This window comes from Succinivibrio dextrinosolvens DSM 3072 (genome assembly GCF_900167015.1).
GTDB lineage: Bacteria > Pseudomonadota > Gammaproteobacteria > Enterobacterales > Succinivibrionaceae > Succinivibrio > Succinivibrio dextrinosolvens.
In genome coordinates this window covers 1-48,694 of record NZ_FUXX01000016.1, presented here as the reverse complement: position 1 = coordinate 48,694, position 48,694 = coordinate 1, and the positions used below count along the sequence as shown (strand labels likewise).

48 protein-coding genes and 1 tRNA gene are annotated in these 48,694 nt (G+C 37.5%); 32 read left to right on the top strand and 17 right to left on the bottom strand.

Going from position 1 to position 48,694, the window contains the following annotated elements; genetic code table 11:
* From B5D46_RS05935 to B5D46_RS05920, 4 genes are all read right to left on the bottom strand, one after another.
* A partial coding sequence (locus B5D46_RS05935) for a hypothetical protein (protein ID WP_143675611.1) occupies positions 1-209 on the bottom strand: 209 nt, incomplete at its 3' end.
* 400 nt (positions 210-609) lie between these two features.
* Positions 610-825, bottom strand: coding sequence for a hypothetical protein (locus B5D46_RS05930; RefSeq protein WP_078928673.1), 216 nt, complete (start codon positions 823-825; stop codon positions 610-612).
* 108 nt (positions 826-933) lie between these two features.
* Entirely contained in the window at positions 934-1,632 is a 699-nt protein-coding gene (locus B5D46_RS05925; RefSeq protein WP_234973828.1) for a pseudouridine synthase, read from the bottom strand.
* 51 nt (positions 1,633-1,683) lie between these two features.
* Complete coding sequence (locus B5D46_RS05920; protein ID WP_159443032.1) at positions 1,684-2,433, bottom strand: outer membrane protein assembly factor BamD; 750 nt, start codon at positions 2,431-2,433, stop codon at positions 1,684-1,686.
* A gap of 105 nt (positions 2,434-2,538) precedes the next feature.
* On the opposite strand from B5D46_RS05920, the gene rluD reads away from it, so the two are divergent.
* The 3 genes from rluD to clpB all read left to right on the top strand — a co-directional run bounded on the left by rluD (position 2,539) and on the right by clpB (position 6,968).
* Positions 2,539-3,513, top strand: a complete 975-nt coding sequence (rluD, locus tag B5D46_RS05915; RefSeq protein ID WP_078928671.1) for a 23S rRNA pseudouridine(1911/1915/1917) synthase RluD — start codon at positions 2,539-2,541, stop codon at positions 3,511-3,513.
* Positions 3,497-4,276, top strand: a complete 780-nt coding sequence (gene pgeF, locus B5D46_RS05910; RefSeq protein WP_078928670.1) for a peptidoglycan editing factor PgeF — start codon at positions 3,497-3,499, stop codon at positions 4,274-4,276. Before rluD ends, pgeF begins: the two co-directional genes overlap by 17 nt.
* Before the next feature lie 97 nt (positions 4,277-4,373).
* Positions 4,374-6,968, top strand: coding sequence for an ATP-dependent chaperone ClpB (gene clpB, locus B5D46_RS05905; protein ID WP_078928669.1), 2,595 nt, complete (start codon positions 4,374-4,376; stop codon positions 6,966-6,968).
* 672 nt (positions 6,969-7,640) lie between these two features.
* Here the strand turns inward: clpB and B5D46_RS05900 are convergent.
* Entirely contained in the window at positions 7,641-9,905 is a 2,265-nt protein-coding gene (locus tag B5D46_RS05900) for a motility associated factor glycosyltransferase family protein (RefSeq protein ID WP_078928668.1), read from the bottom strand.
* Between the two features lie 217 nt (positions 9,906-10,122).
* On the opposite strand from B5D46_RS05900, the gene B5D46_RS05895 reads away from it, so the two are divergent.
* The 10 genes from B5D46_RS05895 to B5D46_RS05850 all read left to right on the top strand — a co-directional run bounded on the left by B5D46_RS05895 (position 10,123) and on the right by B5D46_RS05850 (position 20,406).
* Positions 10,123-12,351: a motility associated factor glycosyltransferase family protein gene (locus B5D46_RS05895; RefSeq protein WP_078928667.1), complete on the top strand. Its 2,229-nt coding sequence runs from the start codon at positions 10,123-10,125 to the stop codon at positions 12,349-12,351.
* A gap of 462 nt (positions 12,352-12,813) precedes the next feature.
* Positions 12,814-13,899 (top strand): 3-oxoacyl-[acyl-carrier-protein] synthase III C-terminal domain-containing protein, encoded by a 1,086-nt coding sequence (locus B5D46_RS05890; RefSeq protein ID WP_159443031.1) that lies wholly within the window; start codon positions 12,814-12,816, stop codon positions 13,897-13,899.
* A complete protein-coding gene (locus B5D46_RS05885) occupies positions 13,899-14,429 on the top strand; it encodes a hypothetical protein (RefSeq protein ID WP_078928665.1) in 531 nt (176 codons plus the stop codon). The genes B5D46_RS05890 and B5D46_RS05885 overlap by 1 nt, the downstream gene beginning before the upstream one ends.
* A gap of 14 nt (positions 14,430-14,443) precedes the next feature.
* Positions 14,444-14,659: an acyl carrier protein gene (locus tag B5D46_RS05880; protein ID WP_078928664.1), complete on the top strand. Its 216-nt coding sequence runs from the start codon at positions 14,444-14,446 to the stop codon at positions 14,657-14,659.
* A gap of 7 nt (positions 14,660-14,666) precedes the next feature.
* Positions 14,667-15,458 carry an alpha/beta hydrolase-fold protein gene (locus tag B5D46_RS05875; protein WP_078928663.1) on the top strand — a complete coding sequence of 264 codons (792 nt, stop codon included), beginning with the start codon at positions 14,667-14,669 and terminating at the stop codon, positions 15,456-15,458.
* Complete coding sequence (locus B5D46_RS05870; RefSeq protein WP_078928662.1) at positions 15,455-16,180, top strand: SDR family oxidoreductase; 726 nt, start codon at positions 15,455-15,457, stop codon at positions 16,178-16,180. The genes B5D46_RS05875 and B5D46_RS05870 overlap by 4 nt, the downstream gene beginning before the upstream one ends.
* Positions 16,181-16,182: 2 nt before the next feature.
* Positions 16,183-17,580 (top strand): SLC13 family permease, encoded by a 1,398-nt coding sequence (locus B5D46_RS05865; RefSeq protein WP_078928661.1) that lies wholly within the window; start codon positions 16,183-16,185, stop codon positions 17,578-17,580.
* Between the two features lie 13 nt (positions 17,581-17,593).
* A complete protein-coding gene (locus B5D46_RS05860; protein ID WP_078928660.1) occupies positions 17,594-19,072 on the top strand; it encodes a class I adenylate-forming enzyme family protein in 1,479 nt (492 codons plus the stop codon).
* A gap of 9 nt (positions 19,073-19,081) precedes the next feature.
* Entirely contained in the window at positions 19,082-19,324 is a 243-nt protein-coding gene (locus B5D46_RS05855) for an acyl carrier protein (RefSeq protein ID WP_200805024.1), read from the top strand.
* A 5-nt stretch (positions 19,325-19,329) separates the two neighbouring features.
* Positions 19,330-20,406, top strand: coding sequence for a 3-oxoacyl-ACP synthase III family protein (locus B5D46_RS05850; protein WP_078928659.1), 1,077 nt, complete (start codon positions 19,330-19,332; stop codon positions 20,404-20,406).
* Positions 20,407-20,409: 3 nt separating this feature from the next.
* Here B5D46_RS05850 and B5D46_RS05845 read toward each other — a convergent pair whose 3' ends face one another.
* The 4 genes from B5D46_RS05845 to B5D46_RS12140 form a co-directional block, all read right to left on the bottom strand.
* Positions 20,410-21,018, bottom strand: a complete 609-nt coding sequence (locus B5D46_RS05845) for a hypothetical protein (RefSeq protein WP_078928658.1) — start codon at positions 21,016-21,018, stop codon at positions 20,410-20,412.
* A 31-nt stretch (positions 21,019-21,049) separates the two neighbouring features.
* Positions 21,050-21,376: a hypothetical protein gene (locus B5D46_RS05840; protein ID WP_078928657.1), complete on the bottom strand. Its 327-nt coding sequence runs from the start codon at positions 21,374-21,376 to the stop codon at positions 21,050-21,052.
* 1 nt (position 21,377) lies between these two features.
* Positions 21,378-21,845: a flagellar export chaperone FliS gene (fliS, locus tag B5D46_RS05835; RefSeq protein WP_051639174.1), complete on the bottom strand. Its 468-nt coding sequence runs from the start codon at positions 21,843-21,845 to the stop codon at positions 21,378-21,380.
* A gap of 94 nt (positions 21,846-21,939) precedes the next feature.
* Positions 21,940-22,080, bottom strand: a complete 141-nt coding sequence (locus tag B5D46_RS12140) for a hypothetical protein (RefSeq protein WP_156027234.1) — start codon at positions 22,078-22,080, stop codon at positions 21,940-21,942.
* A gap of 276 nt (positions 22,081-22,356) precedes the next feature.
* On the opposite strand from B5D46_RS12140, the gene purL reads away from it, so the two are divergent.
* From purL to B5D46_RS05815, 4 genes are all read left to right on the top strand, one after another.
* The gene (gene purL / locus B5D46_RS05830) at positions 22,357-26,250 is read left to right on the top strand and encodes a phosphoribosylformylglycinamidine synthase (protein WP_078928656.1); all 3,894 of its coding nucleotides are present in this window, start codon (positions 22,357-22,359) and stop codon (positions 26,248-26,250) included.
* A 205-nt stretch (positions 26,251-26,455) separates the two neighbouring features.
* A complete protein-coding gene (locus B5D46_RS05825; RefSeq protein WP_078928655.1) occupies positions 26,456-27,481 on the top strand; it encodes a sensor histidine kinase in 1,026 nt (341 codons plus the stop codon).
* Positions 27,482-27,496: 15 nt separating this feature from the next.
* Positions 27,497-28,921, top strand: coding sequence for a sigma-54-dependent transcriptional regulator (locus B5D46_RS05820; RefSeq protein ID WP_078928654.1), 1,425 nt, complete (start codon positions 27,497-27,499; stop codon positions 28,919-28,921).
* A 75-nt stretch (positions 28,922-28,996) separates the two neighbouring features.
* The gene (locus tag B5D46_RS05815) at positions 28,997-29,758 is read left to right on the top strand and encodes an IclR family transcriptional regulator (protein WP_078928653.1); all 762 of its coding nucleotides are present in this window, start codon (positions 28,997-28,999) and stop codon (positions 29,756-29,758) included.
* Between the two features lie 4 nt (positions 29,759-29,762).
* Here the strand turns inward: B5D46_RS05815 and B5D46_RS05810 are convergent.
* Positions 29,763-29,839: transfer RNA gene (locus B5D46_RS05810), tRNA-Arg, on the bottom strand.
* A gap of 84 nt (positions 29,840-29,923) precedes the next feature.
* On the opposite strand from B5D46_RS05810, the gene B5D46_RS05805 reads away from it, so the two are divergent.
* Positions 29,924-30,112: a hypothetical protein gene (locus tag B5D46_RS05805; protein WP_078928652.1), complete on the top strand. Its 189-nt coding sequence runs from the start codon at positions 29,924-29,926 to the stop codon at positions 30,110-30,112.
* Positions 30,113-30,148: 36 nt separating this feature from the next.
* On the opposite strand, the gene B5D46_RS05800 is transcribed toward B5D46_RS05805, so the two are convergent.
* The gene (locus B5D46_RS05800) at positions 30,149-31,306 is read right to left on the bottom strand and encodes a flagella assembly protein FlgT middle domain-containing protein (protein WP_159443030.1); all 1,158 of its coding nucleotides are present in this window, start codon (positions 31,304-31,306) and stop codon (positions 30,149-30,151) included.
* Positions 31,307-31,454: 148 nt separating this feature from the next.
* On the opposite strand from B5D46_RS05800, the gene B5D46_RS05795 reads away from it, so the two are divergent.
* From B5D46_RS05795 to B5D46_RS05780, 4 genes are all read left to right on the top strand, one after another.
* Complete coding sequence (locus tag B5D46_RS05795; RefSeq protein ID WP_143675610.1) at positions 31,455-32,474, top strand: FlgO family outer membrane protein; 1,020 nt, start codon at positions 31,455-31,457, stop codon at positions 32,472-32,474.
* 10 nt (positions 32,475-32,484) lie between these two features.
* Entirely contained in the window at positions 32,485-32,937 is a 453-nt protein-coding gene (locus B5D46_RS05790) for an LPP20 family lipoprotein (RefSeq protein ID WP_078928649.1), read from the top strand.
* A gap of 11 nt (positions 32,938-32,948) precedes the next feature.
* Positions 32,949-33,434, top strand: coding sequence for a flagellar export chaperone FlgN (gene flgN, locus B5D46_RS05785; RefSeq protein ID WP_078928648.1), 486 nt, complete (start codon positions 32,949-32,951; stop codon positions 33,432-33,434).
* A 241-nt stretch (positions 33,435-33,675) separates the two neighbouring features.
* Positions 33,676-34,632: an AAA family ATPase gene (locus B5D46_RS05780; protein WP_078928647.1), complete on the top strand. Its 957-nt coding sequence runs from the start codon at positions 33,676-33,678 to the stop codon at positions 34,630-34,632.
* Positions 34,633-34,732: 100 nt separating this feature from the next.
* Here B5D46_RS05780 and flgM read toward each other — a convergent pair whose 3' ends face one another.
* The 3 genes from flgM to B5D46_RS12345 all read right to left on the bottom strand — a co-directional run bounded on the left by flgM (position 34,733) and on the right by B5D46_RS12345 (position 37,351).
* Positions 34,733-35,062, bottom strand: coding sequence for a flagellar biosynthesis anti-sigma factor FlgM (gene flgM, locus B5D46_RS05775; RefSeq protein WP_031492077.1), 330 nt, complete (start codon positions 35,060-35,062; stop codon positions 34,733-34,735).
* Positions 35,063-35,218: 156 nt separating this feature from the next.
* Complete coding sequence (gene flgA, locus B5D46_RS05770; protein ID WP_159443029.1) at positions 35,219-35,926, bottom strand: flagellar basal body P-ring formation chaperone FlgA; 708 nt, start codon at positions 35,924-35,926, stop codon at positions 35,219-35,221.
* Between the two features lie 666 nt (positions 35,927-36,592).
* Complete coding sequence (locus B5D46_RS12345) at positions 36,593-37,351, bottom strand: hypothetical protein (protein ID WP_234973827.1); 759 nt, start codon at positions 37,349-37,351, stop codon at positions 36,593-36,595.
* A gap of 61 nt (positions 37,352-37,412) precedes the next feature.
* Between B5D46_RS12345 and B5D46_RS12340 the strand changes: the two genes are divergently transcribed.
* The 8 genes from B5D46_RS12340 (at position 37,413) to B5D46_RS05725 (ending at position 43,886) form a co-directional block, all read left to right on the top strand.
* Positions 37,413-38,336, top strand: a complete 924-nt coding sequence (locus B5D46_RS12340) for a CheR family methyltransferase (RefSeq protein WP_234973826.1) — start codon at positions 37,413-37,415, stop codon at positions 38,334-38,336.
* A gap of 126 nt (positions 38,337-38,462) precedes the next feature.
* Positions 38,463-38,879, top strand: a complete 417-nt coding sequence (gene flgB / locus B5D46_RS05755; RefSeq protein WP_078928643.1) for a flagellar basal body rod protein FlgB — start codon at positions 38,463-38,465, stop codon at positions 38,877-38,879.
* 12 nt (positions 38,880-38,891) lie between these two features.
* The gene (flgC, locus tag B5D46_RS05750) at positions 38,892-39,359 is read left to right on the top strand and encodes a flagellar basal body rod protein FlgC (RefSeq protein ID WP_078928642.1); all 468 of its coding nucleotides are present in this window, start codon (positions 38,892-38,894) and stop codon (positions 39,357-39,359) included.
* 241 nt (positions 39,360-39,600) lie between these two features.
* On the top strand, positions 39,601-40,290 hold the full coding sequence (locus tag B5D46_RS05745; protein WP_078928641.1) for a flagellar hook assembly protein FlgD: 690 nt from the start codon (positions 39,601-39,603) through the stop codon (positions 40,288-40,290).
* Positions 40,291-40,453: 163 nt separating this feature from the next.
* Positions 40,454-41,203 carry a flagellar basal-body rod protein FlgF gene (gene flgF, locus B5D46_RS05740; protein WP_031492068.1) on the top strand — a complete coding sequence of 250 codons (750 nt, stop codon included), beginning with the start codon at positions 40,454-40,456 and terminating at the stop codon, positions 41,201-41,203.
* Positions 41,204-41,216: 13 nt separating this feature from the next.
* Positions 41,217-42,005: a flagellar basal-body rod protein FlgG gene (gene flgG / locus B5D46_RS05735; protein WP_031492067.1), complete on the top strand. Its 789-nt coding sequence runs from the start codon at positions 41,217-41,219 to the stop codon at positions 42,003-42,005.
* 25 nt (positions 42,006-42,030) lie between these two features.
* Positions 42,031-42,750, top strand: a complete 720-nt coding sequence (locus tag B5D46_RS05730; protein WP_078928640.1) for a flagellar basal body L-ring protein FlgH — start codon at positions 42,031-42,033, stop codon at positions 42,748-42,750.
* 71 nt (positions 42,751-42,821) lie between these two features.
* A complete protein-coding gene (locus B5D46_RS05725; protein WP_234973825.1) occupies positions 42,822-43,886 on the top strand; it encodes a flagellar basal body P-ring protein FlgI in 1,065 nt (354 codons plus the stop codon).
* A gap of 63 nt (positions 43,887-43,949) precedes the next feature.
* On the opposite strand, the gene B5D46_RS05720 is transcribed toward B5D46_RS05725, so the two are convergent.
* Positions 43,950-45,674, bottom strand: a complete 1,725-nt coding sequence (locus B5D46_RS05720) for a proline--tRNA ligase (protein ID WP_078928638.1) — start codon at positions 45,672-45,674, stop codon at positions 43,950-43,952.
* A 501-nt stretch (positions 45,675-46,175) separates the two neighbouring features.
* Here B5D46_RS05720 and B5D46_RS05715 point away from each other — a divergent pair.
* Together B5D46_RS05715 and B5D46_RS05710 are read left to right on the top strand one after the other, a co-directional pair.
* Positions 46,176-46,433 carry a hypothetical protein gene (locus B5D46_RS05715; RefSeq protein WP_031492063.1) on the top strand — a complete coding sequence of 86 codons (258 nt, stop codon included), beginning with the start codon at positions 46,176-46,178 and terminating at the stop codon, positions 46,431-46,433.
* Between the two features lie 48 nt (positions 46,434-46,481).
* The gene (locus tag B5D46_RS05710; protein WP_078928637.1) at positions 46,482-47,561 is read left to right on the top strand and encodes an FAD:protein FMN transferase; all 1,080 of its coding nucleotides are present in this window, start codon (positions 46,482-46,484) and stop codon (positions 47,559-47,561) included.
* Between the two features lie 88 nt (positions 47,562-47,649).
* On the opposite strand, the gene B5D46_RS05705 is transcribed toward B5D46_RS05710, so the two are convergent.
* Both B5D46_RS05705 and B5D46_RS12135 read right to left on the bottom strand, forming a co-directional pair.
* Positions 47,650-48,210 carry a phenolic acid decarboxylase gene (locus B5D46_RS05705; protein ID WP_078928636.1) on the bottom strand — a complete coding sequence of 187 codons (561 nt, stop codon included), beginning with the start codon at positions 48,208-48,210 and terminating at the stop codon, positions 47,650-47,652.
* Positions 48,211-48,493: 283 nt separating this feature from the next.
* Positions 48,494-48,694, bottom strand: a 201-nt coding sequence (locus B5D46_RS12135; protein ID WP_159443028.1) for a hypothetical protein, incomplete at its 5' end; no start/stop codon positions are given.

Genomic DNA, 48,694 nt, shown 5'->3' with positions numbered 1-48,694 from the left:
CTGCGGGCAAGCTGAAAGTTTTTGAGTAGCTTCTTATCGCTGTCAAAATAACAGACCTGCATAACTCTGCTTGCCACATCAACAGCGACAGGATTTACACCAAGCGTGTCACGATGGTAAGCAATGGTTGCAAGTTCATAATCACTAAGCTTAGGTTTCATACGAAAGGTAGCTCCGATTAAATGTCTGTTGATTACAACTTCAATCAAAGCTATGGTGAACCTAGGAATACAAGCTTATTTTGAAGTACCTAGAGTCTGGAAATTGCGTCCGTTAAATTTATTTCCATTCTCTACATACTATTCATATAGTACTGTATTGAAAAGCAATGGACAGCCTACATCAGAGAAGGTAAGTCTCTGACAAAGAAAATCCTCACCTGGGATATGGTATCCCTGTCAGAAGGTTTTGAATTCACTAAATATCAGATAATCAAACGCTGATCCTGCCAATCCAACAAACGCGTTTGTTGGAAATCCCAGAAACCTGATTAAATCCCAGGAACGCGTTCATTGGAATAATCCCAGATACATGATTAAATCCTGGGAACGCGTTCCTGGGATTAGCAAAAGCTTTATTTAAAAGTGCGAAAAAACAGGTTTGGGAATCTTACTTCATTTCAGCATGATTCAAGGCACATTGAGTTTCAACTACGCTGTTTGATGCTCCCAAAACGAAATTGAAATGCTCATCGTAAAGCTCTGCATAGAAAGGACCTTTTCCATTATCAATTCCCTGTTTTGTTTTATCATGAATCTTTCTTAGGATTGCTTGTGATTTTATAAGCTCATCATGAGAAAGATCGTAGTTGGAGGTATAGTTCATACATAATTCACCACAAGTTCACTATATCTGTCTTTATCATATTAAAAAAACAAAAAATTATTAATATATTCAAAGAAAGATGTTTCTTTGTGTGAAGTGACTCTATTTTTATAGAGAAGGTAGATTATTTAGAAAATCAGTTTTAACTGAGAACTCAAGCGGTTGATTTGTTTCAGGATGGCTGAATTTCAGATAAAAGGCATGCAGACATAATCTGTCAGTTTTGTTCATTACCTCTTCTGATGCATAGAATCTGTCTCCCAATATTGGGTGTCCAATCTGTGCCATATGAACCCTGAGCTGATGAGATCTTCCTGTTACAGGGGTGAGTTTCACGGCACTTATATTATCTGACTGGTATTCATCGCTTATAATGCAGTTCTTCAGTTTACTGAACAGCGTTTTACATTCCTTTCCCTGTTTAAAATCGACGATCTGAAGTGGTCTGTTTTCAATATCACAGCGTAAAGGTAAATTTACTTCACCTGATTCAGGAATCTCTCCATTCACAAGGGCAACATATCTTTTTGAGACTGTTTTTATATTGAACTGTCGTCCAAGATTGGATATAGCCTGTTTGTTGAGTCCTACAACCATGATTCCAGAGGTATCCATATCAAGTCTGTGTACTGCCATAGCATCAGCGTGCATTGTCTGAATTCTGGCAATAATGCTGTCATGGTTTTCTGGAAGACGTCCTGGAACACTCAATAGACCGGATGGTTTGTTAACCACCATGATATGTTCGTCATGGAAAAGTATGTCGAGAAATGGTTCTTTTGGTGGATTGTATTTAAAACTGTTCAAGTTTTAGTCCTAGAGGCATGAGTAAGAGCTACTCATGCCATGTGACGAATATTATTTCTTCTCGAAGGTAGAAGCAGCAATTACCTTCTCTACATTAGATGAAGGAAGCTGTAGACCTAACTTCTTATAATCCTCAGCCATCATCTTGAAAGCTTTTTCGCAGTACTCAGTGTCATAGTAGGTATAGATAATTGCCTGGCAGTGACGAATTGCTGAAACCAGTGCTCCTCTATCCTGATAATAGCTTGCGATAGCCCATTCTCTCTTTGCAAGCTGATTCTTGATATAGACAAGACGATGATATGCATCAGCTGCGTATGGAGAGTTAGGATATCTGTCTATAAGATCCTTGAAGGCCTTATAGGCATCAAAATAATTCTGAGGATCTTTCTGAGAGCGATCGAATCCTAAGAAATCCTGAATCAGAGAGCCGTGTTTCTGCATTTCGTTTAAACCCTTCATATACAGAACATAATCTGCATACTGTGAATTTGGATTTAAACGTAGGAATCTTTCAATTGCAGCTGTAGTTTCAGCAGATTTGCGTGATTTGTAGTTTACATAAATAAGATCTAGCTGGACTTGATCGGTAAGTTCGCCAAAAGGATATCTTGAATCTAGAGCTTCAAGATAATCTCTAGCTTTTGCATAATCACCTGATGCAGCCATCTGACGAGCTTTTGCATGTAAAGCTTCCTGAGATAAATCTGGCACCGCATCTTTTTCAATTTTGTCTGAAGAGCAGCCTGTTACTGCAATTGCTGTTGCAATTACAAATGGCATGAGAATCTTCTTAAACATCAAATTCAGCCTCATGTTTTATTTTTAATATAGATACAATTTATCATTGTATATGTTATCTTATGCAGGAGTAAATATCTAATCTAAATTTTTGATAGTGAGCTTATGGCTGAAAAAATTAAATATATAGTAACTGACGAGCTTCATGGTAAGAGACTGGATGCTGCATTGGCTTCATTTGATGACACAAACTCAAGAAGTACATTGGGTGAGTTCATCAAGAATGGACTTGTCAGCGTTGATGGAACAATTACAAAAAAGCCTAGCGTAAAGGTAAGTACAGGTCAGGAAATTGAAGTAGATCTTCCTGAACCAGAGAATCTTGATGCCGTTCCTCAGGATATTCCTCTGGACATCATTTATCAGGATGATGATCTTATTGTTATAAATAAGCCTGTCGGACTGGTTGTTCATCCTGGTGCCGGTGTAAAGGACGGTACTGTTATGAATGCTATGCTATACCATTTCCCTTGCACAGCACAGCTTGCAAGAGCAGGTATTGTTCACCGTCTTGATAAAGACACCTCAGGTTTAATGGTGATTGCTCTTTCAAAATATGCTCAGATTAAACTTGTCCGCGCAATCAGTAAACACGATGTTGTTCGCGAATATGAGGCAATCTGTGAAGGTCTGATTACTGCTGGTGGTACTATCGAAAAAGATATTAGTCGTGACCCTCATAACCGTACAAAAATGGCTACAGTTTGTGACGGCATGGGAAGAGAGGCTGTAACTCACTACAGAGTTATGGAACAGTTCCGAGAACATACTCTTTTAAGACTGCGTCTTGAAACCGGTAGAACTCATCAGATCCGTGTTCATATGGCATCAATCGATCATCCTCTATTAGGTGACGGTACCTATGGCATTAAACGTCTGCGTCTGATGAAGGGCGCTTCAGAGGAGCTGTCAGATGCGTTAAGAAACTATCGCCATCAGGCTCTTCATGCAGCTCATATTGAATTTATTCATCCTATAAGTGGAGAGCCAATGTCTTTTGATGCTCCTATCCCAGACGATTTTAATAGGCTGATTGAACTTCTTAGAGAGGATGAAAGGGTAAATGGCGAAAAACTGTAGTTCTCTTGTTGAGGTCGAGAATTTTCTTAACGGAATAACTGCTGCTTATACCATCAGGGATGGCGGTAACAGTGAAGATCCATATAAAGGCTTTAATCTAGGTCTTCATGTCGGTGATGATGAGCATATTGTTCTGAAAAATAGACAGACTCTGGAGAAGTCCGTTCATAAGAGCATTGTGTGGATGAATCAGACTCATTCTGACAAGGTTGTTCTGTGTGATTACAGAAATGCGCAGAGTGCCAAGGCTATGCTTAGAGGTACTGAGGCCGTTTCTTTAGGCATAGAGGCTGATGGCATCGTAACAAATGACAGAAATGTTGCTCTGGCTGTACTTACAGCAGACTGTCTTCCTCTGCTTATGGCTAGTGAAGATAAAAAGGTTATAGCTGCAGTACACTGTGGATGGAAAGGTCTGAAGGCAGGAATCGTTAAGAATGCTGTAACTCTTATGAGAAGGTGTTCTCTTTCAAATATTCATGCTTATATTGGTCCATGTATTGGACCAAAGAGTTTTGAGGTAGGACAGGAAGTCTTAGATCTGTTTTCTGAGAATTTCTCTCATGCAAAAGAAGCCTTCGTTTCAGAAGACAACGGCAAATATCTTTGCTCTCTGCCTTTGCTTTGCTCTCAGGCTTTAACTGAGTGTGGCGTTAACAACATTGTTTACAGTGGAGAAGACACATATTCTGATGAGAAGTATTATTCCTATCGCAGATCAAATGTGACAGGACGTATGGCATCGATAATATCTATCAATTAAAAAATATCCCTTCTCTTTAAAAAATTGCAATAAGCCCCCATATTCATATTTAGACAAGATAAGTAAACTGAAAGAATATGAATATGAGGTATCAATCATGCGTTTAGACAGATTTACAGCTAAATTCCAAGAAGCGCTTGCTGATGCTCAATCTTTAGCTGTAGGACATGATAATCAGTTTATCGAACCAATTCATGTAATGTCAGCTCTTCTGGCACAGGAAGATGGTGCTATTAGACCTCTGGTTACATTGGCAGGTTCAGATCCTACTGCATTGAAATTACTTGTAGATAAGGCATTAGACAAGCTTCCAAAAGTATCTGGTGTTGGTGGAGACATTCAGCTTTCACCTCAGACCGGAAGATTATTGAATCTATGTGACAAACTTGCTCAGAAAGCTGGTGACTCTTATATTTCCTCTGAACTCTTTGTGTTAGCAGCATTGGAAGGAGACAGCGAATTAAAGGAGATTTTCTCCCGTTGTAACCTTACAAAAGAGAAACTGAATGCAGCGCTAAAAGAAATTCGTGGTGGTAAGAAGGTTAATGATGAGAATGCAGAAAACACCCGTGGTGCTTTAAAGAAATACTGCATTGATTTAACCGAGCGCGCAGAGAAGGGTAAGCTTGATCCTGTAATCGGTAGAGATGACGAGATCCGTCGTACTATGCAGGTTCTGCAGAGAAGAACCAAGAATAATCCTGTACTAATTGGTGAGCCTGGTGTAGGTAAAACTGCTATTGTTGAAGGTTTGGCTCAGCGTATTGTAAAGGGCGAGGTTCCTGAGGGGCTAAAGAACAAAAGAGTTTTATCTCTGGATTTAGGTGCTCTGATTGCCGGTGCAAAATATCGTGGTGAGTTTGAGGAGCGTCTAAAGGCAGTTTTAAACGATCTTGCCAAGGAAGAGGGAAAGATCATTCTGTTCATAGACGAGTTACATACCATGGTTGGCGCAGGTAAGTCTGAGGGCTCAATGGATGCTGGCAATATGTTGAAACCTGCTCTGGCTCGTGGTGATTTACATTGCATGGGTGCAACAACCCTTGATGAGTACCGTCAGTATGTTGAAAAGGATGCAGCTTTAGAGCGTCGTTTCCAGAAGGTTTTCGTTGGGGAGCCTTCAGTTGAGAGCACAATCGCTATTCTGCGTGGCCTTAAAGAGCGTTATGAGATTCATCATCACGTTCAGATTACAGACCCTGCAATTGTAGCAGCAGCAACTCTGTCCAACAGATATATATCTGACAGACAGCTTCCTGATAAGGCTATTGACCTTATTGACGAGGCTGCTGCAAGTATCAGACTGCAGATTGACTCTAAGCCTGAGCCTTTGGATAAACTGGATCGACGTCTTATTCAGCTGAAGATGGAACGTCAGACCGTTGCAAAGGAAACTGATGATGCAAGTAAGAAACGTCTTGCTGCTATTGATGAAGAAATTGCACAGAAGGATGAGGAATACAAAAAACTCACCGATATGTGGAAGCACGATAAGCTGATTTTAGATGGTACCCAGAAGCTGAAGGTTAAACTTGATGCTGCTCGTCATGAGTTTGATGTTGCCAAGAGAAACAGTGATCTTAACAGAATGAGTGAGCTGCAGTACGGTATCATCCCAACTCTTGAAAAGCAGATTGCACAAATCAACGAGGCTTCCGGAAATGGATCTGATACTCAGCTTGTTCGTAACAAGGTTACAGACGCAGAAATTGCAGAGGTTGTATCTAAAGCTACCGGTATTCCTGTATCAAAGATGCTTGAGGGAGAACGTTCAAAACTTCTGAGAATGGAAGAGTCATTGCATAAGCGTGTTATCGGACAGAGTGAAGCGGTTGAAGCTATTGCCAATGCTATCAGACGTAGCAGAGCAGGTCTATCTGATCCAAACAGACCAATTGGTTCTTTCATGTTCCTAGGCCCAACTGGTGTTGGTAAGACTGAGCTGTGTAAAGCCTTAGCTGAATTCCTGTTTGATACGGAAAAGGCAATGGTTCGTATCGATATGTCTGAGTTTATGGAAAAGCACACCGTTTCCAGATTGGTTGGTGCGCCTCCAGGATATGTCGGTTATGAGCAGGGAGGATATCTGACAGAAGCAGTACGTCGCAGACCTTACTCTGTGATCCTTCTGGATGAAATTGAAAAAGCTCATCCTGACGTTTTCAATATTCTTCTGCAGGTTCTGGATGATGGTCGTCTGACTGATGGTCAGGGAAGAACTGTTGATTTTAGAAATACAGTAATCATCATGACATCAAATCTTGGCTCAGCAATGATTCAGGAGGAGAGTGGCAAGAGTGATTATGATGCGATAAAAGCAAAGCTTCTTAATATCCTTGAACAGAACTTTAAACCTGAATTCCTCAACCGTGTTGATGAGACAGTGGTATTCCATCCTCTGAATCATGAGCACATTAAGAGTATTGCCAAGATTCAGCTTGAGACTCTGTCCAACAGACTTAAGAATGCAGGCTTTGAGCTATCACTTGGTGACAGTATCTACGAGAGAGTTGCAACAGTTGGTTTTGATCCTGTATTTGGTGCAAGACCTTTACGTAGAGCAATTCAGAATGAGATTGCAGATCCTCTATCTAAGCTGCTGTTGTCAGGCAAGATTCCAACCAACAAGGCTTTGAATCTTGAGATTGATAAGGATGGCAAGCTCAGCTGTAAAGCTGTAAAGCAGGCATAATGGGCTTTTTGATAACGTGTAATTTGTATTAACGTTAGGAATAACCTCGCCATCGTTTTGACCTTAAGTCAGAATCTTATGGCGAGGTCTGTTGTATAGCATCATTATCCTATCAAAATAATACTCACAGCTTTATACAGAATGTGAGTTTTTGAATTTTTTAGGCTATAATAAAGACAAAGGGCAGAGATTTCTCTCCACCCTTGACTGCGGTTTTACCAAGCGGCTGGACACCAGAATAGTAAAACCAGGATAATAAATATAAAGATATATTTCATTTTGAAACCTTATCTTTCGTTTATTACAAGGCTCTACCTACTAGGGTCAGCGGAAATGACTCTAGTATGAGCTAGAGCCACCCTTGCGGGAAAACCGCGCGCTTATATTATTACATTCCTTTTTCTGTTTGTTTTGTTATCTCTTTATTAATTTACGTTTTTATCTCTTATTTGAAAAATTGCATTGTCACTTTTACAAAAATCCAATATTAAGAATTCTAATCAAACAAGAAAAGAATAAATTTGAAAAATTCTGTACTCCTTGTAGAAGAGTTACTAATTTTTTTTCGAAATCATATTTCTCAATATCTTGGGTATAGCCTACTTGGATTCTTGAATATATAAGTAATAAATGAGATGTTCCGCATTTTCATGCCGAAGCCGTTAATGAGTTTTACTCGTGTTTTTTTATAAACTTAGATAAAGGATCTCTATATCCGTCATCCTTTACCAGAATCTGCATCTGAGGCAGATTTGGCGCCTTACAGTTAGGCATATCAATTCCAACCTTTCCATCCTTATAGATTTTCTGATGCTCTCCTAGGTATATGAAAGGCATATGACTGAACAGGTTAGGAATTTCATCCAGAAAGTCTGCGATAACGTCCATTCCCTTGTCAGCAAGAGCTATACATGCTTTTTCATCTCTGCTGTGATAAAGCATTCTTGCGATCTGCATAAAGAAGGTCTGTATCGAACCTTCTAATGATGCTCCGTAGAAATATGTTGATGGATCCGTTTTCAGGTAATAAAGAACCTCGGAAACTGTTTCCATATTCTTTATGTAATCAACTCTGTTGTCTGGTTTTTTGAGTATTATGGACTTTATTTTGTTACAGGTTTGAGTAAAGATCTCATTATTGAAAGCCTTTGTAATCAGCTCCTTTGAAAGGCTGATTTTAGATGTTTTCTCCTGTGTTATATAAGTGAATAATTCTTTTTTATCTATATCAGGAAGCTTATCAAAAATGTTGTTCAAATCTTCACTGTGAACTGGTTGTGCCTGTTCAAGCAATGCTCCATCAGAACAGTTATGACAGACAAGATCAGGTCTGCCAAGCTTTTCCATCTGCAGCACAAAATCCATATTTCTTCTTGATAGATCAAAAAGATATCCTGTTTCACATGTTCCACCGAAATTAGCTGGAACGGTCTTGGTGATAGTATAGTTTCCTCCTGTATCTCCAACACCTCTTTCCTTGTACAGAGTGGTGAATTCTGAATGCATTGAATTAGTACCAGTCTTTTTACCGTTATCTAATCCAAACAGATAGAGATTGTTAAACCCGAAGTATACTGCTCCGGATAGTCCCATATTACCGACAAGCGGGTTCATAAGCTGAATGTGCTGAACTTTTCTGAACTCAGGAAAATTCATTGCAAAATATGGATAGAATGGTTCATCTGGCTTACCGAATATAGCTGTATGCTTAAATTCGTTTAAGGTATATGGATGGCATACATCACCGGTTAAAAGAACAATATCATCAAAAAACTCTTTATCAGAAATTGTGCTTAGAGCTTGTTTTATCTGTGGAGTTCTTTCGGTATTAGCATAAAAATCTGGTTTTATTCCCGCATGGTATAAAGCATCTATTGCTGTTCCACAGGCAATAATAACTGCCTTATCCTGATATTTACGAATAAAAGGAATATCGTGATCTAAAGATGGACCAGAACCGATGATAAATACAGGTTTGTTTTTGTATTCTTCTTTTAATGGGGTATTTAAAACAAAGTTCTTTTCATTTAAGACTGCATAACATGCATGGGATGCTCCGAAAAGATGATCATCGGTAAAGCCCATTGCTGCATTAATTGATCTGTAGTGCTTATCAAATAATGAAATGAATTCTTTTACTTTTTTGTTGGAATAATGGATAAATCCAAGCCAGGTTCCAGAAAGGAATCTTCCATGACGTTCATAGAATCTTTCCAGATCAATAAAGAACTGATCTGAATTCTGCCCCAGCATCAGATGAATTCCAAGCTTGTTTTCAAATATGTAATCTAGAAAAGGAGCCCATTCGAAAGCCTGTAACGATGCGTAGAATATATCAGTATTTGGTTCCACAATAATCAGGTTGGCTATTTCTACCTGATTGTAAAGATCAGCAAGTGGATATCCCAGTCCAATTCCAAGCATTACACAGTTTGGAAGAGATTCGATCTGCTTGGGAGTAACAGTTTTATCTCTGATAACAGACTGTTCAATTTCAACAAGTCTGTTGTTGTATTTAAAATGAAGCTGACCATATGGGTCATACTCAACCTGATACCTTAACTGGTTGATGTTTGAATTGTTTATGATATTTGAAATCTGATTATGAGTTAGCTCAAAAGGATCTGCTGTTTTATACAGAATATCATTGCTGTCTGTAAAAATCAGATTTGGAATTTCATTTTTTAGACAGAAAAAGTCCATATTTGTTTTAGGGGTGTATTTTTCAAATGTTTTGGCTACATCTGGAATATATTTCCTAAAAGCTTCCATATTTCTGTTAAAACGATCCTTAAGTCCTTCTTTCATAACCTGCTGCAGAGAGGTTATTTCATGGAGGTCTTCAAGACTTTTAATAAAGATATCAGAATACTTTTTTTCAAGCTGTTCTAATTCTGAATCTTTGTGTATGAATGGGTTAATCTGTTGTTCTGTCATTTATAAAAAAATCTTGTATTTGAGATAGTTATTTGTTTTTCCTATCATATCATTTATTATTGTTCTGCGTTTTAGACTTTACTCCAAAAATGAATAAGAAAAATCAAATCTGTATTGGAGTTTGTAATAATTGGTTCTTGTAAACTAGATACAAAAGAATATCTCTATCACTTAGTTTTTTGACCACTAAACAGGAAATAAGACAGGCTTGTGATTTATGCAAAAGAATAAAGGAAATGAAATCAGCTCCGAGAATAATCAGGAATTATCTGTACAGAATCTTGCTGAATTAAAGAAAATCCAGTCTGATATGTATCAGTTTCTCGAAGAGAGATTCTGTAATAACTTGGAGTCATTTAAAAAGTACTACCCAGATATAGCCAAAAGATTTGAGTCTTATACCCCTGTCAAAAGTTTTGAATTCTTCTGTACCACAAACGGCATTCCTAACCTGATATTTACTCAGAAGAATGAATTCTTTTATAAAACTGAAGACCCTATCCAGTACTGTCAGGAGGAGATGGATAAGTTTCTGTCAGAGGCCAAAGTTCAGCAGACCAAATATCAGAAAGAATTTGACCCATATGGGCAGATTCATTTTAAATACAGTAACCAAGCTGTGGCGATTGAGAATTCCCTACCTAGAGATAAAGAGCTTTTAATAAAGGATATTAAGTCATTCCCAAACTGCCTGATGATTGGTATAGGTCTTGGCTATCATCTTGCAAGACTCTATGAACAGGTTGAGATTGAGAATCTGGTACTGGTTGAACCTGATCCAGACCTGTTTTATGCTTCAATGTTTGCTTTTGACTGGAGTAATCTTCTTGATTATCTGCATGAAAGTGAGCATCTGATTCATTTTATTATCGGAGTTGATACAGATCATCTATTTTTAGATATAGAATCTGCCTATAAGAAATCTGGTCTGTTCTTATCCGGCTCCTGGTTTACATATATTCATTACATAAATGATGAGACCAGGAAGACCTGGGATGAGATAAAAAAACACTTTGATCAGATCCACGAAGCCATAGGCTTCTTTGATGATCACCTGTTTGCGACAAGTCAGGGCATTGAGCTTATAAATAACAAGCATAGGTTTGTCTTAAATAAGCCTTTAAAGAAAGAATATAAAGATTTGCCTGTATTTGTAATTGGTGCTGGTCCATCCTTCGATCACGATATTCCTTTTTTAAGAAAATATCAGGATAAGGCAATTGTAGTCGCCTGTGGAACGGCTATTGATTCTCTTTACCATGCAGGGATAAAACCTGATTTTTATGTAAATCTGGAAAGAACGTTTAACGTTGGAGATTCAACTCTTGGTGTTATTCCAGATCAGAAGTTTTTACAGGATATTATCATTGTTGCATCAGATACCTGCCACAGAAATACTCTTAAATATTTTAAGAACTCAGCTATTTTTGCCAAGAATGATGAACCGTTTTTCCCTTATTTAACCGCTTATTATCCTGAGCTTGAAAAAATACAGGAGATAAAGCTGTCAAATCCTGTGGTAGGAAATGCGGGACTGGCTTCTGCCATCTACTTTGGGTTTGAAAATATCTATCTTTTCGGAGTTGATAACGGTAAAAAGATAGGTACTAACAATATGCACTCCTCCTACACCACCCTGTACACCAACAGAGGTGTTGTGGATAATGCTGGTCCTTATCAGATAGAGAAAGTTCTGCCGGGTAATTTCGGTGGACAATGTGAGAGCAGTTTCTTTTTTGTCATGTCGGGGCATAATATAAGCTTCCTGTTGCAGATGGAGAAACTAAACAATGAAAAGCTTGTCTGTCATAACTGTTCTGATGGTATTTTTATGGAGAATACCATTCCTACTCATTCTGAAGATCTTATCAAAGAGTTTTCAGCAAAGCCTGATATTGATAAACAGAAGTTCTCTGAATATGTAATTGGGGAGAAAACTGCTGTTTTACACTTCCCTGAACATGCCTTCAGCAAGCTCTTTGATTCTGTGAAGTTTAATGAAATCTGTCAGAAATCTCTTAATATACTTGATAACCTGCCAGATAATAGAGTTGATTATGTTAAGGTGATGGTAAAGCTTTCAGAATATATATCTGATCTTATGAATGACAGAGAAACATTCTACTATGGATCTGTCTTAAATGGCAGTATTCAGAATCTGTTTATTCTGGTTTCAAGAGCTCTTTATCACTGCGCAGATGAGTCTAAATGTATAGAGGCTGCCAACAGGATTATGAGTCTGGTGAAAGACTTCTTAAATGAAGCTCAGGTGCTATTCTCTTATCTACCTGATTATGCCATGTGGGATCATAGAAAATATTTTAAAGATTGTCAGGTAGGAATGGATACATCCTATGGTAAGGCTCCTCCATTCCCGGGTAAATTTGAGATTATCAGAACCCTGTTTGACGATCCTCTGAAAACATTTGTGAAGAGGTACGAGTGAAAATACTATTTCTTTTCTCGAAACATGGTTCGATGAGGGAATATTCCCATAAAAATGTATGGAGCCTAGTATCTGTATCTTTTATGAGGTTGTCAAACTCTTTATTGTGAGCGTTCGCTTTTTTTTTATTTTTCAATTGTGAAAAAATGGAGAGAACGAGATTTCTTGTTTGGTATATTTGATTTTTTTTAAGTGTTGTATGTATAACTATAGAAATTGGTTTTAAATTTATTTCTAACTGTTACGATAATAGATTAAGGTAGGCCTTTTCTCGAATTCATTCTTTTATTTTTTTTTCTTTTTATGATTCGTTTTTTTTTAGCAAAACAGAGTTTGCTGTATTTATAAAACAAATATGTTTCAGAGGGTGTATTTATGTCCTTTTATAAATTTAATCATGTTAAGGTTTCTGCGATTTCTGTTGTGGTACCAGAGCACGAAATATCTATCTATGATGAGGCTATGTATTATGACAATAACATAAAAAAAATAGATAGAATGAGAAAAATTGTAGGTTTTTTCAAAAGAAGAACCGCAGATGAAGATGTTACTCCCTCAGATTTGGCAATTGCGGCGGCTAATAACTTATTTGAAGAACAGTCAATTGAGAAAGGAAGTATAGATGCACTCATATACGTTCATCAGAAGCTTTCGTATCCGGGGCCTGTTGATGCTTATGAGATTCACCATAAATTAGGATTATCTCCAGATTGTATCTGCACAAGTGTTTTGCAGGGGTGTGCCGGATGGGTTTATGGTCTGTTTTTGTGCTCACAGATGATTGAGAGTGGGGGGATTAAAAGAATTCTTCTTTTAAATGCAGATACTCCTTCTGTTGGAATTAATATAAAGGATCGAAACTTAGCTCCTATTTTTGGAGATGGCGGAAGTGCAACTTTTATTGAATTCTCAGAAGAACAAATTGAATCCTTTTTTGGAGTATCTACTTTTAGTTCTGGTTTTGACACAATTATTTCTCCTGCTGGTGGTTGTCGATTAAGATATAATCATAATCTTCCACCAGATGATCCATTTAATGCCCCTCTTGTTGATAAATTCACTTCAAAAGCAGGTTATTTAACCCGTCTTATGGCAGGTCATATGGATGGAGATGCTGTATTCGAATTCACAATGAATAAAGTTCCTGAGCAGATTAAATCTGTTCTATCTTTTTCTGGATATAAACACTCTGACATAGCCAAGTGCTGTCTTCATCAGGCGAATAAGCAAATTGTTCAGACAGTTGCCTGTGCTGCTGGATTTAGTATTGAAGATGCACCTTGTTCTGTTTTTGAAAACTACGGTAATAACACAATGTGTTCAATTCCTTCTGTTTTATCCGAGATTTTATCAAAAGAGGAGTCAAAACTAGAGACTAAACCTTATTTATGCTCAGGTTTTGGGAATGGTCTTGTCGTGGCTACCGCAATTTTAGATTTAAAAAATACATTTTCTTCAGGAATAAAAAATTTTGAAAAAGATGCAGATTTTAAGACAAGATCTCAGTGGATTGATTATTGGAAATCTAAAGTTGCAGGAAAGATTTGATGGAAAAAAAACTAATTACCTTCAAGAATTTTGGATTGCTAGATGAAAATGAAGTAAAGTTAGTTTATCAGTGGAGAACTCTCGATTATATAAGAGAAAACATGGATAATTCAGATGGTTTTTCTTATGATTCGCACATCAGATTCTGTCAGAGCTTAAAAGAAAAAAAAGATAAAAAATATTTTTTAGTTTATGTAAATAACAATCCTTGTGCAGTACTTGATTTTGTTAATATCAATGAACGTGATCACAGTGCAGAAAGTGGTTTTTATATAATTCGAGAACATAATGAATATGCTTATCCTATAAGCAGATGTGCAAATTCATTGTGCAATCACTTTGGCTTAATTGTTATACGTACACATGTTCTTAAATTTAATACAAAGGCAATCTTGTATAACTTAATGAAATTAAAAGGCAATCTTGTAAAAGAGGATGATAAGGCTGTTTATTTTGAGTTTTATTCATTTCCGGAAGATTATGATAACGATCCTTTTTTTTCAAAATATAGTTTTAAAATAATTGGATAATTAAGGAGATTCTTATGAATAAAGAAGAAATGCTACAAAAAATAATTGAAGTTATTGACCCTATAGATGAAATAACTTCTGAAACAGTTATTTCTGAATGTGATGATATCGATTCTTTGGCTTTATTTAGTCTTGTTGTTTTTCTTAAAAATCAGGGCAAAAATTATTCCTTAGCAGATTTGGGCAAGTGTAATACTGTAGGTGATCTTGTTGATCTTGCTTTGAAATAGACTCATAATGCTCAAAATACAACTATCTTTAGATTCTCTTGTTCTAAATGAACCAATTGAAATAAATATAGCTTTACCTCAGCCTCTGTCTTTCAAAAAACAGTCATTTAAAAATATATGGTGCCTTCATGGTGCCATTTCAGGTGGAAATCTGTTTTTTGAAAGATTAAATCTTTTGGATTTGGTTGATAACGGCTATGTTGTGATTTGTCCTTCTCTTTCAAATTCCTTTTACTTGAATTCTTTCAACAGGAATGTCGCTGATTTTCTTGATCTTGAATTGTATCCATACTTGCTAGATTTATTACCGTTATCAAGTTTAAGAGAGAATAATATTTGTCTTGGACTCTCAATGGGGGCTTATGGTGCATTGAACTGGAGTATTAGACGGAGTAGCTATTTTTATAGGGTATTTTTACTTTCTGGATTTTATGATTACAGATTACCTGTTGATTTTAGAATAAAAAATCAAAGAGAAACTAAAATATTAGCTAGTATTCTGTTTCCTTATATGAAAACTGCGTGTGAGGAAGATAATTCAATAAAGTTTTCGGCCGATATTCTAAAGCAGCTTGAGATAATAGACTCATCTTCTCTAAGTTTTTTTCCAAAGTTTGATTTTATATGTGGAGATCATGATTATTTAAGTTTAAATCAGACTGAGTATTTTTTTAATATTATTTCAAACAAGGGAATTCCATCGACATTAAGGATAATTGAGAATGGAATGCATGATATTAAAACTTGGCGAAAATTTATCAGTGAATTACCAACGATTTTAAAGGAACCTCTTTTATGAAGACTTATGTTATTACAGGAGCAACCTCTGGGATAGGTGAAAGCTTGATTCGTTCTTTTGAGGGAGAGTCTGTTCATGTTTACGCTTTAGGAAGATCTCAGGAAAAGTTAGAGCGACTAAAACAGTCTTTAATGGGAAAAGTTCAAATAGATACAGTCTTAATTGAATTAAGTAATGTTCCCTCAATTAAAGATTCAATATCTTCGATTTTGAACGATAAAATTGATGGATTTATTCACTGTGCAGGTATATCAATGGAAGTTCCTCTTAGGAAGATTAAATATGATGCTTTCTCAAATATTATGAATGTGAATTTTTTTTCATTTGTAGAAATATTACGTTTACTTGTATGTAATAAGGATAAAACTAGTCAGTTTAGGGTTGTAGCATTATCTTCAATTGCCTCTTTTAGAGGAACTTTTGGAACATCAATGTACTCTGCAACAAAAGGTGCGCTAGATAGTTTTGTAAGATCGATTTCTCAAGGTTTGATAAAAAGCAATGTTGAAATTAATACTATACAGCCTGTTATGGTTGATACTCCTATGATTCAAACAATTAAAGAGGCACATGGATTTCAATATGAATCTTTTATTAATTCATTTCAGCCACAAGGAATTCTATCAGTTGATGATGTTGTTGAACAGATAAGATTCATGCTTTACAAAAAATCAACTAAGGTTACAGGAACAGCAATATATTTGAACGCGGGGAAGATATAAAAATGAATAATAGGCTGAGATGGAGCTACATTCTTGCAGGTCCTCTATTGTTTTCTTTATTTTATTTTTTTATTCCTACTTATGTATTTGGTTCTAAGGAAGCTAATGGAGCTGTTGGCACGGTTATTTGGATGGCCCTATGGTGGGTAACCTGTCCAGTGGATCTTGCTGTAACTGCTTTCTTACCTATTGCTGTAAATGCAATTTTCCAAATTGCAGATATGAATGCTGTTATCTCAAATTATTCGTCGGAGACAATTCTTCTTCTTTTGGGCGCTTCTATAATGACCGTTTCATGGGAGGTAACAGGAGTTGATAAGAGGATAGCTTCTTTAATCTTATCTTGTATGGGGCCGAATCTTCGTATTCAGGTTTCTCTCTGGTTCCTTATGTCTGCATGTTTATCTTCAATTCTTCCTAATGCAGTTGTGTGTGCCTCAATCATCCCAATTGCTGTTGCTATGCTTAGATTTGCTGGTGAAGTAGACATAGCTAAATCAGAAAAAGCTTCTTTGGTTCTTCTTACTATTGTCTATGGAGCAGGTGTTGGAGGATTAGCTACTCCTTTAGGTGGTGCAATGAATTTGGTTACTGTAAAGTACATTGAAGATATAACTAAAGAAGAATTTATGTATTTGGATTGGGTAATTAACTTCCTTCCTATAATGTTTTTTTTAGTTGTATCTAATATTATCTACTTAATATTTCAGTGTAAAAAAACTGATACATTACGAGGAACAAAAGATTTCTATTTAAATGAATATAAAAAGCTTAATAAGGCAACATTTGAAGAAAAACTGGTGTTGATTCTGTTTGCGGTTGCAACTGTATTATCCTTTACAAGACAGTTTTATGCTTCATTTCTCCCTGGTCTTAAACCTGCATATGTATTCATTATTTGCGCGATTCTATCTTTTTTGATTGTTAGAAAAAATGGAACAAGAGTTCTTGTTTGGAAAGTTACCCAACAAAAGGTTGTATGGGAGCTGATATATGTTTTTGCCGGTGGTCTGGCTGTTGGTTGCATGATTAATCAAAGTGGAGCCGCAAATGCAATTGGAAACTATATGTCTGACTTAAATAGTGATAATTCATTTATTCTGGTTGCTACTATATTAGTCTTCACTATTCTACTTTCTGATATAACCAGTAATACGGCTACAGCAGCTGTTGCCATTCCTATAGTTATAGCGGTAACCTCTGGATTAGGTAAAGATTCTATTCCTTATGTTTATATAGCTGCAATTGGTGTAAATCTATCATATATGCTTCCAACGTCAATAAGAGCAATTCCCATAGGATACGGAATGTTACCTTCTTATATGTTGAAAAAAGGTATTCCTATCACTGTTATTATGCTAGTGTCCCTAAGTTTGCTGAGTTACATTAGTTTTATGTGATAAAGGTTAGCATATGATGTTTAAGTCTATTCCAGAAGCAATAATACAACATTCATTTGATAATCCAGATAAATTGTGTCTGGTTGATGATTATGGATCTGTTACATACAAAGAGTATGCCGATTTGATATTAAAAGGAATAACTTGTCTTTTCTCATATGGAGTTAAAAGAAAAAGCAAGGTTCTTGTTGAATCTAGCCAGACAATAAAGTACTTGGCTATACAGGCTTCTTTACAACTTGCAGATGCAGTATTTATACCGATTCCTGCGAATTGCTCAAATGAAAAAATACAGGATTTTATTTCGAAAGTCAGTCCAGATTTTTTGATTCTTAATTCAAAAAGGGAGGGATTGAATTTTGTTAATATTCTTTATTTCGATTCCTTTGAAAACTCTGTTTTTAACGTTTTACCGGCACAAGTTAGCAAATACCCTGAACCTAATGATGTTAGTGAGATTCTATTTACAACAGGAACAACAGGTAGTGAAAAAGGAATAATCATATCCTATGATAACAATGTTGCCTTAGCAGAAAACGTAATTCATGGGGCAGAATTAAAATCAGACAATATCGAATTTATTCTATCTCCTTTTAACCATTCCCATGGTCTAAGACGATACTATGCAAATATGTATATTGGAGCATCTGTTGTGATGCAGAATAGCGTTGTCTATTTAACCAATCTTTTCGAAAAGATGAGTCAATTTCATGTTAACTCGATGGATATGGTTCCTTCTGCTTTATCTATTATTTTGAAAATGTCTGGTGGAGAACTAGGGAAATATTCAAAACAGTTACGTTATATCCAGTTTGGATCTGCGCCACTTTCAGAGAAAGACAAAGAAACGCTAAGGAAAATACTACCAGACACGAAACTTTTAAATATGTATGGTTCTACAGAAAGTGGAATAAGCTGTATTTCTGATTTTAGTCGTGATTATAAGCAGAGAAGCATTGGAAAACCTGCAAAAAATTCTAATATTATGATAGTTGATGACAATCATAGAATAATAAGCTCATCAGAGAATAATCCGGGATTACTCTCATGCAAGAGCAGAGCTAATATGATTGGCTATTATGGAGAGAATGCTTCTTCAATTAAAGATGTAATGTGTGACGGAATTGTTTATTCAAACGATATTGCTTATATTGATGAGGACGGAGATATTGTTCTTTTAGGAAGAAAAGGGGATATCCTGAGCGTAGGTGGCTATAAATTTTCTCCTGAAGATGTAGAAAATATAGTCTTAAAATTTAACGGAATTGCAGATTGTGCCTGTATTCCTGTTAACGATAGTACAAAGGGGACAACTCCCAAACTGTTTATTCAACTTGAAAATCAAGTAAAAGAGGAGTTGTTTGATCTTGTGGGATTAAGATGTTTTCTGTCTGAACGTTTAGAATCGTATAAGATTCCAGAGTTTTATGAATTTATTTCCAAAATACCGAGAACTTATAAGGGAAGTTTACAGCGTAATTTACTGAAATGAGTATTAAATATGAAAGATATTAAAGAGATCCTCTTTTCTATATTAGAGGATATTCATCCTGAAATCGATTTTCGTACTGAATCAAGAAATTTTGTATCTTCTGGAATTTTGGTTAGTTTTGACATATTGCAGATTATTGATGATATTGAGAAATCATTCAACATAAAAATATCTGGATTGGATTTTATTCCTGAAAACTTTTCATCGATTCAGTCAATTGAAAATTTAGTTAACTCTAAGATTAAGGAGTAATTGTTATGAAAGCAACAATAAAAGGAGTATCAATTTCCTCTGTATGCGCAGTTGTTCCTTCTAGAGTTTCTAAATTTGAGGACGAGATAAAGTATTATCCATTCCCAGAGAGATCTTCAAGAAAACTTGCTCAGACAATGGGGTTTAGGGAACATAGAATTGCTCCAGCTGATGTAACTCTAATAGATCTTGCTGAATATGGGGTTAACTGTCTATTTGATAATAATATTATTAAAAAGGAAGATATTGATGCTTTAGTTTTTGTTAGTCAGCAGTGTGAATATCCAGTTCCTGGCAATTCAAAGGTATTACACAATCGACTGAAGCTGAGTACGTTAACTCATTGTGTCGATTTATACGATAACTGTAATGGCTTTATTTCTGGATTATACAATGCAGCGTGTTTTATTTCTTCCTCTGACATTAAGAATGTAATTCTTGTTAATTCCTGTGCTGGTACATGTCATTTAAATATCAAAGACAGAAATACTTATCCTATTATGGGAGATGCTGCCGGGATTACACTTATAAAAAAAACTAGTAATCCAGATGATTGTATTTATTTTGATTTTTATCATGATAGTTCTGAATTACATACTCTGATTGTGCCTTCTGGAGGCATGAGGAATCCATCTTCCGAAGAATCAAAAATATTGAAGGAAGATTCATTTGGAAATCTTGTTCGGGACGATGAACTTCATATGGATGGAACTCGTGTTTTTCATTTTGTAATGGATAATATTCCAAAACTTATTGAGGATACTTGTGATTATTCCGGTATTAGCAAAACTCAGATAGACTATTTCATTACTCATCAGCCTAATAAATTTTTAGTTGATAAACTAACAGATCTTATTGGTGTTAAGCAGGATATTATTTTTGATAATATTGTTGAAAACTTCGGTAATTCCTCCAGTGCAACTATTCCTGTAAATTTATGCTTCAATTTGTCAGAAACGTTGTTAAAGGAATACAAAAAAATCTGTTTTGCTGCTTTTGGTGCAGGTATGTCAGCAGGATGTGCTATTTGTAACGTGGGCAAACTGGATTTTTGTTCTGTTCAAGAATATCCTTGTGGTTAGATTTCAAATGGTTAGAGGAGATTTTTGATAATAAATATTTTCTGGTTTTTCATCAACTATGAATGAATTATGACAAATGGTATCCATATATCTATTTTTTACTACATTATTCCAATGTCTATAACTCATTGAATAATGAATAATGTCAATGCTAGAACCGTTAATAATGAATTCTTTTTTATAAAGATACGGAGCTGAAAAAAATAATAACTTCTCAAAGTATAGAATGGCTCGTTTGTTGCTGGATAAAACTCGAATTCTTAGTTCAGAAAAATTGAGTACCTCAAAATAATAATATATAGCAAGTCTTCCTACACAAATTCCTATGCGTCTGCTTTTATCTAACACATAAATCCCAAATTCTCCTGTCTTATTTGTGTAGTCAAGTTTTGTATAATTGATGACACCACAAGGTATTTTATTAATCGATACTCGATATACTAAATTTGATTTGTCTTTTGTTAAATTTTTACAATATACAAGATGCTCTTCTTTGGAAATGATGTTCTGGTTGAGCATTTTTTCTCGAATGAAGTCCCTATTTCGCCATTCGAGAATTTGGAGTTGTTCTTCTTTAGTCAGAGTAGTTATATTATTGAATTCGATCTGCATCGTAGTCTATTGTTTCTCAAAAACAACTAATTTAATAAGGAATTTTCTGGATCTTTGCGTATTTATTTGATACCTGATGCTGTTTTCTTACTTTTTTGAATTCATCAGAGATTTTTGCCTGCTCAACAGCAAGAATCTTTACCTGCTCTTTTATATGCTCGGCATAAGCTGATGCAAACTCCTTTGCCATATTGAGATTCTCATCCGTTAGAGAGTCTTTTATTTTTACTAATTCTTTTAAAAGCTCATGTGAACGATTTAAATACTCCTGGGCAAGCTCCAGATTATCTTTTTCAAGCTCTTTTGAAATTGATGCCTCTGTTTCTGTTATTTTTTTGATGATTTCTTGCAGTTCCATTTTAAATAAATCCTTTTGCTATATTAGCATCATGATTTAAATCAATATTAAGTTGTTCATCTGATCTTTTTGCCTGAGCTTCTCTCTGAGCCTCAATCGGAATAGCATCCCATGCTTTCTTAATTGGCATGAATGCTCGAAGAGCGTTATCCAGAGGCTCTGTTTTAATCTGGATAGAAGCTTCTGCCAGCTGATCAATCATGTATGAGTATATGTCAAAAAGACTTTGTGCAATAGAAGGACTTTGAGAAAAATCCAGAGTACTTCTAAGATTTTCTAAGATTGCTGTTGCTGTAGATAGTTTTTTTGCTTTCAATGCAAGATCTCCTCGTTCAATTGCACCTTTTGCCTGTGCAATTCTCTCGAACAGTCCCTGATAAAGCAGCTTGGTTACGTAATAGGGATCAGCAACGGACAATTCTGCATTGACGTTGGTTTTCTGATAGGCTTTTAGATTACGGCCGTACATAGATCTCTCCTTGCTTTTTACAATATTATTTCTAGGTGGCATGTTTTTGCCACCATAAGTTTTGTAATGTTTTAATGCAAGAAGAGTGCCGAGATTAAGAGTGAGACTGTTCCTGAATGAAGAATACTTCCTGTCTAGCCTGGCGACGGGCGCGAGCATTTTTAATAAAAGCCTGTCTTAGGCGAGAACGTCTCTGAGCTGTACTGTTATGAAGTAAACGACTTGATTTTTTCACGATTAAAACCTCCGAAAGAGCATTTTGTCACCCTCCTTTTCCTAATGCAAGCAAATTTGGGTATTCTGCAATCTGCCTCTTGTTCTTTTTATGCTATTCGGCTGTTTTATATGGAATTTTATATTAGTGTTGAAACACATGTTCCAAAAGTGTGAAGTTGTTCGTCTTCTATCCAACAACATGCTTTGATATGGTAAAATCATAAAATATTTTAGTCGGAGGAATTCTCCGCTAGATATTTCATTTCACATCATAGTCATTACAGGAACAATTCTGATGGATATCATTTTAGGTTCTCCAGCCGTTTCTATCTTTAGACTTGAAAAAATCATTCAATCTTTAGCAAAAGATGGCATCAAGGTAAGTTCAATCAATACTCATTTTGTTCACTTAGTTGATATTAAGGAACCTCTTACAGATGAGGAAAATTCTGTATTAAAGAAGATTTTGAGTTACGGTCCTTCAAAATCAGATACAGATTCTGATGGAGAATTGTTCTTTGTTATTCCTAGAATTGGCACAATTTCCCCATGGGCTACAAAGGCAACTGATATTGCCCACAACTGTGGTTTAAACAAGATTCTAAGAATTGAGCGCGGTATTGCCTACTACATTAAGAAAGAGCAGGGCTCTTTTGATGAAAGTGAAAAGAAAGTTATCAGTGCTCTGATTCACGACAGAATGATGGAGAATGTATTACCTTCATTCGAAGCTGCTGCAAATCTATTTGAAAAACAGACTCCAAAACCATTTAAGACTGTTGCTCTGACAACTCAGGGAATGAATGCCCTAAGAGTTGCCAATGTTGAGCTTGGTCTGGCCTTATCTGAGCCCGAGATGGAGTATCTGTTAGAGAGTTTCAAAGGCATCGGCAGAGATCCTACTGATATTGAGCTTTACATGTTTGCTCAGATGAACTCTGAACACTGCCGTCACAAGGTATTCAGTGCAGAATGGGAAATTGATGGCAAGAAACAGGATAAATCTCTGTTTGGCATGATTAAAAATACTTATGAGTCAACTCCTGACTATGTGTTATCCGCCTATAAGGATAACGCTGCTGTTATGGAAGGCTCTTGTGCAGGCAGATTCTTTCCAAATCCAAATCACGAATGGGCATATCATCAGGAAGATATGCCTATTTTAATGAAGGTTGAAACTCATAATCACCCAACTGCGATTTCTCCTTTCCCTGGTGCTGCTACAGGTTCAGGTGGAGAGATTCGTGATGAAGGCGCAACTGGTGTTGGTTCAAAACCAAAAGCAGGCATCAGTGGTTTCAGCGTATCAAATCTTAAAATCCCTGGTGCTATTCAGCCATGGGAACATGATTTTGGTAAACCAGATCGTTTAGCTTCAGCTCTACAGATCATGATTGATGGTCCTTTAGGAGGTGCAAGCTTTAACAATGAGTTTGGTCGACCAAATCTATGCGGTTATTTCAGAACCTATGAAGAAGAAGTTACAAGCTTCAACGGTAAGGAAGTTCGCGGTTATCACAAGCCAATCATGCTTGCTGGCGGATGGGGTAACATTCGCAGAGAGCACATTATCAAGGATCACATTGATCCTGGTGCAAAACTGATTGTTTTAGGCGGTCCTGCTATGAACATCGGTTTAGGTGGTGGAGCTGCATCTTCAATGAATTCAGGCGCTTCATCAGAGGATCTTGATTTCGCTTCTGTTCAGCGTGGAAATCCTGAGATGCAGCGTCGCTGTCAGGAAGTAATCGATGCATGCTGGGAGCTTGGTGAAGACAACCCAATCATGTTTATTCATGACGTTGGTGCAGGCGGTTTGTCAAATGCTATGCCTGAACTGGTTGCAGATGGTGGTGTTGGCGGTCGCTTTGATTTAAGAAAGATCCCAAATGATGAGCCAGGCATGTCACCTCTTCAGATCTGGTGTAACGAGTCTCAGGAAAGATATGTTTTAGCTGTTGCTGCTGAAAAGTTTGATTTATTTGAATCCTTCTGTAAGCGCGAGAGAGCTCAGTATGCTGTGATCGGCGAGGCTACAGAGGAGAGAAGAGTTGTTCTTGAGGATCCATACTTTGGCAATAAGCCAATTGATTTACCTTTAGATATTCTTTTAGGTAAACCTCCTCGTATGCACAAGGACGTTAAGACTCTTAAACAGAATTCTCCAGAGTTAAATCTTTCTGGTGTAACAGCTAGAGATGCAGCTGAAAGAGTACTACGTTTACCAACTGTTGCAGAGAAAACCTTCCTGATTACAATTGGTGACCGTTCTGTTACAGGTTTAGTTGCAAGAGATCAGATGGTTGGTCCTTGGCAGGTTCCAGTTGCAGATGTTGCCGTAACCGCAGCATCATATGATTCTTATCAGGGTGAAGCTGGTGCTGTCGGTGAAAGAACTCCTGTAGCTCTGCTTGATCATGCTGCCTCTGCACGTCTTGCTGTTGCTGAAGCAATTACAAATATTGCTGCTGCAGATATCGGTGATTTAAAGCGTGTTAAGCTTTCAGCTAACTGGATGGCTCCAAATGGTCACCCAGGTGAGGATTCTGGTCTGTTTAGTGCTGTTAAGGCTGTTGGTATGGAAATCTGTCCTCAGCTGGGAATTACTGTTCCTGTAGGTAAGGACTCCATGTCAATGAAGACCACCTGGGAAGAGGATGGCAAATCTAAATCAGTTACAGCTCCTATGTCTCTGATTATTTCCTCTTTTGCCCGTGTTGAGGATATCAGAAAGACCTTAACTCCACAGTTACGTACCGACAAGGGTGAAACCACTCTTATCTACATAACCTTAGGTGAAAGACAGAATCGTCTTGGAGGTTCTGCTTTAGCTCAGGTTTACCGTCAGCTCGGTGATAAGTGTCCAGATCTGGATCATCCACTACGTCTGAAGGGACTGTTTGATGCAATTCAGTTCCTGAATAGAAAGAATCTGCTTTTAGCTTATCACGATATTTCTGATGGCGGTCTATTCACCACTGTATGTGAGATGGCATTTGCCGGACATACAGGTGTGTCTGTAAGAATCGATCATTTAGGTGAAGACGATTTACCTGTACTGTTCTCTGAGGAAATTGGTGCTGTTATTCAGGTTAAGACTGAAGAAGCAGAAACTGTTATGAATATTCTTTCAGGTCACGGTCTTGCTAACTGCATCTTTGAGATTGGTTCTCTAAGAGATGATGATCGTATCGTATTCAGCAGAGACGGTAACGATGTAATCAATGAGCCACGTCAGTACTTCAGAAAGATCTGGGCAGAAACAACCTATCACATGCAGTCTCTTCGTGATAATCCTGAATGTGCTAAACAGGAGTTTGATGCAAAGGATGAATCAAATGACAGAGGTCTGTTTGCTGAATTAACCTTTGATATTAACGAAGATGTTGCTGCTCCTTACATTTCCAAGGGCATTGCTCCAAAGATTGCAATTCTGCGCGAACAGGGCGTAAATTCTCATGGTGAAATGGCTGCAGCATTCAATCGTGCTGGCTTTAACTGTATAGATGTCCATATGTCAGATATTCTGACTGGAAAGGTTAAACTTGATGACTTCAAGGGCTTTGCTGCATGCGGTGGCTTCTCATATGGTGACGTTTTAGGTGCTGGTGAAGGCTGGGCTAAATCAATTCTGTTCAACTCTGTTGCTGCTGAAGAGTTTTCTAGATTCTTCAACAGAAAGGATACTTTTGCCTTAGGTGTATGTAACGGCTGTCAGATGATGTCAACATTATCATCACTGATTCCTGGTGCAGAGAACTGGCCTCGTTTTGTTACAAATCTGTCAGAAAGATTTGAGGCTCGTTTTGTTGAAGTTGAAATTCAGAAGACCAATTCTGTTCTATTTGCTGGTATGGAAGGTTCTCGTCTTCCTATCGTTGTATCTCACGGAGAAGGTAGAGCAGAGTTCAGAGATGAAAAGCATCTTCAGGCTTTAGAATCTGCAGGTCAGGTTGCAGTTCGTTATATTGACCATGCTGGTAAGGTTACTGAGGAATACCCTCTAAATCCAAATGGTTCTCCAAATGGTATTACTTCTGTAACTAATGCTGACGGTCGCTTTACCATTCTGATGCCTCATCCAGAACGTGTAATGCGTACTGTTTCAAATTCTTACCATCCAGATAACTGGGGCGAGGATAGTCCTTGGGTAAGATTATTCAGAAATGCCCGTGTATTTGTTGGTTAATACAGATATAACAGACTGATTTTATCTAATTATTTAAAGTGTCGCAGTTGTGTTAATCAATTGCGACATTTTATTATTCATTTTTCTTCGCCATAAATTTGTCATACCTTTGAATAAGTATAACTATCATATTGATATATAATAATAAAATTCTAATGGCATAAATTTTGAATAATTCTCCCAAAAAGTAATTTGGAGAGATTTTATGCCAAATTTCGTAAGTGATGCAGAACTGTATCAGGAAATTTTTGAGAAAGAGCCTTCAGCAATAATCATACTGGACGAGCGTGGTGTAGTATGCAAAGTTAACCAGTCAGCTCTTGATATGCTGGGCGTGGAAAGTCTTATCGGCAGAAAATGGTATCAGGTTATCGGTGAAGTTTTCCGCCCTCAACAGGATGATGGTCAGGAAATTTCGACTAAAAACGGTAAAAGACTGCAGGTTTCTACAAAGCCTTTATCTCATGGTCAGCTGGTTCAGATGACAGATCAGACTGCAACCAGAGAGCTTACAGATAAGCTAAATCATATGGAGAGATTATCTTCTCTAGGAAAAATGGCGGCTTCACTGGCTCATCAGATTAGAACTCCTCTTTCTGCCGCAATACTGTATGCCGCAAATCTGGGTAACGCAAAACTGCCTCCTGCTTCACGAGGTATATTCCAGAAGAAGCTTATGTCTAGACTTCAGGCTCTTGAATCACAGGTTAGCGATATTCTTATGTATGCAAGATCTGGAGAGCAATCAGTTAAGTCCCTGGATGCGGTTGATATTGTAGAAGATGTCTCAAGCAGTGTTGTTTCACTTGTTGAAAAGCATGGGGCAGAATTAACTACAGATATCGGTCCTCGTCCAATGATCATTCTGGGTAATGTAACTGCATTAAACGGAGCAATTACAAATTTAGTGACAAATGCCATTGAAGCAGGTGCAAAAAAAGTTAATATAAAGCTGGAAGCTGATGAAAAAAATATTGTAATCAGTGTAAAAAACGATGGTCCAATGATTCCTTTGAATGTTCAGAGAAAGATTTTTGAGCCATTTTTTACCACAAAGAGCAATGGAACCGGTCTTGGTTTGGCTGTAGTTGCTGCTGTGGCAAAAGTTCATCAGGGACGTCTACAACTGTTATCAGATGAAAAAGAAACTGTTTTTTCAATGATAATTCCAAAATACGAAGGTACATTAGAGCCGACAGAAAGTATGAGGTCAGCCGATAATGTTGCCTGAATTAAGGATTTTTAAATGAGTAATAGCCAGATTCTAATTGTTGACGACGATAGCGAACTTAGAGAAGCTATCGTCGATACATTAATGCTAACAGGTTATGTCTGTCTTGAGGCCTCAAGTGGTGAAGCCGCTCTTGAGGTGCTTTCTAAGAACAGAATAGATATGGTTATCTCAGATATCCAGATGGGCGGAATGGATGGTCATACCCTTCTTAATACCATTCATGAAAAATACCCACAGCTTCCTGTTCTTCTGATGACTGCCTATGCGAATATCAACGGTGCAGTTAGGGCAATGCGCGATGGTGCGATTGATTACCTTTCAAAGCCATTTGCTCCTGAGGTATTATTAAATCAGGTTTCTCGCTATGTTCCTGTGAGCAAGATTGTAAGCGGTGAGCCTGTATTTGCAGACCCAAGTACAGCTGAGCTTTTAGCACTTGCTCTTAAGGTGGCATCCACAGATGCAACAGTAATGATTACCGGTCCATCTGGTTCTGGTAAAGAGGTTTTATCTAGATATATTCACGATAAGTCTGCTCGTGCTTCAGGCCCATTTGTTGCTATTAACTGTGCTGCGATTCCTGACACTATGCTTGAATCAACTTTATTTGGATATGAAAAGGGCGCATTTACAGGCGCAGTTCAGGCTTGTCCAGGTAAGTTTGAACAGGCTCAGGGAGGAACTATTCTGTTAGATGAGATAACAGAAATGGATTTATCTCTTCAGGCCAAGTTATTACGAGTTCTGCAGGAAAAAGAAGTCGAAAGACTCGGTTCAAGAAAAACTATTTCTCTTGATGTCAGAGTTATTGCAACTTCAAACAGAGATTTAAAGCAGGCGGTTGCTGAAAAGAAATTTAGAGAAGATCTGTATTACAGATTAAATGTTTTCCCATTAAGATGGCTTCCTTTATCCAAGAGACCTTTGGATATTATTCCAATTGCAAAATCTGTACTGTCAAAGCATGCATCAGAGGCATCTATTTCAATTCCTGAGCTTACTGAAGATGCTCAGAAAAAACTTTTATCATATGCCTGGCCAGGAAACGTCAGAGAGCTTGATAATGTAATGCAGCGAGCTTTGATTCTTGCCTCAGGTGGTAAAATCGATGCGGGCTGTATCATTCTTGACGAGAATTCTCTTGAAGAGGCTTTGCTTACTCAGTCTTTAAATATTGAGGGGATTTCTCCTACTCTTGATCTCGAGCAGCAGGTTCAAAAGCCTTCAGGTGTATCTGACGATGCAGTTAGAAATCAGAAGATTCCTCAGGATCTTGGTGGCGAATTAAAGCAGCAGGAATATCAGATTATTTTAGATGCCTTAATTGAGTTCAGAGGCTCAAGACAGGAAGTTTCAGAAAAATTAGGCATTTCTCCTCGTACTTTAAGATATAAAATAGCTAAAATGAGAGAAATGGGAATGATTATTCCTGGCTAGTTGGAGTACTTTTCTTAAGCATTATGGACTAGCATAAAGTATTTTTTCTTAAAGCAGAATCAAAGGAGTTTTTTTATGGCCTCAAAAATTAGAGTTCCAGCTCTGGAAAGAGCTCTTAATATTCTTGAGGTCCTACAAAAACATCATCGCTGTACTATATCAGAGCTTATTTCGATAACAGGGCTGCCAAGAAGCTCTGTTTACGTTTTGGTTGATGATATGGTTAAACTTCGCCTGTTAAGGCAGAACTCTGACAAGACTGTGCAGTTGTGGATGAAACTGGTATCTTTAGGTAATTCCGCTTCTGACTCTCTTGATCTTAAGGAGATGATTTCTCCTTATCTTGATAAGCTGATTTCTTCTGTCGACTGTCTTGCTGTTCATTTTGGAATTATGGACGATGACAAGGCCTACTATGTCCTAAAACGCACCAGTTCAAAATCAGGTATGAGAATTCTTTCTCGTGAAGGTGCTGAGGTTTCTCTAGTGCATTCTGCTTTGGGAAAATGTCTTCTGGCTTATCAGGACAGCATGCTCAGAGAGCGAATTGTTACAACCCTTGATTATACTCCTGCTACAGCTAACTCAATTACCAGTCCAGAGGCTTTACGTAAGGAGCTTGCCCAGATTCGTAACAGAGGATATGCATTTGATAATGCCGAGGTCGGTTTAGAACTCAGATGCATAGCTGTGCCGATTTTCGATTTGGACAATCATTTAATAGGAGCGATATCTGTGGTTGGCACAATCAATAATTTTACAACTGCAAAACTGCCTTCAATCATTGATTTAATGAAGAGAAGCTCGATTTCGATTTCATCGGGACTTATGCTTTGATTTATGGCGTCTCTGGGCGGAATTGAACCGCCGACCTTTCGCTTAGGAGGCGAACGCTCTATCCAACTGAGCTACAGGGACAGCATCATAAACATCTGAACATTATACAGTATATTTTGTTTAAGAATGTTTTTTTATTTGAATTTTAAATGGTTTTGGTCTTTTATGTGGGATCTTGAAAGGTATTCATCAAATACAGCTGTTATAGATGACAAAGGCAATAATCTTTCCTATGGAGATCTTTTGTCATATGAAAGAGAATTATGTTCCCGTGTAGAATCAAGATCTCTGGTTATGCTGTTTGCAAGAAATACCTTAGGAGCATTTATGGTAGATAATATTCCGAAAAATTAATCATGGAAAATAATCTACCATAAATTAGCAACAGAGCTACTCTAAATTTACTATATCGTCAACATCTACATTCAATGTATTGTTCTGAAGGTCCACTGGCTTTAGTTTTGCCGAATGAGGATAGACTGCTGTAACTTTGTATAATCCCTTTGCATCCTCGTGTATTTCATATTCAGTTCCAACTGAACTAATCATATTTGAGGACTGAGCTAAAGAGAACTTCATGTCCTTTGTAATTCCATTATCTCTTCCCATGTTGATGATAATATCATCACCCTTTGTATCTATAACTCGTGCAGAAACAGGAGCACACTGCAGTTCTCTGACCAGATCCTTTGCTGCACTGGATGTCAGATCATATAGTCTCTGTCCATAATCTGAACCTCTGAATCTGTCTGAACGAAGATCAATGAATTCGTTGGAATCAAAAGGCCAATCAGTTTCTCCCGAGTAGTTTTTATGGAAGATTATCTGCTGGTTAATGGCATCAAAAACTTCAACATCAAAATCAATGGTTCTTGTTGGAATGAACAGCATATTGGTTATGACATTATTTCCAACCTTGGATTTGCTTAGAGAATTGATGGTTCCTGTAATAATATACTGACTTCCATACTGAGTGGAAATTGCCTTGAGATTATCCAGTTTAGTCTTGTTTGGTACATTCTTTCCATTGTCATTGATTACATTAAGTCTTAACACAGGTCTTGTATTGAAGGTTGCTGAATTCGTGAGCTGATCATAGAGCATCTTATCCAGTTCCTTGTTTACATCCTCAATACCTAAAGCTCCCTGGAAAGACTGAGAATCCGCATATTTAAAGGATAAAGGCAGAATTGATTTGTTGACTGTTGAACCGGTGCACTTAACTTTTGCTTTTTTGTCATCGATAAAAGCCTTTATTTTTACAGTTGTTCTGTTTAGAGTGCTCTGACTTTCAAGTATGACAATTTTTTTGATTATATTGCCAGATCCTGGTCCGTACGAATTTCCGCTTAGAATGCCACTTTTATATGTCTGTTCTAATCTTATATCCGCTCCTGTCTGCATCAGAAGATTATGAATAGCATCATTTACGGCATCTTCACGGTTTGGGCCTATACCTGTTGCAACCTGCCAGCTGGCATTAGTCTGAAACGATAGTGAGGCTAAAAATAAAGTGACAGACACTTTTGCAATTTTTGAAAATTTCATAAAAACCCCAGATGATTGATTTTTGTCATATGGCATTGAAATTGCATTATTTAGACCAAGATTTGAGAAATCGTTATTTTTGTAACGAATCTTCTCTGTAACAGTAATACATTGATTATACGTACAAAAGAAGGTCAGGATGGAGAGAATGTTTTTAAAAATGCTAAGTATTGCATCATTGATTGCAATTTCTGGCTGTACGGCAAATCCTGCCCATGGTGGCAAAGATTCCCCTCAGCCTCCAGTATATGAGCAAAAAGGCATGGAAATCAGCAAAACAGTCTCTGAGATGGCTGATACTTTATATGCCACAATGATTGCTGATCTTAAAGCAATTGATTCTGCAAATGGAAATGGTCCAGTCAAAAAAGTGACAATCCCTAAGGTTGCAGTAACCTCTTTTGTTGATACTGATACTTATGAGAATGCTGGTTATCTTGGTAGATCAATGGCGGAAATGTTTGTTCATGAACTTGACCGCAGAGGTATTCAGGTCTTCGAGTATAAACTGACAGGATCTATTTCAATAACAAAAGACGGTGAGTTTGTATTCTCAAGAAACTGGAAGAAGGTAGCCCGCCAGGCTATGGTTAGACACATTCTGGCAGGAACAATTACTCGTAATGAAAAAGGTATTGTTGTTGTCGGACGTATCATTAATATGTCAAATTCAACCGTCGTAGGGTCTTCAACCGGATTTATTCCTTACGAGAGACTTCCTTACTGCTATAGAACAGGCGAGAAAAACTGTTCTATAAATGGAGCTCTTTCATATCAGTATTATCTTCATGAAAATGGAAAGAAGGTGGCCAATGGAGGCGGTGTTACAGATACTGTAACCAGTGTAAGAGTATCATCCTATTCCTATCACTCAACATTAACTCCAGAACAGGAAAAAATTGTTAAGAAGAGAAAGGAAGAGGAATTTATAAACAACTACTATATGTCTGATAAGAAAGACTTTAATGCTAAATACTATGTTGAGGGAGCGAAAGTTCCAGGAACCTCAACCGGCAATTATGAGCGTTACATGTACGAAAAGAATAAATCTTCACTTGGTGCATCAGGAAAGTCATCAGTTGTTTATCCAGCCCAGTCATATATGTATAAGGACAGAATCACCAGAGATGTTCATGATGAAAGTCATTATTCAAGGGTGAGCGATTAGGAGAGAAAAAATGAAGATATTAAAGATAGTTGCAGTTGCAATTGCAATGTCATTAACATTGACATCATGCTCTTCTACTTTTTTAACCAGAAATATCAGTTTTACTGATTCTGGTGTGAAAAAGCCAAACGCATTTCCTGTTCTCCGTGCAACTGGTTATGCCTCAATTTCAAGACAGCCGGGAGCAACATCTCAGATGAAACAGATAAAAGCCATGAGAGCTTCAAAGATAGAGGCTTACAGGGAGCTGTCAGAGCAGGTAAATGGCGTATATATAAATGCTAAGGATTCACTGAACAGTAACAGTGTGGAAACCTCCAATAACGTAAAAACAGAAGTTGATGGATTCATTCATGGTGCACGAGTAATCAGACAGTATGCCATGGGAGATACCTATGCAACCGAGGTTGAGCTTGATACCCGTGTAGTCTACGACATGTATGATATGCGTGGCGCTTTATAGGGGAGGTTAATATGGAAACTGCCAACAGATTTGTTTTCAAAAAGATAACTCCTAATACTCAGGAAGCAGCTGTAAAACCTATAAAAGACTATCTAATGATGCAGGATAAGGTTCTATCCTGTCTGGAACAGGTTATCAGCAGGGAATATCTTGCTTTGAAGGAAAGACACTTTGAGCTGTTACAGGGGCTTTCAACAGAAAAGTCTGATCTGATGCTGAAACTACAGTCAAATGATCAGAAACTGAAACTACACCCTGATGTTGGAACTCTTAAAACCAAATACAGTGCAGAAGTGCTGATAATAAAGAACAAAATGAAGAAATGTCATTTTAGAAATGAAGTAAATGGCAAACTGATTACCATGTGTATGCAGTCTTCCAATAGGCTTCAGGCTTTACTTGTAGAAGCAAGAGATCTTGTAACCCGTAATATGACTTATAACAACAAGGGAAGTGCATCCGCAAGAGCTCCTCTTAGAGTTTCTGTTTCAGCTTAATCTTTAAATTCAGATAGTCCTGTTTTCTTGAAGCAGGACTATTATTCTTATCTTTGCTCTTCTCTCTTTAAACCATTTTTTATTATAAAAATCAAAGTGATACTCAGAATTGCTACAAATTATGGGTATGTTAGAAAACAGCTAAAAAAAATGTAATTTAAGATGAATGTGCATTTAATAGCTTACGCTTCTTTTTCTAGTCTAAGAATAATGCATAAATACAAATTACATTGGAGCAAAAATGGGATTGGTTAATCTTTGTAATATCTTTGGCAATGATAAACTTGTAATTTCTGAGTTTGATTTTTCACCTGTAAACTATACTCAGCATGTGCCAAATCTTGATGCGGAATATGTTTTTGAACTGAACAGTCTGAATGATCTATTACTATATCTGGTTCATCCTTTTAAAGACTGTCTGTATATAAGCGGACCTTCGGGGTGTGGCAAAACTTCTCTGGTTCTTCAGGTTGCGGCAAGATTAAACTGGCCTGTAGAACAGATCACCTTATCTAACAAATCTGAATCTTTAGAACTTATAGGGCATTCTTCTTTAAAGAATGGGGAACTGATTTATGAATATGGACCTTTAACCAGGGCCATGATGTACGGTGAAATTTTAATTTTAAATGAAGTTGACCTGATGTCCCCTGGTGATTTAACTGTATTGAATGATGTTCTTGATGGAAAGGATTTAACTATTGTGGCAAATCAGGGGGAGATCATCAAACCTCATCCTAATTTCCGTGTTGTTGCTACTGCTAACTCAAAGGGAAATGGAGATACTAGCGGTTTTTATAATGGAGTTCGTCTCTTAAATCAGGCTTTTCTTGACAGGTTCAGATTTATGGAAATGTCTTATCCTAAAACTAACGTAGAAAAAGCCATGATTCTAAGTATGTTTCCTTCCATTGATGAGTCGCTATGTGTAAAGCTTCTTAAATTTGCTCACGATTTAAGGCAGGTAATAGAAGTTGGTTTTGAGAACGGTGTAAGGCAGTTGTCAGCGCCTTTTTCAACAAGATCTCTAATCAAAATCGCAGGGCTTATGTCTCTTGATACAGATCTGGACATTCATAAAATAATAAAAATGTGTTTTGCCTTAAGATTGCCTGCAGTTGAATACGAGTATGTGATGAGACTATGTAATGATATTTTTGGACACGAAGGTGGAAAGCCGACTGTAAAAACGGAATAGGCTAAAAAAAATAAACCCAGCATACTCATGCTGGGCTTTAACCTCATTCTCCTGCATAATGAGGTTATATCTGGGTAAGCAGTTCTCCTGCAAAACTGCTTTATCCAAAGATGGAAGATAACTCGTCTTCTGAATCGATCAGCTTGTTTGCTACAGATTCATAATCAATTTTGTATGAGCCATCTTTAATTGCATTTTTTAGTTTTTCTACTTTAGCAGAATCTACTCCTGAGGATTCTTTTGCTTTTTGAGTTCCTTTTGTCAAAATCTGTGCTGCGTTAGTCAGAACAACTGAATCTGAACCAAATTTTGATACGGTTTCCTTTGAAGCAACATTTCCCTTAGGATCCTGTGCTACGTTTTTGGCAGTAGCAACGGACTCTTTTACGCCGCTTTTATATATGCGGCTATTTAATGCATCTATTGCCATGATACTACCCTCAATCTTTCTCTCTCTTAAGATATATTATCAGCAGATTTAATATTTACCACTGTTAATTTGTTAACGGAATTAATAAAAAAAACTTAAATAAAAATTTCAAAAAAAATAAAAAAAAATGAAAAAAAACTTTTCTTATTGAATTTTCTAAAAAATTACTCGCACAATTCCTGGGCCTTCGACTATGCCGGTTACTATTTTGTTTGTTTTACTGTTTCTGACCTGAATTGTGTCGTTTAATTTTCCTTCTTCAAGTGCAATTCCCTGTGTTTTTATATACAGATTCTTTGAGCTTGCCTCGATAGTTACGATATCACCTTTAGCAATCAGAGTTATATCGCTGATTTTAAATTGTTCTCCGGCTCTGATATCTTTTTTTGCCTTACTTCCAATGATCTGGTTCTTGTCGTTAATAATTGAAGCTGCTGTTGTATTTTCATTAACGAATGCATCTTCAACCATACTTGAGGTGATTACATTTCCTCTCTGTATATTAGATGCTGCCACTACGGATGCTCTTAAAACAGAAACTGTAACAGGAATGTTGATTACATACGGATTCTCTTTTCTTGAGCATGTAATTCTTACAACATTACTTTTTTTGATCTCTGAATTCTGTAATTCTGCTGTCAGGTAACCTGAACATTTTCCTCCATAGTCACGATTAGGATCGAGCTTTGCAACCTTGACTACATACTTTTTATCGACATCCTTATTTGTGAATTGTGCAAGCATGTATTGCTTTGCAACATTAGATAGAAATTCTGCCTCTGCCTGTGTTGCATTAGTTGCAGCAGGTAATATGGAAAGGAATAACAAAAAAATTGTTGAAATTTTTTTTATAAAAAATAACACTGGATTTTCCTTGAACAGAATCTGAGTCTCATTATGATAATAGCACATAATGACATATACATCCGTACAAACAGCCACAGTTTCTATAATTAATGGTGGAGAATGTAGCAAGATTCGGGCCATACCAACAAAGTTGGATTTGTCGCACTTATTTTGAATAAATCGTTTTTCCGGTGTGATTTAATCCGCAAAATTTTGAGATTTCTTTTGTTTACCCGGATTTGCTAATTATTCTTTATTGTATACGGTGGGTAAATTGCCACTAGGGGAGTATTGCCTTTTTTATCCGTATTTACTAAGAAAAATCTGTTATTGTTTTTTTTATATTTAATGTATTGATCTTAAAAGATTTACTATAGTGTATTTGTGTTGGGATTATTATTAGATAGTTAATTTTATGTAATCGTTTCTTATTGAAAAATAATCACTGGATATGTATACTTTATGCTTAAAATTCAAGAAGATAGAGTAATTAAATTCAATTGATCTGTTTGATACAAGAGGCTCTGTATATATAGTGGTTAAAGCAGAATAATATATTTTTAGAAATATAAAAATAGCCGAACGTTAAGAATTTCAACGTTTTTGTTAATAAATTGTATGTAAAGGCATGGATGAGATGACATTTACAAATTCAAATAATAACAATAATGAAGGTAAGTTTAATCAAACATTTTCTTCATCAACCGGTTCACCAGCCTCAGCCCCTGCAACTGGTGGCAGTACACTGTCATCTAATGCAGGATCTACTCTAAATAAGACGCCATCTGCTGGAGTTTCTTCTTCATTGTCATCTAATGCGGCAAGACCTGCAGGTTTAGGTGTAGGTAGTTCTTCTGCAGCAGGTAGTACAGGCTCAGCTCCAGGAACAACTTCTGCATTTGGATCATCTTCCATGTCAAAAACTGTTCCTTTGACATCGGTAAGCAGTGCAACTGCAGCTCGTCCTGCTTCTTTATCATCTACTCCTGCTACAGCTAATACAGTTGCTTCAGCACCAAGACCATCTGCATTTACTACAACTGCAGCTCCTGCAGGTGCAAGTGCTACTGCAACTGCTGCCAGACCTTCTGCTTTTGGAGCTGCTGCCCCACAGAGTACAGCTGCTGCGGCTGTTCCAAGAGCTACTACATTCTCAGCCGCAACTGCACAGACAACGGCAACAGCAGCTTCCTCAACTGCTACAGCAGCAAGACCATCTGCTTTTGCTTCAACTTCAGCTGCAGGTACTGCTGCAACAACCGCTCCAAGACCTTCAGCATTTGCTACAACTCCTGCTTCTACAGCAGGTGCAACTACGGCAGCGGCAAGACCATCTGCTTTTACTTCAACAGCAGCATCAGCTGGTACAACCGCAACTGCTGCAAGACCATCCTCATTTACTGCATCAACAACAGCATCAGCAGGTAGTACACTAGGAACCAAAACATCTGCACCTGTTAGCAGCGATGAGTTTGCGAAAAAGTTTGCCGAAACCAAAGCAGCTTTGTCAACAGTTAAAAAAGCACCTTTATCATCAGGTTCAACAGATAGTGGTAATGTACCTCCTGTTGCTCCTGGTCAGGAAGTAACAGATGTGCAGTACAGACGCTTTGCTGCATTTATTGAAGAAAAATGCGGTATTGTTCTAGGTGTTGGTAAACAGTATCTTGTTAACAGCCGTTTATCAACTCTTCTGTCTAAGTTCCGCATCTCAAACGTTGATGAGCTTATTAATAAGGCTATGGAGAACACTCCTAATAATAAGATTCAGGATGCTGTAATTGATGCAATGACCACCAACGAAACTTTATGGTTCCGTGATACGTATCCTTATACAGCATTGGAACAGTTTATTCTTCCTGAACTTGCTAAGAAGGGTAAATATCCTGTCAGAATCTGGTCTGCTGCATGTTCATCAGGACAGGAGCCATATTCTATCGGTATTATTGTTCAGGAACAGATGGCTAAGATGATTCATGTTGATCCTAAACAGACTCAGATCATCGGAACAGATCTGTCTCCAGAGATGTTAAATACATGTAAGCTCGGACAGTATGATGTTCACGCATTATCAAGAGGTCTGTCTGCAGAACGCAAGGCTAAATTCTTCAAACCTACCAGAAACCCTAATATCATGCAGATTGATCCTAGGGTTAAGTCAATGGTTGAGTTCCGTCCTATGAATCTTTTAGGTTCTTATGCGCTTATGGGTAAATTTGACGTTATTTTCTGCAGAAACGTTCTGATTTACTTCTCCAATGATGTTAAGGCCGATATTCTTCGTAAACTGACCATGTGTTTGAATCCTGAAGGTTACCTGATTTTAGGATCTACAGAAACTCTGGTTGGTGTTGCTGATAAATATGAAATGGTAAGGCATAGTCCTGGTATTCTTTATCGATTAAAACCTCAGAAATATGCCTTCTAATTCTTTTCTTTAATCCTAAAATGAAGCGTTATCATATTGTTTGATAACGCTTTTTTTATGGCACAAAATATGCTTATACGTTTAAACGCAAAATAATAATATTTTTTTGACGCAATGGTGAAAGGTATGAGTATCAGTTTTGATAAAGCTTTTGGCGTTTTCCAGTACACGATGGGAATTCGAAATCAGAGAGCTGAAGTTCTTGCAGGTAATCTTGCAAATGCAGATACTCCTGGCTTTAAAGCCCGCGATCTAGATTTTGATATTGCTTTTAAAAATGCCGCACATGTTCAGATGGAAGAACCTTCAAATATGATTGTTACAAATTCTAAACATATGAAGCACAGTGCTATTGAAGATGAGCCTGAATTAACCATGAAATACAGAATGCCATATCAGGCAGATACAGGAAATGGTAACACGGTCGAAGTATCAACTGAAAGAATGAAGTATATGAATAACAATCTTGAGTATCAGGCAACTCTTAGATTCCTAAACGGACGTATTTCTAAACTTAAGAGTGCATTAAGAGCATCAATGTAGTAGAGGTGTAAAATGGGAATATTCAGAATACTTGATATTGCTGGTACAGCAATGAATGCCCAGTCTGTTAGATTGAATGCGACAGCATCTAACCTTGCTAATGCTGAATCAGTCAGTTTATCTGTAGAAACAACCTATAAGGCAAGACGTCCTCTGTTTTCTGCCGCATTTGATGAAGCTATGCAGTTTGAGGTTTCCGAAGGCGGTGTAACAGATCCTGTAACAGGTGAACCTTATGGTGTTGGCGTTGCTTTAAAAGGTGTTATCGAGTCTGATGCTCCAACAATCAAGGAATACAATCCAAATCATCCTCTGGCCGATGATGAGGGATACATTTACAGACCAAATGTAAATACTGTTGAAGAAATGGCTGATATGATCAGTGCCAACCGTTCTTATCAGACTGCGGTTCAGATGGCTACAAGTGCAAAGAAAATGATGCAGGCAACACTGCAGATGGGAACAAATCCTAATATGTAGTCATCAGTCAGCTTAACTTAATTATTTTTAACAGAAAGAATCTGATCCGTTTGTTCTATAACTGGTCAGATTTTTTTTATTGATAGAATAGTTTCTGAATAATTTTTCTCTGAATAATTATTCAGAAAAATAAAAGATCTTATTGCCATAATAATTGGCACGTTAATTGAATCATATATGGTAAGATTTAGTTAACCGGCAAAGTTTGCCGGTGTGGTAAAAAGGTTTGGGGGATAGTTTTATGTCAGTGGATTTCAGTTCAATTGGTAAAACATCCAGTTATATAAATCAGCAAGAAGCTGCCGCTTCGGCCAAAAAGAATAATAATGCTCTAGATCAGGCAGACTTCCTGAAGTTGTTAACCACACAGTTGACCAATCAGGATCCATCTTCTCCTGTTGATAATAATCAGATGGTAAGCACCATGTCTCAGCTTTCAATAGTTGATAACCTAACAACTATTACCAATGGCATGGATAATATTGTAAATTCGATTTCATCAAGCTCTGCGTTATCAGCATCAAGTCTGGTTGGAAGAAGTGTTCTTGTCGATTCAAGCACAGCCTTCTTTGATGGTAATTCTCCTCTTATGGCTCAGATAGATGCCGGCTCAGGAGCATCTGATGTTAAGGTTACCATTACCGATAATGTTGGTTCCATTATCTCAAGTTTCTCTGCATCAAACATTGATGGCGTTACAGATTTCTCCTGGGATGGTGTTAAGGATGCCGAAACTGGCGAAATGTATCCTGCAGGAAAGTATACAGTTGTCGTTTCCGCAATGCAGGGCGGCAAGGAAGTTAATTTGCCGGTTAAGACATATGGTACAGTCGGTTCAGTTGTTCTTGGCAATACAGTAAGTGATACAAAACTTAATATTCTAGGTTATGGTGAAGTATCACTGGATAATGTCGGCTCAATTTCTCTGTAAATTTTCAAGTCATTACAAGAGTTCTCCTTCGAGGGAACTCTTGTCAATTTCCTGTCAGATAAAATACCTTTCTTCTGTTAACTATCTAATTTTTAACTAAAAAATTTAATGGCATGTAATTTGCTACTTCATCTGCAATGAAGGAAATTATCCGGAGGTACAGATGGATAAGTTATTGTGGGTCGCAATGTCAGGAGCTAAGGAAAATTTCCATAGTCTTGCTGTACGAAGCAATAATTTAGCGAATTCAGGAACTACTGGTTTCAAAGCGGATTTTGAAAACAGCAGAGCTATGTCTGTATTTGCAGATGCTTATCCTACTCGTGCATTTGCCATGACGGAACGTCCTGGTTACAACATGGATGGCGGCGCAATTGAAACAACAGACAGAGAACTGGATATCGCTATCGATGGTGACGGTTTTATAGCAGTAAACGATAAGTCTGGAAGCGAGGCTTATACACGTTACGGAAGTTTAGATATAGACGTAGAAGGTAATCTGGTTACCTCTAACGGTTTAAATGTTCTAAACGAAGATGGTGAACCAATTGTTCTGCCTGCCATGCTGGCAGACATCACCATAAGTAAGGATGGTGTAATTTCAGGTAGACCTCAGGGCGGTGATTCTAATGTAATTGAGGAATATGCCCGAATAAAGCTGGTTAAACCTGAAAATTACAAGGATATTGAAAAGGGCTATGACGGTCTATTCAGAAGAGTTGATGGCACAACTCTTGCACAGGAAAATACAGTTAGAGTTAGAAACGGAATGTTAGAACAGTCTAATGTTAATCCAGTAGAGGAACTAACAAACCTGATTAGAATCCAAAGACAGTATGATGCAACAGTTAAGCTAATGGAAACAGCTAATCAGATGGATGAACGTCAAAATATGATTTTGACATACGAATAGCGAGGAGAAGATTATGATTCCGGCATTATGGATTAGTAAGACAGGTTTAGATGCTCAACAGACAAATATCTCTGTGACATCAAATAACCTTGCCAATGCATCAACCGTTGGTTTTAAACGTGGTAGAGCTATTTTTGAAGATCTTCTCTATCAGAAGATTAATCAGCCTGGAGGCAGATCTTCTGCAGATGGCTATTTACCTGAAGGTTTAATGATAGGTGCTGGTGCAAAGGTAGTTGCTACACAGCGTCAGTTTGGTCAGGGTGACGTTGAAACCACAGACAATTCTTTCGACCTGATGATTCAGGGTAGAGGATTCTTTGAAATTGAGCTGCCTGACGGAACTACTGCTTATACCAGAAATGGTCAGTTTACAAAAAATGAAGAAGGAACAATTGTAACCTCTGGTGAAGGTTATCCATTGCTTCCTCAGATTCAGGTTCCAGAGAATGCTGTATCTCTTACTGTTGGTCGTGATGGTCAGGTTTCAGTTGTTGTCGCAAATGAAAACGCCAGCCAGGATCTAGGTCAGATTACTGTAACAGATTTCATCAATCCTACCGGACTTGAATCAATCGGTGACAATCTTTTCCTTGAGACCACCGCGTCAGGAGCTCCTCAGCAGGGTATTGGCGGTGAAGATGGAATGGGCATTATTCGTCAGAATATGCTTGAAACATCAAATGTTAAGGTTACTGAAGAGCTTGTAAATCTTATTCAGGCTCAGCGTGTATATGAAATGAATTCAAAGGTTCTGACAACTGTTGATTCAATGATGGGATCTTTAATTCAATCAGTATAACGTTTAATTAGAGGAGGAGAGGAAAATGAATAAGATTGTACTGATTACAGCTGTAGTGAATGCTTTGCTTCTTCAGGGCTGTGCTTTGGATACATTCTCGCCAAAACCAGATGATCCGAAATTTGCACCTGCTCTACCTGAAGAGGATTACTCAAATGTTGTTCCTACAGGAGGTATTTATAATCCATACACTCTGAATAATGGAATGTATTCAGATACCTCTGCTCATAAGGTTGGCGATATTATATCTGTAACACTTGAGGAAGCAACTTCAGCAAGTAAGAATGCAAATACTTCTCTAACCAAGAATAACCAGAATAATTACGGTGGAATGAATTTGGCATTTGGTACTGATGACAATACTGTAAACAAATACGCAAACAAATACATAAACAGGTATAGCCCAACATTAACTTCCAATAATTCAAATACATTCAGCGGAACAGGCAAGGGAAGCCAGTCTAACAGTCTGAAAGGTCAAATCTCTGTTAGTGTGGTTAAGGTTTATGCAAACGGAAATCTGCAGGTACAGGGTGAAAAGTGGCTGATGCTTAACAATGGCAATGAATATGTTCGTGTAACAGGTCTAATAAGACCTTCTGATATCAGTTCTGATAACACTGTTTCATCACAGAGAATTGCAAATGCTAGAATACAATATGGTGGAACCGGAGATTTTGCTGATACTCAGGAAAGAGGTTTTATCTCAAGACTGTTTAACAGCGCATTTAATATATTCTTCTAGTATGCAGGAGAGCGGCTATGAAACTTTTAAAAGGATTTCTTAAATTCATAGTGACTGGAGCTGTCATTTTTATGACAGCTGCGTCTCTACCTGCTCAGGCCACCCGTTTGAAGGATATTGCCTCGATACAGGGAATCCGTGAAAATCAGCTGTTAGGCTATGGTCTGGTTGTTGGTCTGTCAGGTACAGGTGAGAAAAACTCAAAATTCACTGAACAGAGTTTTCGTTCAATGCTGAATACCTTTGGAATAAAGATCAGTGAGGGTTCAAGTCTTAAGATTAAGGATGTGGCTCCTGTAGCTATTCATGCTACCATGCCTCCTTTTGCCAAGGTAGGCCAGACTATTGATGTGACTGTTTCTGCAATTGGTGAAGCTGCCTCTTTAAGAGGAGGTACTCTTCTGCAGTCAATGCTTAGAGGTGTAGATGGAAACGTCTATGCAATTGCTCAGGGCTCACTTGTTGTCGGCGGTTTAGGTGTAGAAGGTGCAGATGGTTCTAAAGTAACTGTAAATACTCCAACTGTCGGCAGAATTTCAAATGGTGCAATTATAGAGCGCGAGGTTCCTGACAGCTTTTCTAATACAGATTCATTTGTGTTTAATCTGAACCGATCTGATTTTACAACCGCGAAAAATGTCGTGGATGCCATAAATGATATGTATGGTGACGGCAGTGCTGTTGCTGAAGATTCAACCTCAATCAGAGTCAGTGCTCCAAGAAATCCTGCTCAGAGAGTAGCTTATCTTGCAAGTCTGGAAAATCTGGATATACAGCAGGGTGATGATTCAGCCCGAATTGTTGTAAATTCAAGAACTGGAACAATCGTTATCGGTAGCAATGTAAGATTAAAGCCTGTTGCTGTTACCCATGGTGGGCTCACCGTAACTGTTTCTGAAGATCCTAGAGTATCTCAGCCAAACAGCTTCTCTCAGGGCCAGACTACAGTAGTTCCTGATTCTCAGATAAATGTTGAAGAGAAAAAGGGTAAGATGTTTAAGTTTGATACTGGTGCAACCTTAGATGATCTCGTACGTGCGGTGAATCAGGTTGGACTGGCTCCAGGTGATCTGATGTCAGTACTGGAGGCTTTGGATAAAGCCGGTGCGATAGACGGAAAGCTTGAAGTAATTTAATATAATCTACAAAGATAAAAGCCCGAGCCTAAAACTCGGGCTTTTTGAGCTGTAGAGCTGATGCTAGTTTTCAAACTTTGACATGATTGTCTTTAAAGCATCGTTTACAGGAATAGTTTCCTTTTCGCCTGTCTTTCTTAGCTTATATTCTATAACACCGTCTTTCAGGCTCTTCTCACCGATAGTTATGATGTGAGGAATACCCATAAGTTCGATGTCTGCAAACATAACACCAGGACGCTCATCTCTATCGTCGTAAATAACGTCTACGCCAGCTTTCTGAAGTTCTGCATACAGATTCTCGGCTACGTCCTTTACTTCCTGAGATTTAGATGGCTTAATAGCAATAATTGCTACCTTGAATGGGGCAATTGATTCAGGCCAGATAATACCTCTTTCATCATGATGCTGTTCAATTACAGCAGCAATGGCACGAGTAACACCGATACCATAGCACCCCATGATCATAGGAACATCTTTACCGGTTTCATCTTTAACAGTTGCCTTCATTGCCTCTGAATATTTTGTGCCAAGCATGAATACCTGACCAACCTCAATACCCTTGCGTAAATGTAAGGTTCCCTTGCCATCTGGGCTTGGATCTCCATCCTCAACGTTGCGAAGATCAAATACTTCGTATGAAGGGACATCTCTATCCCAGTTTACGTTGATTAAATGGAATCCTGTCTTGTTTGCTCCACAAGCAAAATTTGCCATCTTATCAGCAGTTCTGTCTACAAGAATTCTGCCTTTAAAGCCTACAGGTCCTAATGAACCGGTGTGAGCATTTGTGAAGTTATTGATTTCTTCCTCGGTTGCCATCTCAAGAGGATCTGCAATACCAGGGATCTTGATCGCTTTAACTTCATTTAATTCGTGGTTACCACGAAGACAGATCATAACTAGTTCGTTTGAACCGTCTTCCTTCTTCTCTCCGTGTACAATCAGACTCTTTAGAACCTGATTAGACTCAATTCCTAAAGCCTTAGCTGCTTCATCAACAGTGTGACAGCCAGGAGTTGCAACCTCAGAGTATTCTGCACCAGGAGCCGCTCTGTCATAAGTTGGAGCAAGAGCCTCCGCCATTTCGATATTCGCTGCGTATGAGGAACCATCTGACCATGCAATAGTATCTTCACCAGCCTCTGCAAGAGCCTGGAACTCATGAGAGTGATTTCCTCCGATAGAGCCTGTGTCAGCCTCTACAGGTCTGAACTCAAGTCCCATTCTTGTAAATACACGTGAATAGGCATCATACATATCCTGATAGGTCTTATTCAGAGATTCCTTATCCATGTGGAATGAGTAAGCATCCTTCATCAGGAACTCTCTTCCTCTCATTACACCGAAACGAGGTCTGATTTCGTCTCTGAATTTGTTCTGCATCTGATATAAGCAGATTGGTAACTGTCTTGCTGATTTGATTTCTCTTCTTGCAATATCAGTAACTACTTCCTCATGAGTAGGACCTAAAGCGAATTCGTTTTCTTTTCTGTCTGTAAAGCGGCAAAGCTCCGGACCGTACTTTGTATATCTTCCAGACTCTTTCCACAGCTCTGCAGGCTGAACCATTGGCATTGCAATTTCTAATGCGCCGGTTTTATCCATTTCTTCACGAACGATGTTCTGAACCTTTGATAAAACTCTCATTCCAGTTGGCAGCCAGGTATAAATTCCTGAAGCAATCTGTCTGATCATTCCAGCGCGAAGCATTAAACGATGGCTTTCAACAGCTGCTTCTTTTGGATCTTCTTTTAAAGTAGAAATTAGAAATTGACTAGTTCTCATATTTTATAGCGAATGAATCTCAACATTGATATTTAGAGATTTGATTCGTCTCCTGATTAATTTCAACAAAATCTTTTTCAATTAGGGAATAATCGAAATCGCAACAATTCGTTGTTATTCAATATCTTGTTTTGACAAGAAAATTTCCAAAATCTCAGATAGTTACTTTTATCTGATTTTAAGACTAATTTACTTCGCAGACCTCATTTTATGGTCTTATATGGCGAGAAATTATAGAAATTTTGTAATTTCCGTAAATTGAACTGAATTTAATGGTGAGCAGTATATCATTTTTTATTATTTATATCATTGTTCTTAGAAATCGATATTTAATGGTTTTCGGATAATATTTTTTCTCAGATGATATTGTTTGAGTAATGTTATAATTTTTCGTGCTGTCATCGTATAGATATCTTTGTTATAGCCAAATAATCTGATGATAGTCAGCTATGCAGTTCTAATTTTGAAAATGTATCAAATCTTCTAAACGGGATGTCTTTTATGATGGTATTTGTCGCAAGTTTTGTTGTTTTTCTGCTATTTGTTTTAGGTCTCTCTCTAAGCCTAATTTTTAGAAAAAAGACTTTAATGACTGAGGATGAAGCAACAGCTTCCATCATGGGCGATAGTGCATGTTCAACCTGTCAGCAGATGTGTGCTATGGCTGGCAGATCGAAGGTTTCAAAAAAAGTAAAAAGTAAAATCAAATGTAATGTAAACGAATTAAATGAGGTTGAGATTCCACATAAAGAAGTCTAGTTCAGAACAAGAATGATTGATAACGGATTTAAATCCTAAGGAACTTTTATGAAAAAAAATCGACTAATGTTTACTGCAGTGCTCTGCTTATCTTTATGTACTTTTCTTTATGGATGTGATGACACTAAGTCTGAGAAAACTACAGAGCAGGTTTCGACAAAAGTTCAGGGTAAAACAATGGGGACCTTTTATGCTGTAAACGTAGTTGGAGGATATAAAGGAGGAGAACAGGCTCTTACCGAACTTGCTGAAAACTGCTTTAAAAAAATCTGTGATGAAATCTCAACCTTTGATAAGAATGCTGAACTGGCAAAATTCAATGAGTTTAAATCAACAGAACCTTTTGAAATATCTTCTGATTTATCCAAGATTATTCAGGATACAGTTTATCAGGGCAGAAGAATTGATGATGCCACAGATATTACCGTTGGTCCTCTGGTAAATCTTTGGGGCTTTGGTATAAACAAAAGAAACGATAGTGCCCCATCTCCAGAGCAGATTGAAGAAGTAAAAAAATTAGTTGGTTTTGACAAATTTGAATTACGCTTTGAAAATCATAAGAATTACCTTTTAAAAAAGGATCCTGATGTAAGACTTGACCTTTCAACTGTTGGAGAAGGTTTGGGGGCAGATGCTGTAGCGGAGGAACTTATAAAACAGGGCTATAAGAATTTTATGGTTAATGTTGCCGGTGCATCCAGATCCTATGGTGTTAATGCTGAAGGCCGAAAATGGAAGCTTGGAATCGAAGATCCAACCTCTCCTACTCCTAAGCTTTTTGCTCCTATATGTGCTTTGGATAAAGCTGTTACAACTGCCGGATCCTATAGAAATTTCTTTAAGGATGAAAAAAGCGGAACAGTTTATTCTCACGCTATTGATCCTAAAACAGGCTATCCTGTATCACACAAGACATTATCTGTTACCGTAATCTCTGACAGTGCCTTTGAAGCAGATGCTCTTGATACTGGACTTCTAGTTTTAGGTGCAGATAAGACCTTAGAGTGGGGCGAGAAGAATAACTACCCATTAGCTACAATTGAATATAAAGACGGTAAGCCTGTTATGCGTCATACAAAGCAGTTTGAACCTTACCTGAAATGTGGTTCAGAAACCGCCAATAAATAGCTCTCCCATAAAAAGATCCTTCTGTCTATGGGAGGCCTTGCCTCCCATCTTAATATAAGCCTGATTTTTGAGTGGCTATCGGCAGAAGTTAATCCTGTCTTTTGGAAACGTGATGATAATTGTCATCGTAGAACTTTCCATTTCTGATATCGTCAGTCATTCCCTCATATGGTGTTTCATTAATTACATCGTTATTGTCTGCACCTGCATCCCCAATGTAAGTAATTGTTGCAAACTCTGGTACCAGATACTTTGGATAGGTTTCATATTTCTCACGAGCTTCGTACATTCTGTCAAGGTGTTTGTTCTGATAGCAGACTGTGATTTCAGGATGGTCATGAACCCATTTCGGAAAGAAGATTACTCCATTGATTTTTCCCTGAGCAGGCATAAAGTCTAAAGCAACATCTGTTCCTGTTGGTTCAGTCCAGGTAATTTTAAATATTCCATCCGCAATTTTAAAAAGGTTTATTTTCTGATCAGTTACCCATCTGCCTTTTACCATTCCTCCGTGAATACGATAGCAGCAGGTGTGGTTATTCTTGCAGTACCACTCATATTCCCAGCCATTATCGTAGGTATAAATGAAATGCTTACCGATAAAATCCTTCAGATCTTTTATTTCGCTTCCATTAACTTTTCTTAGCATTATTCTTACCTCTCTTCCTTCTTATGTAATTTAATACATGTAATTAATTACATGTTTGTATTGAAATACATAATATATCTAATTTTATTTATGTCAATAAGATTTTTGTTAAGAAAAAAGTTCTGATTGTCTGCAACAAGCCCTGTTTAAAAGACAATTTTGGGAAATCTGATAAAAAAAATTGTGAAAATATAATGAATAACTCGAGTTTCCCAGATAAAAAATTTAAGTAAATCCAGATCCACTCTAGGATTGATGCTCTTTAAAAACTTGTATTGATTTATTATCTTGCTAGAGGCAATGGAATTACCTGCTTAAGGAAGTTACAGATCCCGTTAAACCATGAGCCTAACAGATCATTTATGATCTGCTCTGCTTTAACAAGACAACCTTTCTTTAGCAGGCTTGCTTCTTCTAAAATCTTTGGAATATAAATGAAGCATCTCATTAGAGAATCTATTGCTGCCTGATAAGGTATATCCTG

Coding starts and splice junctions, on each gene's coding strand:
- clpB (WP_078928669.1), top strand. CDS start 4,374: ATGCGTTTAGACAGATTTACAGCTAAATTCCAAGAAGCGCTTGCTGAT.
- flgB (WP_078928643.1), top strand. CDS start 38,463: ATGAGTATCAGTTTTGATAAAGCTTTTGGCGTTTTCCAGTACACGATG.
- pgeF (WP_078928670.1), top strand. CDS start 3,497: ATGGCGAAAAACTGTAGTTCTCTTGTTGAGGTCGAGAATTTTCTTAAC.
- flgN (WP_078928648.1), top strand. CDS start 32,949: ATGGAAACTGCCAACAGATTTGTTTTCAAAAAGATAACTCCTAATACT.
- B5D46_RS05815 (WP_078928653.1), top strand. CDS start 28,997: ATGGCCTCAAAAATTAGAGTTCCAGCTCTGGAAAGAGCTCTTAATATT.
- B5D46_RS05820 (WP_078928654.1), top strand. CDS start 27,497: ATGAGTAATAGCCAGATTCTAATTGTTGACGACGATAGCGAACTTAGA.
- B5D46_RS05930 (WP_078928673.1), bottom strand. CDS start 825: ATGAACTATACCTCCAACTACGATCTTTCTCATGATGAGCTTATAAAA.
- B5D46_RS05800 (WP_159443030.1), bottom strand. CDS start 31,306: ATGAAATTTTCAAAAATTGCAAAAGTGTCTGTCACTTTATTTTTAGCC.
- B5D46_RS05855 (WP_200805024.1), top strand. CDS start 19,082: ATGAAAGATATTAAAGAGATCCTCTTTTCTATATTAGAGGATATTCAT.
- B5D46_RS05710 (WP_078928637.1), top strand. CDS start 46,482: ATGAAAAAAAATCGACTAATGTTTACTGCAGTGCTCTGCTTATCTTTA.
- B5D46_RS05745 (WP_078928641.1), top strand. CDS start 39,601: ATGTCAGTGGATTTCAGTTCAATTGGTAAAACATCCAGTTATATAAAT.
- flgM (WP_031492077.1), bottom strand. CDS start 35,062: ATGGCAATAGATGCATTAAATAGCCGCATATATAAAAGCGGCGTAAAA.
- B5D46_RS05730 (WP_078928640.1), top strand. CDS start 42,031: ATGAATAAGATTGTACTGATTACAGCTGTAGTGAATGCTTTGCTTCTT.
- B5D46_RS05705 (WP_078928636.1), bottom strand. CDS start 48,210: ATGCTAAGAAAAGTTAATGGAAGCGAAATAAAAGATCTGAAGGATTTT.
- B5D46_RS05885 (WP_078928665.1), top strand. CDS start 13,899: ATGGAAAAAAAACTAATTACCTTCAAGAATTTTGGATTGCTAGATGAA.
- B5D46_RS05870 (WP_078928662.1), top strand. CDS start 15,455: ATGAAGACTTATGTTATTACAGGAGCAACCTCTGGGATAGGTGAAAGC.
- B5D46_RS05895 (WP_078928667.1), top strand. CDS start 10,123: ATGCAAAAGAATAAAGGAAATGAAATCAGCTCCGAGAATAATCAGGAA.
- flgF (WP_031492068.1), top strand. CDS start 40,454: ATGGATAAGTTATTGTGGGTCGCAATGTCAGGAGCTAAGGAAAATTTC.
- B5D46_RS05875 (WP_078928663.1), top strand. CDS start 14,667: ATGCTCAAAATACAACTATCTTTAGATTCTCTTGTTCTAAATGAACCA.
- B5D46_RS05845 (WP_078928658.1), bottom strand. CDS start 21,018: ATGCAGATCGAATTCAATAATATAACTACTCTGACTAAAGAAGAACAA.
- B5D46_RS05865 (WP_078928661.1), top strand. CDS start 16,183: ATGAATAATAGGCTGAGATGGAGCTACATTCTTGCAGGTCCTCTATTG.
- B5D46_RS05825 (WP_078928655.1), top strand. CDS start 26,456: ATGCCAAATTTCGTAAGTGATGCAGAACTGTATCAGGAAATTTTTGAG.
- B5D46_RS05805 (WP_078928652.1), top strand. CDS start 29,924: ATGTGGGATCTTGAAAGGTATTCATCAAATACAGCTGTTATAGATGAC.
- purL (WP_078928656.1), top strand. CDS start 22,357: ATGGATATCATTTTAGGTTCTCCAGCCGTTTCTATCTTTAGACTTGAA.
- B5D46_RS05860 (WP_078928660.1), top strand. CDS start 17,594: ATGATGTTTAAGTCTATTCCAGAAGCAATAATACAACATTCATTTGAT.
- B5D46_RS05890 (WP_159443031.1), top strand. CDS start 12,814: ATGTATTATGACAATAACATAAAAAAAATAGATAGAATGAGAAAAATT.
- B5D46_RS05920 (WP_159443032.1), bottom strand. CDS start 2,433: ATGTTTAAGAAGATTCTCATGCCATTTGTAATTGCAACAGCAATTGCA.
- B5D46_RS05715 (WP_031492063.1), top strand. CDS start 46,176: ATGATGGTATTTGTCGCAAGTTTTGTTGTTTTTCTGCTATTTGTTTTA.
- B5D46_RS05720 (WP_078928638.1), bottom strand. CDS start 45,674: ATGAGAACTAGTCAATTTCTAATTTCTACTTTAAAAGAAGATCCAAAA.
- B5D46_RS05840 (WP_078928657.1), bottom strand. CDS start 21,376: ATGGAACTGCAAGAAATCATCAAAAAAATAACAGAAACAGAGGCATCA.
- rluD (WP_078928671.1), top strand. CDS start 2,539: ATGGCTGAAAAAATTAAATATATAGTAACTGACGAGCTTCATGGTAAG.
- B5D46_RS05900 (WP_078928668.1), bottom strand. CDS start 9,905: ATGACAGAACAACAGATTAACCCATTCATACACAAAGATTCAGAATTA.
- B5D46_RS05795 (WP_143675610.1), top strand. CDS start 31,455: ATGTTTTTAAAAATGCTAAGTATTGCATCATTGATTGCAATTTCTGGC.
- B5D46_RS05880 (WP_078928664.1), top strand. CDS start 14,444: ATGAATAAAGAAGAAATGCTACAAAAAATAATTGAAGTTATTGACCCT.
- flgC (WP_078928642.1), top strand. CDS start 38,892: ATGGGAATATTCAGAATACTTGATATTGCTGGTACAGCAATGAATGCC.
- B5D46_RS05725 (WP_234973825.1), top strand. CDS start 42,822: ATGACAGCTGCGTCTCTACCTGCTCAGGCCACCCGTTTGAAGGATATT.
- B5D46_RS05850 (WP_078928659.1), top strand. CDS start 19,330: ATGAAAGCAACAATAAAAGGAGTATCAATTTCCTCTGTATGCGCAGTT.
- B5D46_RS05790 (WP_078928649.1), top strand. CDS start 32,485: ATGAAGATATTAAAGATAGTTGCAGTTGCAATTGCAATGTCATTAACA.
- fliS (WP_051639174.1), bottom strand. CDS start 21,845: ATGTACGGCCGTAATCTAAAAGCCTATCAGAAAACCAACGTCAATGCA.
- flgG (WP_031492067.1), top strand. CDS start 41,217: ATGATTCCGGCATTATGGATTAGTAAGACAGGTTTAGATGCTCAACAG.
- B5D46_RS05780 (WP_078928647.1), top strand. CDS start 33,676: ATGGGATTGGTTAATCTTTGTAATATCTTTGGCAATGATAAACTTGTA.